This is a genomic window from Mesorhizobium waitakense, from assembly GCF_056431085.1.
On the sequence record NZ_JBWKME010000064.1, the window covers coordinates 1 to 51,006 of the forward strand.

General features: G+C 63.9%; 72 protein-coding genes and 2 pseudogenes (1 of these 74 only partly in view). 13 read left to right on the forward strand and 61 right to left on the reverse strand.

Going from position 1 to position 51,006, the window contains the following annotated elements; genetic code table 11:
* From AC07FD_RS15135 to AC07FD_RS15380, 50 genes and pseudogenes are all read right to left on the reverse strand, one after another.
* Positions 1–600 (reverse strand): annotated as a pseudogene (locus AC07FD_RS15135) (hypothetical protein); the annotation flags it as partial.
* On the reverse strand, positions 600–911 hold the full coding sequence (locus tag AC07FD_RS15140; RefSeq protein WP_478350471.1) for a DUF1799 domain-containing protein: 312 nt from the start codon (positions 909–911) through the stop codon (positions 600–602). The pseudogene AC07FD_RS15135 and the gene AC07FD_RS15140, both read right to left, overlap by 1 nt.
* Positions 912–982: 71 nt before the next feature.
* The gene (locus AC07FD_RS15145; protein WP_478350472.1) at positions 983–1,363 is read right to left on the reverse strand and encodes a hypothetical protein; all 381 of its coding nucleotides are present in this window, start codon (positions 1,361–1,363) and stop codon (positions 983–985) included.
* 73 nt (positions 1,364–1,436) lie between these two features.
* Positions 1,437–2,366: a phage tail tube protein gene (locus AC07FD_RS15150; protein ID WP_478350473.1), complete on the reverse strand. Its 930-nt coding sequence runs from the start codon at positions 2,364–2,366 to the stop codon at positions 1,437–1,439.
* Positions 2,367–2,368: 2 nt separating this feature from the next.
* The gene (locus AC07FD_RS15155) at positions 2,369–2,572 is read right to left on the reverse strand and encodes a hypothetical protein (RefSeq protein ID WP_478350474.1); all 204 of its coding nucleotides are present in this window, start codon (positions 2,570–2,572) and stop codon (positions 2,369–2,371) included.
* Positions 2,569–3,000 (reverse strand): phage tail terminator protein, encoded by a 432-nt coding sequence (locus AC07FD_RS15160; protein ID WP_478350475.1) that lies wholly within the window; start codon positions 2,998–3,000, stop codon positions 2,569–2,571. Before AC07FD_RS15160 ends, AC07FD_RS15155 begins: the two co-directional genes overlap by 4 nt.
* On the reverse strand, positions 2,997–3,572 hold the full coding sequence (locus AC07FD_RS15165; RefSeq protein ID WP_478350476.1) for a phage virion morphogenesis protein: 576 nt from the start codon (positions 3,570–3,572) through the stop codon (positions 2,997–2,999). The genes AC07FD_RS15160 and AC07FD_RS15165 overlap by 4 nt, the downstream gene beginning before the upstream one ends.
* The gene (locus AC07FD_RS15170; protein WP_478350477.1) at positions 3,572–4,003 is read right to left on the reverse strand and encodes a gp436 family protein; all 432 of its coding nucleotides are present in this window, start codon (positions 4,001–4,003) and stop codon (positions 3,572–3,574) included. The genes AC07FD_RS15165 and AC07FD_RS15170 overlap by 1 nt, the downstream gene beginning before the upstream one ends.
* Complete coding sequence (locus tag AC07FD_RS15175) at positions 4,003–4,212, reverse strand: hypothetical protein (RefSeq protein ID WP_478350478.1); 210 nt, start codon at positions 4,210–4,212, stop codon at positions 4,003–4,005. Before AC07FD_RS15175 ends, AC07FD_RS15170 begins: the two co-directional genes overlap by 1 nt.
* 2 nt (positions 4,213–4,214) lie before the next feature.
* Positions 4,215–4,712: a hypothetical protein gene (locus AC07FD_RS15180; RefSeq protein WP_478350479.1), complete on the reverse strand. Its 498-nt coding sequence runs from the start codon at positions 4,710–4,712 to the stop codon at positions 4,215–4,217.
* Positions 4,713–4,818: 106 nt separating this feature from the next.
* Positions 4,819–5,124: a hypothetical protein gene (locus tag AC07FD_RS15185; protein WP_478350480.1), complete on the reverse strand. Its 306-nt coding sequence runs from the start codon at positions 5,122–5,124 to the stop codon at positions 4,819–4,821.
* 103 nt (positions 5,125–5,227) lie between these two features.
* Positions 5,228–6,121, reverse strand: coding sequence for a Mu-like prophage major head subunit gpT family protein (locus AC07FD_RS15190; protein WP_478350481.1), 894 nt, complete (start codon positions 6,119–6,121; stop codon positions 5,228–5,230).
* A 40-nt stretch (positions 6,122–6,161) separates the two neighbouring features.
* The gene (locus AC07FD_RS15195; protein ID WP_478350482.1) at positions 6,162–6,950 is read right to left on the reverse strand and encodes a hypothetical protein; all 789 of its coding nucleotides are present in this window, start codon (positions 6,948–6,950) and stop codon (positions 6,162–6,164) included.
* A gap of 61 nt (positions 6,951–7,011) precedes the next feature.
* Entirely contained in the window at positions 7,012–8,169 is a 1,158-nt protein-coding gene (locus AC07FD_RS15200; RefSeq protein ID WP_478350483.1) for a phage protease, read from the reverse strand.
* Positions 8,170–8,454: 285 nt separating this feature from the next.
* The gene (locus AC07FD_RS15205) at positions 8,455–9,258 is read right to left on the reverse strand and encodes a phage head morphogenesis protein (RefSeq protein ID WP_478350484.1); all 804 of its coding nucleotides are present in this window, start codon (positions 9,256–9,258) and stop codon (positions 8,455–8,457) included.
* Between the two features lie 274 nt (positions 9,259–9,532).
* The gene (locus tag AC07FD_RS15210; RefSeq protein ID WP_478350485.1) at positions 9,533–11,101 is read right to left on the reverse strand and encodes a DUF935 domain-containing protein; all 1,569 of its coding nucleotides are present in this window, start codon (positions 11,099–11,101) and stop codon (positions 9,533–9,535) included.
* Positions 11,101–12,495, reverse strand: coding sequence for a terminase large subunit domain-containing protein (locus AC07FD_RS15215; RefSeq protein WP_478350486.1), 1,395 nt, complete (start codon positions 12,493–12,495; stop codon positions 11,101–11,103). Before AC07FD_RS15215 ends, AC07FD_RS15210 begins: the two co-directional genes overlap by 1 nt.
* Positions 12,495–13,061 carry a phage protein Gp27 family protein gene (locus AC07FD_RS15220; protein WP_478350487.1) on the reverse strand — a complete coding sequence of 189 codons (567 nt, stop codon included), beginning with the start codon at positions 13,059–13,061 and terminating at the stop codon, positions 12,495–12,497. The genes AC07FD_RS15215 and AC07FD_RS15220 overlap by 1 nt, the downstream gene beginning before the upstream one ends.
* Before the next feature lies 1 nt (position 13,062).
* Complete coding sequence (locus AC07FD_RS15225; protein WP_478350488.1) at positions 13,063–13,365, reverse strand: VpaChn25_0724 family phage protein; 303 nt, start codon at positions 13,363–13,365, stop codon at positions 13,063–13,065.
* Positions 13,362–13,760 carry a DUF2730 family protein gene (locus AC07FD_RS15230; RefSeq protein ID WP_478350489.1) on the reverse strand — a complete coding sequence of 133 codons (399 nt, stop codon included), beginning with the start codon at positions 13,758–13,760 and terminating at the stop codon, positions 13,362–13,364. The genes AC07FD_RS15225 and AC07FD_RS15230 overlap by 4 nt, the downstream gene beginning before the upstream one ends.
* Positions 13,760–14,005: a TraR/DksA C4-type zinc finger protein gene (locus AC07FD_RS15235; RefSeq protein ID WP_478350490.1), complete on the reverse strand. Its 246-nt coding sequence runs from the start codon at positions 14,003–14,005 to the stop codon at positions 13,760–13,762. Before AC07FD_RS15235 ends, AC07FD_RS15230 begins: the two co-directional genes overlap by 1 nt.
* Entirely contained in the window at positions 14,002–14,295 is a 294-nt protein-coding gene (locus AC07FD_RS15240) for a hypothetical protein (protein ID WP_478350491.1), read from the reverse strand. Before AC07FD_RS15240 ends, AC07FD_RS15235 begins: the two co-directional genes overlap by 4 nt.
* Positions 14,273–14,689, reverse strand: coding sequence for a hypothetical protein (locus AC07FD_RS15245; RefSeq protein ID WP_478350492.1), 417 nt, complete (start codon positions 14,687–14,689; stop codon positions 14,273–14,275). Before AC07FD_RS15245 ends, AC07FD_RS15240 begins: the two co-directional genes overlap by 23 nt.
* Complete coding sequence (locus tag AC07FD_RS15250; protein WP_478350493.1) at positions 14,690–15,460, reverse strand: lysozyme; 771 nt, start codon at positions 15,458–15,460, stop codon at positions 14,690–14,692.
* Between the two features lie 109 nt (positions 15,461–15,569).
* Positions 15,570–15,944 carry a hypothetical protein gene (locus AC07FD_RS15255; RefSeq protein ID WP_478350494.1) on the reverse strand — a complete coding sequence of 125 codons (375 nt, stop codon included), beginning with the start codon at positions 15,942–15,944 and terminating at the stop codon, positions 15,570–15,572.
* Positions 15,941–16,204 carry a hypothetical protein gene (locus tag AC07FD_RS15260; RefSeq protein ID WP_478350495.1) on the reverse strand — a complete coding sequence of 88 codons (264 nt, stop codon included), beginning with the start codon at positions 16,202–16,204 and terminating at the stop codon, positions 15,941–15,943. Before AC07FD_RS15260 ends, AC07FD_RS15255 begins: the two co-directional genes overlap by 4 nt.
* On the reverse strand, positions 16,201–16,626 hold the full coding sequence (locus AC07FD_RS15265) for an ASCH domain-containing protein (protein ID WP_478350496.1): 426 nt from the start codon (positions 16,624–16,626) through the stop codon (positions 16,201–16,203). The genes AC07FD_RS15260 and AC07FD_RS15265 overlap by 4 nt, the downstream gene beginning before the upstream one ends.
* Positions 16,613–16,978: a DUF7694 domain-containing protein gene (locus AC07FD_RS15270; protein WP_478350497.1), complete on the reverse strand. Its 366-nt coding sequence runs from the start codon at positions 16,976–16,978 to the stop codon at positions 16,613–16,615. Before AC07FD_RS15270 ends, AC07FD_RS15265 begins: the two co-directional genes overlap by 14 nt.
* On the reverse strand, positions 16,975–17,583 hold the full coding sequence (locus tag AC07FD_RS15275) for a regulatory protein GemA (protein WP_478350498.1): 609 nt from the start codon (positions 17,581–17,583) through the stop codon (positions 16,975–16,977). The genes AC07FD_RS15270 and AC07FD_RS15275 overlap by 4 nt, the downstream gene beginning before the upstream one ends.
* A 21-nt stretch (positions 17,584–17,604) precedes the next feature.
* A complete protein-coding gene (locus AC07FD_RS15280) occupies positions 17,605–17,787 on the reverse strand; it encodes a hypothetical protein (protein ID WP_478350499.1) in 183 nt (60 codons plus the stop codon).
* A 304-nt stretch (positions 17,788–18,091) separates the two neighbouring features.
* Positions 18,092–18,370, reverse strand: coding sequence for a hypothetical protein (locus AC07FD_RS15285; RefSeq protein ID WP_478350500.1), 279 nt, complete (start codon positions 18,368–18,370; stop codon positions 18,092–18,094).
* Complete coding sequence (locus AC07FD_RS15290; RefSeq protein ID WP_478350501.1) at positions 18,370–18,687, reverse strand: hypothetical protein; 318 nt, start codon at positions 18,685–18,687, stop codon at positions 18,370–18,372. Before AC07FD_RS15290 ends, AC07FD_RS15285 begins: the two co-directional genes overlap by 1 nt.
* Positions 18,684–18,890: a hypothetical protein gene (locus AC07FD_RS15295; RefSeq protein WP_478350502.1), complete on the reverse strand. Its 207-nt coding sequence runs from the start codon at positions 18,888–18,890 to the stop codon at positions 18,684–18,686. Before AC07FD_RS15295 ends, AC07FD_RS15290 begins: the two co-directional genes overlap by 4 nt.
* Before the next feature lies 1 nt (position 18,891).
* Positions 18,892–19,251: a hypothetical protein gene (locus AC07FD_RS15300; protein ID WP_478350503.1), complete on the reverse strand. Its 360-nt coding sequence runs from the start codon at positions 19,249–19,251 to the stop codon at positions 18,892–18,894.
* Positions 19,248–19,583 carry a hypothetical protein gene (locus AC07FD_RS15305; RefSeq protein WP_478350504.1) on the reverse strand — a complete coding sequence of 112 codons (336 nt, stop codon included), beginning with the start codon at positions 19,581–19,583 and terminating at the stop codon, positions 19,248–19,250. Before AC07FD_RS15305 ends, AC07FD_RS15300 begins: the two co-directional genes overlap by 4 nt.
* A 4-nt stretch (positions 19,584–19,587) precedes the next feature.
* Entirely contained in the window at positions 19,588–20,241 is a 654-nt protein-coding gene (locus tag AC07FD_RS15310) for a DUF3164 family protein (RefSeq protein WP_478350505.1), read from the reverse strand.
* A gap of 2 nt (positions 20,242–20,243) precedes the next feature.
* Positions 20,244–20,567, reverse strand: a complete 324-nt coding sequence (locus AC07FD_RS15315) for a hypothetical protein (protein ID WP_478350506.1) — start codon at positions 20,565–20,567, stop codon at positions 20,244–20,246.
* On the reverse strand, positions 20,554–20,832 hold the full coding sequence (locus tag AC07FD_RS15320) for a hypothetical protein (protein ID WP_478350507.1): 279 nt from the start codon (positions 20,830–20,832) through the stop codon (positions 20,554–20,556). The genes AC07FD_RS15315 and AC07FD_RS15320 overlap by 14 nt, the downstream gene beginning before the upstream one ends.
* A complete protein-coding gene (locus tag AC07FD_RS15325) occupies positions 20,829–21,149 on the reverse strand; it encodes a hypothetical protein (protein ID WP_478350508.1) in 321 nt (106 codons plus the stop codon). The genes AC07FD_RS15320 and AC07FD_RS15325 overlap by 4 nt, the downstream gene beginning before the upstream one ends.
* Entirely contained in the window at positions 21,149–21,541 is a 393-nt protein-coding gene (locus AC07FD_RS15330) for a transcriptional regulator (RefSeq protein ID WP_478350509.1), read from the reverse strand. The genes AC07FD_RS15325 and AC07FD_RS15330 overlap by 1 nt, the downstream gene beginning before the upstream one ends.
* Complete coding sequence (locus tag AC07FD_RS15335) at positions 21,538–22,122, reverse strand: hypothetical protein (protein ID WP_478350510.1); 585 nt, start codon at positions 22,120–22,122, stop codon at positions 21,538–21,540. The genes AC07FD_RS15330 and AC07FD_RS15335 overlap by 4 nt, the downstream gene beginning before the upstream one ends.
* Positions 22,119–22,868, reverse strand: a complete 750-nt coding sequence (locus tag AC07FD_RS15340; RefSeq protein ID WP_478350511.1) for an AAA family ATPase — start codon at positions 22,866–22,868, stop codon at positions 22,119–22,121. Before AC07FD_RS15340 ends, AC07FD_RS15335 begins: the two co-directional genes overlap by 4 nt.
* An 81-nt stretch (positions 22,869–22,949) precedes the next feature.
* Positions 22,950–25,199: a transposase gene (locus AC07FD_RS15345; protein ID WP_478350512.1), complete on the reverse strand. Its 2,250-nt coding sequence runs from the start codon at positions 25,197–25,199 to the stop codon at positions 22,950–22,952.
* Complete coding sequence (locus tag AC07FD_RS15350; protein ID WP_478350513.1) at positions 25,196–25,411, reverse strand: hypothetical protein; 216 nt, start codon at positions 25,409–25,411, stop codon at positions 25,196–25,198. Before AC07FD_RS15350 ends, AC07FD_RS15345 begins: the two co-directional genes overlap by 4 nt.
* Positions 25,408–26,370, reverse strand: a complete 963-nt coding sequence (locus AC07FD_RS15355) for a phage Gp37/Gp68 family protein (RefSeq protein ID WP_478350514.1) — start codon at positions 26,368–26,370, stop codon at positions 25,408–25,410. The genes AC07FD_RS15350 and AC07FD_RS15355 overlap by 4 nt, the downstream gene beginning before the upstream one ends.
* Positions 26,363–26,689, reverse strand: coding sequence for a hypothetical protein (locus AC07FD_RS15360; RefSeq protein ID WP_478350515.1), 327 nt, complete (start codon positions 26,687–26,689; stop codon positions 26,363–26,365). The genes AC07FD_RS15355 and AC07FD_RS15360 overlap by 8 nt, the downstream gene beginning before the upstream one ends.
* Positions 26,686–26,850, reverse strand: a complete 165-nt coding sequence (locus AC07FD_RS15365; RefSeq protein ID WP_478350516.1) for a hypothetical protein — start codon at positions 26,848–26,850, stop codon at positions 26,686–26,688. The genes AC07FD_RS15360 and AC07FD_RS15365 overlap by 4 nt, the downstream gene beginning before the upstream one ends.
* 11 nt (positions 26,851–26,861) lie before the next feature.
* Positions 26,862–27,326, reverse strand: a complete 465-nt coding sequence (locus tag AC07FD_RS15370; protein ID WP_478350517.1) for a hypothetical protein — start codon at positions 27,324–27,326, stop codon at positions 26,862–26,864.
* Positions 27,326–28,159, reverse strand: coding sequence for a ParB/RepB/Spo0J family partition protein (locus AC07FD_RS15375; RefSeq protein ID WP_478350518.1), 834 nt, complete (start codon positions 28,157–28,159; stop codon positions 27,326–27,328). The genes AC07FD_RS15370 and AC07FD_RS15375 overlap by 1 nt, the downstream gene beginning before the upstream one ends.
* 62 nt (positions 28,160–28,221) lie before the next feature.
* Complete coding sequence (locus AC07FD_RS15380) at positions 28,222–28,527, reverse strand: helix-turn-helix domain-containing protein (protein ID WP_478350519.1); 306 nt, start codon at positions 28,525–28,527, stop codon at positions 28,222–28,224.
* Between the two features lie 245 nt (positions 28,528–28,772).
* Between AC07FD_RS15380 and AC07FD_RS15385 the strand changes: the two are divergent.
* The 4 genes and pseudogenes from AC07FD_RS15385 to AC07FD_RS15400 form a co-directional block, all read left to right on the forward strand.
* A pseudogene (locus tag AC07FD_RS15385) lies at positions 28,773–28,967 on the forward strand (helix-turn-helix domain-containing protein); the annotation flags it as partial.
* A 6-nt stretch (positions 28,968–28,973) separates the two neighbouring features.
* Positions 28,974–29,447: a S24 family peptidase gene (locus tag AC07FD_RS15390; protein ID WP_478350571.1), complete on the forward strand. Its 474-nt coding sequence runs from the start codon at positions 28,974–28,976 to the stop codon at positions 29,445–29,447.
* Positions 29,444–29,686 carry a hypothetical protein gene (locus tag AC07FD_RS15395; protein WP_478350520.1) on the forward strand — a complete coding sequence of 81 codons (243 nt, stop codon included), beginning with the start codon at positions 29,444–29,446 and terminating at the stop codon, positions 29,684–29,686. Before AC07FD_RS15390 ends, AC07FD_RS15395 begins: the two co-directional genes overlap by 4 nt.
* Before the next feature lie 265 nt (positions 29,687–29,951).
* Positions 29,952–30,137: an SRPBCC family protein gene (locus tag AC07FD_RS15400; RefSeq protein WP_478350521.1), complete on the forward strand. Its 186-nt coding sequence runs from the start codon at positions 29,952–29,954 to the stop codon at positions 30,135–30,137.
* Between the two features lie 19 nt (positions 30,138–30,156).
* On the opposite strand, the gene AC07FD_RS15405 is transcribed toward AC07FD_RS15400, so the two are convergent.
* From AC07FD_RS15405 to AC07FD_RS15420, 4 genes are all read right to left on the reverse strand, one after another.
* Complete coding sequence (locus tag AC07FD_RS15405) at positions 30,157–31,179, reverse strand: acyltransferase family protein (protein ID WP_478350522.1); 1,023 nt, start codon at positions 31,177–31,179, stop codon at positions 30,157–30,159.
* A gap of 278 nt (positions 31,180–31,457) precedes the next feature.
* A complete protein-coding gene (locus tag AC07FD_RS15410) occupies positions 31,458–32,255 on the reverse strand; it encodes an FAD binding domain-containing protein (RefSeq protein ID WP_478350523.1) in 798 nt (265 codons plus the stop codon).
* A 12-nt stretch (positions 32,256–32,267) separates the two neighbouring features.
* The gene (locus tag AC07FD_RS15415; protein WP_478350524.1) at positions 32,268–34,619 is read right to left on the reverse strand and encodes a xanthine dehydrogenase family protein molybdopterin-binding subunit; all 2,352 of its coding nucleotides are present in this window, start codon (positions 34,617–34,619) and stop codon (positions 32,268–32,270) included.
* 130 nt (positions 34,620–34,749) lie between these two features.
* Entirely contained in the window at positions 34,750–35,250 is a 501-nt protein-coding gene (locus AC07FD_RS15420; RefSeq protein WP_478350525.1) for a (2Fe-2S)-binding protein, read from the reverse strand.
* 263 nt (positions 35,251–35,513) lie between these two features.
* On the opposite strand from AC07FD_RS15420, the gene AC07FD_RS15425 reads away from it, so the two are divergent.
* The 3 genes from AC07FD_RS15425 to AC07FD_RS15435 all read left to right on the forward strand — a co-directional run bounded on the left by AC07FD_RS15425 (position 35,514) and on the right by AC07FD_RS15435 (position 39,045).
* Entirely contained in the window at positions 35,514–36,698 is a 1,185-nt protein-coding gene (locus AC07FD_RS15425; protein WP_457154870.1) for an FIST N-terminal domain-containing protein, read from the forward strand.
* Between the two features lies 1 nt (position 36,699).
* Positions 36,700–38,040, forward strand: a complete 1,341-nt coding sequence (locus AC07FD_RS15430) for a hybrid sensor histidine kinase/response regulator (protein ID WP_478350526.1) — start codon at positions 36,700–36,702, stop codon at positions 38,038–38,040.
* 576 nt (positions 38,041–38,616) lie between these two features.
* Positions 38,617–39,045 carry a hypothetical protein gene (locus tag AC07FD_RS15435; RefSeq protein WP_478350527.1) on the forward strand — a complete coding sequence of 143 codons (429 nt, stop codon included), beginning with the start codon at positions 38,617–38,619 and terminating at the stop codon, positions 39,043–39,045.
* A gap of 58 nt (positions 39,046–39,103) precedes the next feature.
* Here the strand turns inward: AC07FD_RS15435 and AC07FD_RS15440 are convergent, their stop codons facing one another.
* Positions 39,104–39,787, reverse strand: coding sequence for a response regulator (locus tag AC07FD_RS15440; protein WP_478350528.1), 684 nt, complete (start codon positions 39,785–39,787; stop codon positions 39,104–39,106).
* Between the two features lie 173 nt (positions 39,788–39,960).
* Between AC07FD_RS15440 and AC07FD_RS15445 the strand changes: the two genes are divergently transcribed.
* The 3 genes from AC07FD_RS15445 (at position 39,961) to AC07FD_RS15455 (ending at position 42,481) form a co-directional block, all read left to right on the forward strand.
* Positions 39,961–40,656, forward strand: coding sequence for a fumarylacetoacetate hydrolase family protein (locus AC07FD_RS15445; protein WP_478350529.1), 696 nt, complete (start codon positions 39,961–39,963; stop codon positions 40,654–40,656).
* 4 nt (positions 40,657–40,660) lie between these two features.
* On the forward strand, positions 40,661–41,311 hold the full coding sequence (gene maiA / locus AC07FD_RS15450) for a maleylacetoacetate isomerase (RefSeq protein ID WP_478350530.1): 651 nt from the start codon (positions 40,661–40,663) through the stop codon (positions 41,309–41,311).
* A 129-nt stretch (positions 41,312–41,440) separates the two neighbouring features.
* Positions 41,441–42,481, forward strand: coding sequence for a zinc-dependent alcohol dehydrogenase family protein (locus AC07FD_RS15455; protein WP_478350531.1), 1,041 nt, complete (start codon positions 41,441–41,443; stop codon positions 42,479–42,481).
* A 23-nt stretch (positions 42,482–42,504) separates the two neighbouring features.
* On the opposite strand, the gene AC07FD_RS15460 is transcribed toward AC07FD_RS15455, so the two are convergent.
* Positions 42,505–43,368 carry a DMT family transporter gene (locus AC07FD_RS15460; protein ID WP_478350532.1) on the reverse strand — a complete coding sequence of 288 codons (864 nt, stop codon included), beginning with the start codon at positions 43,366–43,368 and terminating at the stop codon, positions 42,505–42,507.
* A 106-nt stretch (positions 43,369–43,474) separates the two neighbouring features.
* Between AC07FD_RS15460 and AC07FD_RS15465 the strand changes: the two genes are divergently transcribed.
* Complete coding sequence (locus AC07FD_RS15465; RefSeq protein ID WP_478350533.1) at positions 43,475–44,878, forward strand: aminotransferase-like domain-containing protein; 1,404 nt, start codon at positions 43,475–43,477, stop codon at positions 44,876–44,878.
* A 13-nt stretch (positions 44,879–44,891) separates the two neighbouring features.
* On the opposite strand, the gene AC07FD_RS15470 is transcribed toward AC07FD_RS15465, so the two are convergent.
* Positions 44,892–45,782: a LysR family transcriptional regulator gene (locus AC07FD_RS15470; RefSeq protein ID WP_478350534.1), complete on the reverse strand. Its 891-nt coding sequence runs from the start codon at positions 45,780–45,782 to the stop codon at positions 44,892–44,894.
* 131 nt (positions 45,783–45,913) lie between these two features.
* On the opposite strand from AC07FD_RS15470, the gene AC07FD_RS15475 reads away from it, so the two are divergent.
* Complete coding sequence (locus AC07FD_RS15475; RefSeq protein ID WP_478350535.1) at positions 45,914–47,353, forward strand: MFS transporter; 1,440 nt, start codon at positions 45,914–45,916, stop codon at positions 47,351–47,353.
* Positions 47,354–47,376: 23 nt separating this feature from the next.
* Here the strand turns inward: AC07FD_RS15475 and AC07FD_RS15480 are convergent, their stop codons facing one another.
* From AC07FD_RS15480 to AC07FD_RS15490, 3 genes are all read right to left on the reverse strand, one after another.
* Positions 47,377–47,874, reverse strand: a complete 498-nt coding sequence (locus tag AC07FD_RS15480) for a MaoC family dehydratase (RefSeq protein WP_478350536.1) — start codon at positions 47,872–47,874, stop codon at positions 47,377–47,379.
* A gap of 194 nt (positions 47,875–48,068) precedes the next feature.
* Positions 48,069–48,497 (reverse strand): phasin family protein, encoded by a 429-nt coding sequence (locus AC07FD_RS15485; RefSeq protein ID WP_478350537.1) that lies wholly within the window; start codon positions 48,495–48,497, stop codon positions 48,069–48,071.
* Between the two features lie 110 nt (positions 48,498–48,607).
* Complete coding sequence (locus tag AC07FD_RS15490) at positions 48,608–49,903, reverse strand: DUF445 domain-containing protein (RefSeq protein ID WP_478350538.1); 1,296 nt, start codon at positions 49,901–49,903, stop codon at positions 48,608–48,610.
* 276 nt (positions 49,904–50,179) lie between these two features.
* Here AC07FD_RS15490 and rirA point away from each other — a divergent pair, with 276 nt between their 5' ends.
* Positions 50,180–50,644, forward strand: coding sequence for an iron-responsive transcriptional regulator RirA (rirA, locus tag AC07FD_RS15495; RefSeq protein WP_095087491.1), 465 nt, complete (start codon positions 50,180–50,182; stop codon positions 50,642–50,644).
* A 151-nt stretch (positions 50,645–50,795) separates the two neighbouring features.
* On the opposite strand, the gene AC07FD_RS15500 is transcribed toward rirA, so the two are convergent.
* Positions 50,796–51,006 carry the 3' portion of a heme ABC transporter ATP-binding protein gene (locus AC07FD_RS15500; protein WP_478350539.1) on the reverse strand. 581 nt of this gene lie beyond the right edge of the window, so 211 of the gene's 792 nt are visible here — the last part of the coding sequence; its start codon lies beyond the right edge, outside the window; the stop codon is at positions 50,796–50,798.

Here is a 51,006-nt window from a genome sequence, read left to right on the forward strand (position 1 = left end):
GTAGCGAGACCTGAGCCGGTCGAGCTCGGCGCCGTAGGCGGCGATATCAGCCCCTCGGTCCGGAACGATCGTGACCCGATTGACCATGGCTTGCGCAGCGTTCTTTTGCGCGGCGGCCACACCGTTCAGAGCGCTGACATGGCTGTTCAGCGCAGCCGTCTCTTTCAACCGGGCCTCAGTCGCCAACGAGGCGGAAATCGCCCCGGTGCGCTCGGCCCGGTCGATGTCTTCAACAGCCGCTTTGTGCCGCATCTGCGCCGCAAACAGCGGATCGTAGCGTGCCCTGGTCCTGTCCAGCGCCGCACCGAAGGCGTCGATGTCAGCGGCGCGCTGCCGGTAGCCCGCGTCGCCGGTCGGCTGAGCGGCTGCGATCATCGATTGGATCGACCCCTGCAACTGACGCTGGGCAGCCGCCTGGGAGGCGATCGCTGCGGCGGCGCCCCGCGCCGATGCCACGACCTGGTCGTTCGCCGCGACCATGGCAGAGGATGTCTGGCGCGCCTCCACGCCAAGGGCCTTGACGCTGGCCGTTGTCTCGGCGGTCGCTGCCTTGGCGCCCGTCGCGTCGCCGGAAATGACCAGAGCGAGGTTCAACGGCATCAGTCGATCTCGCCCATGGCTTCGAGTGCGGCATGCTCCATCACCTGGATGTCGGCGAAGAGACGGCTTTGAACGCTGCGATTGCGGCGTTCGAACACCGGGCGGGCCGAGCCATAGTCGATGCCGAGCCAGATCACCTTGCTACCTTCGCCAACAGCCATGACCAGGGCGCGCCATTGCGTCTCGCAACCAAGGAAAGCCATGACGGATTGCCAGTTGACGGACCACACTTCGATCTTCGCCTCATCATCCTTGATTGCGTCGGGTTCAATGGAGACGCCGAGCTCAGCGAACTGCTCGGCGACCTCCACGTCGATCGTCGTCGGTCTCGTCGGGTCTTCGCGGCCGGCGCGGGCGAACGCCCATTCCCGCGCGACCGCTTTCAGTTTCCCTTTCGCGCCTCGTCGGGAGCCAGCGACCGCGCATAGGCCTTGTAGAGGCCCCTGGTGAACCAGGAGAACTGCATATTGGAACGCAGGGCGTCCTCGCTGAAGGGTACCTGCTCCTCCTTGCCGTCCTTCTCATCGGTCACGTCGCGCCAGTCCTTGCAGACGCGCATCAGCTCCTCGTGCTGGCGCTTTTTCTGCTCCTCGGGCGGAAGGGCGGCGATCTCCTTGACCATCTCCTCGCCTTCGTCCGCCGGCATGGCCTGGAACTGCATCGTGAAGGATTGCGTGATGGTCTTGCCCGCCTTGTCGCGGTCGGGCATCTCGACAGTCACCGGCCACCAATAGCGATAATCGTCGATCATCTTGAATTTCATTTTCAGGGCCTTTCAAAAGGGCTTTTGGGGGGCGTTGAAGCGGGGGAGCGACGGCGGCCGGAGCCGCCGCGCCTTACATCACGGTGATCTTGAACTCGTCGTCGCCGGCGTCGGTGCACAGCATCAGCGGCAGCGAGTAGTTGATGATCTTCTGGGTCTGGCCTTCGCTTGGCCGGCCGATCTCGACGGCAGGGCAGTCGAATTTGACGATGTTGCCCGCGACGGTGCCATGCTGGGCCGTCAGGACACCACGCGTTCGGGCCTGGGCGAGAGTGAACCAGTCGATCGTGGCGAGCGACCGTGCCTCGACCACCGCCGTGCCGGTCGGATTGCGATCGACCAGCTGGATGTTCTCGTCGCCGATCAGGAAGCGCGGCTCCACCTGGTTGCCGAGATCCAGCATCAGGCTCTCGGCCACCGCCGACCACCCGTGCAGCGACATGGTCGTATTGGCCTTCGACACCGGCACCGGCGTGATGAAGCCAGCCAGATCGGCGCTGGGCATGGCCGCGTCCGTGATCGGGCCAAGCAGACCCTTGAAGCTCAACGTGTAGTGCGGGATCTGCTTGGGAACGAGGCTGGCGCTGATGTTGCCGCGCCCGCCGACCATCGCATGCTTCACCCCATCGTGGATGAAATAGTGGGTGACGGCTTCGAACGCACCCGAAATGGGATCGTATTGAACGTCCGTGTCGGCGGTGACCGTCTCGGCCAGGCCGCAGGCCCTCATCAGGACGCCGTATTTCGGAACGTCGCCGGCAGCACCGGCGCCGGCGATTTCGACATCGAATTTCAGCTCGGTGTAGGTTCCGACCAGGATCACGCCCTGTTGACCGAGATACGGCAGGTAAAGGTCCCGTGAGGCCTGGTCACCGGCCAACGGCGTGACGGTCGCATTGGTGACCAGCATGGCGTTCGCCGCGCCAGTGGGCACCGAGTCCGTGCCATAGACGCTTTCGATCTTCGTCAGGATGGCGAGCTTGCGGTAAAAACGGGCGGGCATGGCTACTTGCCTTTCTTCGACGCGGCGGTTTGGGGCGCGCCGGTTTGAGCGTTCGGTGCGGCGGCCGGGGCCTGCTCGCCCTGCTGCTGCTCGGCCGGCGGCTCGGGGGTTGCGTTGGGATCGGTGAACTCACCGTCGCGGGTGAGCTTGCCGGTCGGCGTCGAGCGGACATGCCGGCCGGCCGGGCGGGGCTGATAGGATTTCATGATTGCTCCTCGAGATAGCTGGCGGCACCGAAGACTTCTTCCCACCAGACGGTGCCATTCTTGGTTTTCAGGAGTTCGCCCGAGACGTGCTCGATCGGATCGGCGGAGCTGGCCGCCTCGAAGCCGACCAGGCGCGCGCGCACCCAGTCCTTCAGATCCTCGATATCGGCCGACACGGCACTGCCGGGCACGTCGGACAGGTTGCTGGTGATGATGACCACCGCAATATCGCTGCTAAGCCGCTGCAGCGTCTTGCCGGTCATGCGCTGGTTCTCGTCGGAGGCTTCGCGCAGCGTCATGACATAGGCCGCCGGCATCGCCGTCGGCACGCCGTCGATCGCCGCGAACTCGGCCGCGCCCTCGACGATCGCGAAGGCCGCGTCGGTATCGGGCAAAAGCCGTTCGATCAGTTCGGAGACCAGGCTCATTGCTCGCCGGCCTCCGTCCGCAGGAAGTCTTCGGCAATCGCCAGGATCTCGGCCTGGTCGGCCGCGTCGACGCCGAGATAGGGCCGCGCCGGCAAGGTGATGATGTGGGCGCCGATCTTCACGCGCTGGGTCTGCTTGCGCTTGCGTGACGCCTTGACGAACCGGCTGCCGCGATTGGTCTTGCCCAGGTGGATGTCCTGTTCGCGCTCCGGGATCTTGATTTCGGCGCCGAGCTGCTGCGCGGCGGCGTACGCGATGCCGGTACCGACCTCGACCTGATCGGGCTTCGCCTCGTAGACGATGCTCGAATAGAGCCGGTTCTTGACCCGCAGCATGTGCTCGTAGCCGCGCTGGCTGCGGCCGACGCGGCGATTGGCGGTGCGCGGCGACAGGCGCTGCCATTTCTGCCCGTCCGGGCCGGTCTCGCGCTCGAACCGGCGCTGTGTGGCGGTGACGAGGTAAGCGCCGATCGCCTCCATGGCGCGCGTCGGGTTTTCGGCGGCGCGTGAGAGCTGGGCGAGCCGATCGAGGATCGCCTGGTCGTCGAGAACTAGCTTGATCCCGTCAGCCATCAGAAACCCTTCAGGCTGTCGCGGGTGAAGACGCGGTCGGGCGCGCTGGTCTTGATGGCGCCGCCGCCGGCCGCCTCGGGAACCTCGCCCCCGTCATCGAGCTCGACCAGGCCCTTGGCGACATCCTTCAGCCAAGCGACCGCCTGGTTGTAGGCAGCGGTCACCGGGCTGTCCTTGTCAGCCGCCTTGCCATGCAGGTAGTAGCGCGCGAGATCCGCTGCGACCTTGACCAGGATGTCCGGCACGGTCGCCAGCGGCAGGGAGTACTTCTTGGCGATGTAGCCGTCGATCAGGGCCGTGGCGTCGTCCACCGCGCGGCCGACCACCGTGTCGTCGATCGTCGTCGGCGGCCGGTTGACGCGGTCGGTCAGCTCCCGCAGCTCCTTTTCGCCGAAGCGGTCGACCAGATCCTGTTTGACGGCGTAGGTCATCAGGCGCCCGCCACGAAAAGCCAGATGAAGTAAGTGAGCCAGACCAGCAGCGTGGCGGCCGTGGCGGCGGAAAAGCGAACCAGCGCCCAGACGACCAGGCGCAGCTGGTAGGAGATGCCGTCTTCCGCACTCGGCCAAAAAATCGCGCCGGCCCAGATCAGGACCGTAAGTGACAGCGGCGCGAGCCAGATGGGCAGGAAGACATGCACGGTCAGATCAACTCCACCGTCAGGTTCGGCTCTGCGAAGAGAGCCTCCATCTGGTCGGGGCCTTTGAACGCGCCGAGCTGGTGCTCGACCGCCGCCTTGGAATGGGCCATGCCGCCACGCCGGAAGCCCTCAAACTTGGAGGTGATCCGAACATTCACAGGCGGTCCATCGTGATCAGCCTCCCAGGCTTCCAGCGCCGCAGTGAGGTACGGGAAGGTCTTTCGGAACTCCGCCTCGGCCCCGCCAAAGACGCCGTCGAGTTCCTCAGGAGTGAAGAAGGGCTTGGACGCATCGCGACCCTGCGACCCTGCGGAGCCGGCCAGATCGCCGGCCCCGCCCTGGTCGTCGCTCTGCGGGGGTTCATGGGTGGAATTGGTCCCCGTCGCCGCCCCCGACGACGGGGCATCCGCGCCTGGTGCGCTCGCTGCCGGCACGGATGTCTCGGTTGAAGCGGCCATTTTTGGGGCTTTGGCCTTCGCTTCGCGCAACGCTTTCGCCATCGTTCAATCCTCGTTTTCGGGTCTTTGAAAAGGAGCTGGGCTTTGCGTGAGCTGCTTTTCGAAAACCCGCCGGCCGGAGCCGACAGGATCTTTCGTCGGTCTGCGGTCAACCAGGCGGAGTTCGATGCAGGCCGGAGAAGTGCTGCGGATCGAAATGGCGGCTGAGATGGCGCAACAGGCGGAAGCGCCCGACCGAGACCGCCAGGGCGAAGGTCACCAGCGACACGGCGAGCATGATCAGCGCGACGGTGACGGTGCGCATGACATCGGCGACGACGGTGTTGGTGACCAGGTCGTGAGGACTGGCGGTCGCGGCGAGAGCCTGCGCCATCACCGGCGCGGTCCATTCGGACGTCACGACCATCGCCGCGAAGGCAAGGCAGGCATAGAACAGAGGTCGAAAAAGCTTCATTGGTTTTTTCCTTTGCGGGTCTTACGGAAGGAGCCTCCCAGGCTGCTTCCGAAAAACCCGCCGGCACCGTTGGGAGTGCCGGCGGTTGAGAGCTGGCGGCCGATCAGGCCAGCCAGGGAACGACGAGCAGCTCGGCGGTGCCCTTCCACTCATTGGTCTCGCCGCCGGCTGCCAGTTCGGAGTTCAGCAGCTTGCGGCCGGCGCTTTCGAGCGAGGGCGGCACCACCAGAAGATCGGGGATGATGCCGATCGGGCGGCCATAGTCGCCCTTCATGCCGGACAGAGCCGCGCGGGCCGTCGCGTAGTGGGCCGCGTCGAGCGTCTGCTTGGAGCCCCAGGTCCACTGCCAGAAGCCGTAGCCGGCTGCCCAGCGGCCATCGGCGCCATAGAGGAACTGCTTGTTCATGAAGACGTTGTCGTCTTCCGGGCGGTCCTTGGTGACGAACTGTGCTTCCTTGCGGACCTGCAGGATCAGCGGATTGATCGGCTGCTTGCTGTCGATCAGGAACCACGGGGCGCCACCGCCGCCATCGGTGTTGGCGACGGAAGTCTCCGCGCCGTCCGCGTCGAGAACGACATGGTCGGTGTCGAAGAAATACTGGCCGTCGTAACAGGTGGTGGCGAACCCGGCCTTCAGCGCCGCGAAGATCAGCGTGTCCTTGCTGGACGCGACGGCCCGGCCCATGGCGGTGAAGCGCGGCCCGTAGATACCGAGATTGTCGTCCTCGATGCTGTCGCGATCGACGCCGATGGTCTCTTCATAGGGCCTGTTCTCGATCGCATAGTCGTACTGCTTGAGGCCGTGGATCTGGCGCGGCCCGATCCATTCACGCATGCCCGGCAGGTCACCCAGCCAGCCATACTTGTTGGAGCTGGTGGTCGAGTTGAAGCGGGTGGCGATGCGCTGCCACTGGCTGGGCGCCTGGGCAAGACCGGCCTGGAAGGCGGTCGAGAAGCCGGCGCGGAGGGCGTCGAGGTTGGCTGCATTCACGAGCATGGAAGACGATCCTTGTTGGGTTGCGGGAGCGCGCCGGCCGTTAGGCGCGCTCGATTTCGAAGAAGCAGTTGGCGACGGAGGCGGTGGCGTTGGTGCCGCCCACGGTTAGCGACAGCTCGTCGCCGACAGCGACCGTGTTCGCCGCCGTGGGCGCCGCGTAGTCCTTGTCGCCTGCGGCCGAGCCGGCCTGGGTGATGGTGATGACGCCGGTGGTGATGGCGACGCCGCCGATTTTGCCGGTCAGCGTGGCGTCGCCGGTGGTAAGCACGCCTTCGATCACCGAACCCATGTTGACCACCTTGCCGGCCACCGGCGACAGCACGCGGTAGACGCCGGCCCCAACCAGGGTCGCGACGCGGATCGGGACGAAGCTTCGGTGGCCGCTGAGTACGGCACGGAGGATCGCCTCGTTGAAGAGGACGTGCACGCCGGTCGCCTCGACGCCGACGATGATGCCGGCCGGCGACCTGGTCGGAACACCAGCGGTCAGGCCGTTGGTCTTGGCGACGGTCTGGTCATCGACCACATAGCAGGGCTTGCCGATATCGGCGATCGTGATCGCGTCGGCAGCGGCCGAGTTCGCCACCTTGAAGGTGCCGGTGTCGATCTTGATCTGCTCATCGCCGGCAGCGCCGGCCGAATTGTCGACGCGCTCGATGGAAACGCCGACGCCGACCAGGCCAAGGGCGGTCTGGCCCTTGGTGACGTAGCCGGAAACATTGCGCATGACGATCGAGCCGCCATAGATCAGCACGGCGGCGGCCACACCGGCCGACAGAATGCTGCCGATCAGCTGAGGGGTGTTACGGTCCTGGGCAAGAGCAGTCATGACAATCGGTCCTTTGGCTGGGCGCGCGGCCCGTTGATCAGATCAGCCGGAAAGCGGTGGCCTAAGCCTTCGCCTCGTCGGCCAGCGTCTTCTTGAAGTCTTCGGGTTTGATGCCGAGCTGCGAGCAGACGGCGAGCTGCGCCTCGGTGAGCGCCCCATCGGCGGCGCCGGGCTTGTTCGGCGTCTTCAGCTGGGTCGTGGTCAGCACCGGAGCGCTGCCGACGAAGGTTTCGAACTTCTTGGGATCGGCCGTGTAGAGGTCCAGGCCCCAATCCTTCAGCGCCGGAGCCAGCTTGCCGTCCTTGATCGCGGTGTTGACGGCCTCGTCGGCCTTGTCGGACGTGAGGGATTTCTGCAACTCCCTGACGTCGTTCTGCAGCGCGGTCACCTGTTCGATCGGGACGAACTTGGTCGGGTCAGGCCTGGCGCCGGCAACGGCCGACTGGACCGCCGTGACGATCTCGTCCTGCTTGGCGGTCTCGGCCAGGCCGGCGGCCTTGGCGAGCTTGCCGCGATCGGCGACGAGTGCGTTGACCGCCACCAGGATCTCCTCGGACTTGGCGGTCTCGGTCAGGCCGGCCGCCCTGGCGATCGCCGTCGAGCTGGTCAGGTGAGCGTTGATAGCGGCAACGACGCCGTCTTCATTGGTGCCTTTGGCAAGACCAAGGGCGGCAAGGATCTTATCCATGCTGGCTCCATTTTCGTTTGAGGTGAAAAGTGCACTCGCCGCGACCGCGACCAGGTCGAGGTTCGGCGTGTTCGTCAGGCCGGCCATGCGGATGGCGAGCACCCGGCCGGTTGTTTTCTCGTGGAAGAAGACGGGCGAGAGATAGCGGTATTCTTTCGCCTTGATCGCGGTTGCCGCAGCGGCGGTCCATTCGACCCGGCCATAGATGCCGTCGTCCTGGACCTTCAGCTCCTTGATCCAGCCGGCTGCCGGCGCCTTGCCGCCTACGCCTGGCACGGCGCCGAAGATAGCCTGGTGGTCATAGTCGATGACCGGTTCGGTCGAGCCGGCGAGCTGCCGCGTGTTGGCGGCGATCTGTTCCATCGACGCCTTGTCGCCGGTGTTCCATGGACCTTGCCCATTGCGCCCGGTGAACGTGCCGGCCGGCACCAGCTGCAGCCAGATATCACCTTCCGCGTCGACAGCGGTCAGCGCCGTCGAGTGGGAAGCGACCAGGGCGGCCGAAAGGAGGGCGGCAAGTGCGTTGTGCATCGCCGGACATTGGCCCGGCCGATGCCGTCAAATCATGCCCGCCAAGGCGGGCGGCAACGTCAAACGAGGGAGGGTGGCGATCGAGCCGGCGACGGGGGCGCGCAGACGCCGAAATCGAGGCAACGGTAGCCGACCGGGAAACTTCCGGCAAGGCGGTCCTCGGAAGGGCCTTCGATTGCCTCTAAAATCGGTTTTGAACGGGTCTACAGCGCCGAGAAGCCATTTCCGCGCCCACTGGACCGGCCAAGGGTGCGAAGGCGCTTGCTGGCGATCGTCGCAATTCGGTCAGGGAGCGGCGCCGGGATCTTGGAACAGGCCGCCCGCGATCTTCGCCAAGGCCTGCTTTTCGATCATCGAGAAACCGGCCTTGCCAGGATTGTAGGCCCAGCCCGGATCGATGCCGTCTGGCACCGGAGTGACTTCGCCGGTGCGCTTGTTGACGTAGTCCGTTTCGCCGCCTGGCACCGGCTCGAACTTCAGCGTTTCGCCCTCGCGCTCCAGGCGGTCGATGTCGCGTTGCGAGAGGCTCTGCAGGGTGCAGTGGCAGTTCCAGCCGTTCGGGCAGGCGTGGGTGTTCCACCAGGGATGATCGACCAGCAGCACGGTGTTGTGCCAGAGGTGATGCAGCGGGCGCGGATGCTCCTGGGCTTCCAGGTGGACGTAGCGCAGGAACGGCCGCGCCTTCCTGTTGCGCTCGAACGAGGCCCAGTGCCCGGCGGCGTAGCTGACGCGCATGTTGATGTCGAAGATGTTGGTGAGCCGCCTGACGCTGCCGAGCTGCGACCAGCGCGTCTCGCCGGTCAGCGGATCGAAGGCCGGCTGCTGGCCCCACCAGCCCTTCGCCTGCAGCAGCGGCGTCAGCTCGGCGGCGAACTGCTGGAAGGTCTTGCCCTCGGACAGCGCCTTCAGCAGGCCGGCATAGATGTCGCCCAGGATGTCGAAGCCGGCCGACTTGGCGACCGTGAACATCGACGCGTGGGTTTCCTGCCAGACGTCCTGCCAGGCGAAGGACGGGTCGATGTTGGCGCCGCGCGCGAACAGCGCCGCGATTGCATCGCGTGGCGGCAGCGGCTTGAGATCGACCGTCATATGCCTGCCGTCCGTTCGATCGCCTGCTTCCGGCAGGCCGCCCACATGTGGTTGACGTGCCGCACATAATCAGGCCGCTCAGCGCTGAGCAGGGACCGATAGTGCCGCTTGCGTAGGGAATAGAGGCGACGGTGAAGCGCGCTCACATTGCGCCAATGATCGCTGCATATCCATTCGTTAGCCTCTATACCGTCGAGCCTATGAACTGCCTGGAGTTTCGCATGCGCAATGGTGCGACGGCAGAAGGGGACGCAACAGGCGACGCGACCAGGCATCAGAGGGTCTCGCCAGTCTCGCCAGCCAGCCGAGCGGCAAACGCCGAGCGCGCCAGCATCTCGGTCAAGGCATCGGCGTTGAGGCCGTCGAAGCGGTTGGCCAGCAGCGCCTTCACCTCGTCGACCGAGCTGGCCGCCGCGATCTCGGCCTGCAGGCCGGCGATGATTGGCTTGACCAGCGGCTCCCAGTCGCCAAGCAGCCCGTCCGTGGTTTGCTCGACGGCATCGCGCTTCGGCGCCTGCATCGAATTGACCGCCTGCTGCTGCTGGTTACCAGGCATTGGCGGCTGCGCGAACGGATCGACCGGCGCAGGCTGCTTTGGAGCGACGAGTAGCTCCTCGTCCTTGGCCGGCTCGGGCAGGCCGATCCGGTCGAGCATCGTCTTTTTGCCAACCGGGAGGCCGAGCGGCACGAGCGCGGTGACGTTCTTGACCAGGGCTTCGACGTCGACCTCGTCCGGCCGGCCGATGCAGATCCTCGGATACTTCTTTCGAGGTCCACGATTGAGGCCGACGATCGGGCGGGAGAGATCCCGACTGAGTGTGGCGCCCAGCTGGCGGCCGTCTGCCTTCTCGATGTCATCGCGCACGCCGTCATGGGTCTTGCCGACGGCATGGCCGCCAGCGATCGCGTCGGTCGTGCCCGTCTGCCCGAGCACGACCTTCGAGACTTGTTGGTCAAGCCAATCGGCGCGCTCCCTGTAAAGCGCATGCGATCCCGAGATGTCGGCCTTGATGAACTCGACCGCCATCGATGTCGGCACGATCGCGGCATAGTCGACGCCGATGTTGCTGACCGCCTCGAGGAGAACGTCCTTGTCGCGCTCGGATGCACCGGCATCGTATTTGCCGAGCCGCAGCGGCTGGCCGTAGGCCTCGCAGAAGATCGCCCAATCCTTGACGGTGAAGCTCTTGAACAGGAACGACCAGGCGGCAGCGCGGGCGATGCCGCCACGGATCGGCAGGCCGGACTTCACCTTGGCCTTGTGGAAGACCCACTGGTAGGGATTGAGCGGGACCGGCTGGCCATTGTCGTCGCGCAGCAGCGGGGTCTCGCCGTCGACCAGGTCGAAGGTGAACCAGCGCGGATCTCGCCAGGCGATGCGCTTGGGCATCCATTGCCCTTCAGACGTATCCCAGATGATCTCGTTGCACGAAAAGCCCTTGCCGACCGCGTCGAGCACGTCGATCAGCTCATCGGCGAAGCCCTCGCGGTTGATCGCTTCGCGCACCAGCTCGGCGTCGGCTTCGCTTTCGGCGTCGTCGCCGGCCGCCTCGACCGTGATCTCCAGCCCCGACACCTGGCGCTTCCGCACGCCAAGCACGCCCGCATAGTGAAGATCCCGCTCCTCGATGTCCTCGGCCAGCGCCAGGTACTGCTCGGGGTCGCCGTCGATCGACGATTTCAGGATGGCCGCCAGCCGGCCGGGCGTCAGGCCGGCGGCCGGGTGCATGGCGTCATGGCGGCGCACGCCACGCGCGGTTGGCGCGGCCTGCTCCACCTTGAGAGCGGCTTTCTCGATCGGCCGGCCGAATTGGTCGACCAGTCCCTTGAAGACATCGGCCATCAGAATATCCCCGGTTTGCGGCGTGCTGACGCCAGGCGGAAGGGCTTGTCGCGATCGCTGGCCCGGTCATGCCAACCGCCGCCCTGGTCGCTGCCAGCCCGTTCGTCGAAGCGGCTCTTGGCCGGCGGTGCCGGCCGGTAGCCGTATTGATGCTCCTGTCCGCCAGCAGCGTTGATCGCCAAGAACTTCGCCCAGGTGCGGTCGGCATGGTCGTCATCGCGCTCGGCAACGAACCGCGGCGCCCCTGTCGGACCAGAGACCTTCCGCAGCTTGTGAAGATCCGAACGAAGCGCCGGGTTGCCTTCCTCGATACGGATGGTGCGATCTTCAAAGCGCTGCTTGCCGGCCGTGGCCATCACCAGCTTGTTCGGGCCGGTAAACAGCACACCCTCGACGCGGTCGGCACCATAGCGGCGCTGGGCATCCTCGACGGGCTTCTCGCCCATGCCGGTCTGATCCATGCAAACGCGGGCGACACGATACCTGCGCATGATCTCGTCCAGAGCGGCGTCCTGGGTGGCGAAGGTGGCCTTCTTCAGCTCGACACGCTCACGCTCCCAAAGCACGTCACCGATCTGCTCTTCCACGTCGATGACGAAAAGATCGTTCCGCCGGCCGATGTCCACGCCGACAAAGCAGACATTGCCCTGGTAGCCGTCAGGATCTCCGGCGAGCGGATCTTCGCATGACGTGATCAGATCGTATGTGAGCCACGCCGAGGCTTCATCGAGATACTGAAGCTCGTACTCCTGCGCCCAGGCATCCTCGTCGGCAAGGCCGGCGCGCAGCTCCTCGATGTCGCGCGGCAGCCCGTCCGCCACCGCTTGATAGATATCGACCGAATGGCGCGACCAGGTCTTGTCCTTGCCGGTGTCCAGTTCATAGAACTTGCCGCTCTTGCCGTTCGGCGTCGAGGTGACCCGAAGCTTCCAGCCGGCCGAGATGACCGGAAACAGCGCCTTCCAAATCGCCGAGGAGTCCTTGTGGAAGGCGAACTCATCCAGGAAGACGTTGGCCGAGAAACCGCGCGCGGTGTCGGGGTTGGCGGGCAAGGCCAGTATCTTCGAACCGTGCGGGAACACCACTTCAAGGGCGGTGTATTTGATCGCGCCGATCTCGTATTCCACCGGCAGTTCGGTGAAGGGCAGCCCATAGGCCTTGGCATGGACCTTGACGCCTTCGTCCATCGCCTCCTTGGCCTGGCGCTCGCCACGCGACAGGATCACCCAGCGCGTCTTCGACTGTTTGACGACGTGCTCAAAACAGTCGTCGACATTCTCCAGCGTCGTGGTGAACGTCTTGCCGGTCTGGCGTGCGAACTTGCCCAGCTTGAACCGGGACTTGTCCTCGAACCAATCCCGCTGATAGCCGTAGAGGATCGGCCGGTCGGCCATCAGCTCTCTCCGCGATAGGCTTTGCGGATCAGCTCCAGAATTGCTGCCGCGTCGACGGCGTGCCCGGCCTTCTCGGCTTCGCCCGCCGCAGCGTCGACAGCTTTCTCCATTTTTCTCTCGGCAGCTTCCGTCGCCTTCACCTTCAGTGCTGCCGAGACCTGCTGGGCCGAAACGATCTGCCTAAAGGCGGAGGCCAGTTCCTTGACATCTTCCGGCGATTTGGCCTCGTCGATCATCTCGTCGATGACGGCCTTCAGCAGCTCGCCCAGAACGATGTCCTGTTGCCCCATCTTTTCTGGAGTGATCTTTTCAGCGATGCCGGAATAGAGATGGTCCCGCTCGGCGAGCCGATCAGCGCGCCGTTTCAGCCGGACGCTGCGGCGGCTGAAGGCAGATCGTGAAATCGGTCCATGGCCTTTCACCGCCAGCCGGTCGTTCAGCTCGAAGAGGATATCTGCCTGGGTACGGTTTCGTTCGTTGAGGCGCGCCAGCGCCCAGATCACATCGTCCTGGCACTCCTCGGGCAAGGTTTCGAGCGTCGAGAGGATGCGGCGTTCGTTCGCCATTTCAGATGACCGGGTCGGTCGGGCTAAGCACGCCGGAGATGAACGCCTGATGCGCCAGGTGCTCGCGGCCGCGCGGCGCCAGCGTCGCGATCTTGACCGAGCCGGCCGGCAGGACCTTTACCGCTGCCCGCTCGGCAAGCCAGTCGAACTGGTCCTCGACCCACTCTCGCGACTTGTTGATCATGAACGCCGCCAGGAGGTGGTTGCGGATCGAAGTCGATGTCGCCGAGCGGTTCGGCTGCGCGTGAAGCTCCCGCAGGATGATCAGCCGCGCCTCTTCCTGGATGATGGTTTCGAGGCTCATTTCCCGCTTTCCCTTGCCCTTTCGAATTCCAGCTCCTGCAGACGCGATGCCAGTGCCGAAATCGGTGTGATGCGCTCGGACATCGCTGCCAGTGAGCCGCTCAGTTTCTCAACCGCCAGCTCGATGCGATGCACCTGCTCCCGTTCGGGGAGGTGCTGGAAGTCACTTTCCAGCTTGATCAGCCGCTCTTCGGCCATCTGGAACCGGCCGACGATCGCCGCGTCGCCTATTCGCTTGTCCTTGGCGAATTCGTCAGCATCGTTGTCGATCTCCTCGCGGAGGGTCGCCAGCTCCTTGAGCGCCTTGTTCGACCCGGATGTCAGCCAGCCGTAGAGGATGCCGCCGACCGATATCACAATGGCGATCAAGCCCGCCCAATCCTTGATTTGATCCATTAGCCGTGTCTCCGGCGGCCCTGCCGCTCGATGAAGGTTTCGCAGTCGAAGCACCTGGTGCATTCGGGCATCGCTTGCCGGCGGGCATCAGGGATGCGTTCGCCGCATTCGCAGAAAGGAGACAGGGTCGTTTCCTCGGCCGTGTATTGGCCGCGCGCGGCGGCCTGGATGCGGGCGATGCCGGCGGCGCGCTCCATCTCGACGCGGCTTTCAGCCAGCTCTATGGCGGCGTTGCCGGTCTTCATTTCGGCTCCCTGGCGGCCTTGCGTTCGTCGTACCAGCCGGCGCAGGCGTCGGTCTGGGTGTTGGCGTTGCCGAGGGCAATATCGGCCTTCTTGTTGGCGACGCCCAGCTTGTCGCCGAGCTTGACGCCGCTGGTGTGATGGCGACGGCATTCGGGCGGGTAGTCGGGCATGCGCCGGGCTTCGGCAACCGCGCGATCGGCTTCGGTCAAAGCCTCGCCGACAACGCCGGCCCTGGCCGTGTCGGAGTAGGCCTTGCCCAAAGCGGCCTTATCGGTTGTGCAGGCTGTCAAGCAGCTGCTGATCAACCAGGCCGTCATCGCGAAATTGAAGCGCGGCGAGTTCATCCTCGGCTTTCCTTTTTTGGGCGTCTGTCAGGGTGAGTTGGGTTTCGAGGGTCACGCGGGCCGAGCGTTCATCGTCTGCGAATTTTCTGGCCTCATCGGCCTTGCCATCGCTCCAGGCGCGCAGCCGGCGCTGTTCGACCAGCTCGGCGTTGAGCGCGTCCACCTGGGCGCCTGCCACGAGGCGGGTGACGGCCTGGTCGACGGCATGCCGAACCGACGACGTCGTGTCCCACCAGAGCCAGCCGCCGGCGGTCACGAAGAACCAGACGGGCAGCGTGATGCCGAAGGTGAGGATCGGCAGCACCCACGTCTTCAGGAAGAGGCCGATGGCGGCGCCCATTCAGTGCACACCCTGCAGGCAAAGTGCCTTCTCGCGCTGGCGCCGCTCGAACAGGCCGCGCAGCACCCGATTGCCAGCCTTGTCGAACCAGGTCAGCGCCTGGCAGCCACCGCCGATATCCCCGGCATTGAGCCGGCGCGTCGCCGTGCTCTTGCCGATCGCGCCGACACCGCAGTTGAAGGCGGTCGAGGTGTAGGCAGCGTCCCGCGTCGGCGGCAGGCGTCCGGCGATCGTCACCGGCGTGAAATAGCGGTGCAGACCGGCCCGATGCTCGGCCACTTCGATCTTGAGCAGGTCCAGGCATTGCTGGTGGGTCATGATCATGCCGAGATGGACGCCGCGCGTTGAACCGAAGCAGATCGTCGGGATGCCGACGGCGTCGAGGTAGGCCTTGATGCGCTCGCCTTCTTCCCTGGCGATGAATGGCACGGCGATCTGAAGCGTCTCGGCCTCGGTTGCCTCATGCGATGACGGGGGCGGAGCCGCATGCGACGGGGCGGCGAGCATGATCGCCAGCGCGATTGCGATCGCTGCGACCGCGATGATGCGCAGCCATTCCTTCCAAAGCGAGAGACCCTGTTGCCAGACGCGCCCGCCAATCCCGGCGAGCAGGAGCAGCACGCCGAGCCACCATGCGAAATAGGGATCGTAGTCGTGTCCGGTCCAGCGATAGTAAAGCTCGGGCAGGACGAGCACGGCGAGACCCGCCACCTGCATCCAGAAGCTGAGAGACAGCAGCACCACCCGGCGCCATTCGTCGACGAGACGCATGATTTGAGACCTTCCGCCTGTGAAATCGGCCGGGATTTGTCCCGGCCATTTCACATCACCATGCCTTTGGCGGCAGGCGGCAACGATGCCCGCCATGGCGGGCGGTCTGTCAGTTGCTGGAGAAGAGGTCGGGCTGGCGCGGATCGCGGCTGCCCTTGACGGGCTTGTCCGGCATGCGCCGGAAGAGCTTGTCCACGCCGGTCTCGGTGATCCCGAGGCGGCCGGCGATCTCGCCGTTCGAGGCGCCGGCCGCGCGATACTGCCGCGCCCGAAGCTCGCGGGCAAGAGGCACGCGGATCTGAGTGCCGGAATAGCGGCGGGCCAGCTTCCTGGCCGCCGCTGGCCCGAGGTCTTTCGACAGGGCCGTGTCGTCGCCAGACGCCGGCACGTAGAGCCGGCGTCCGCCATAGGTTTCTGCGAGCCGCACGAAGTCCGCCTGGCCCAGAAGGTCAAGCAGCTCGGCGGATCGCCGCTCGTCGCTCATGCGATCGCCGTCGCTTCGCTGTCGTGGATGAGGCGGGCCAGGATGTCATAGCCGGGCACGCTGCGGCCCCCGATCGTGGTGACGATCCGCCCGTTGACCAGCAGGAAGCGCGCGCCCAGCGTGCGGACGCATGGGGCACCCTGGTGGCGCCGGGCGGCTTCGGCTATGTGGGCGCGCAGCTGCTCGACGTCCATGCCGAGCACCCGCTCCATATAGAGGATCATCGCGTGGTCGGTGACGTGGACCGGTTCGTCGCTCATGCTGGCTCCCATTCGATCAAGACGCCTTCGAAACGGCCGAGGCCGTGGTGTTCGAGCCAGAACGCACCCATGTATCCCCGAGCGGTCGTGTGCAGATAAGGCACGCGACCGTCGAGATGCTTGGGGGCAAAGCCGTCCGCGCTGGCAAACTGTTCAATCTCGTCGCGATGAACCGGAATGCCGGCGATCGTGATCGACGCGATGCCGATCATTTCGCTCACCGAGATCTCGATCCGCCGCACCGAGACGCAAATTGGGTCTGGCGAGAGAAGCTTGCGGCAATGGTGGGACCGCTGCTCGCAGAAAAGCTGGAGCGGTTCGCCCGGCTTTGCGTGACGGTTGCGCATTGGCCGTACCGTCTGGCGCTTCAACAGGTCGACAATCTGCGGCTCGAAGAATGGCTGGAAATTATACGCGACCATGGACGCCTCCCGGCACCGCCGCCGCGATGACCGTGTAGCGATCGCGAAGGCTGCTCAGATCGGCGCCGCCTTCGCGGCCGAGGTCAGGCCACCAGTCGTTGGCGCCAAGCAACCACAGATGCCGCATCGGGATATTGTTCACGACGCGGTCGGCCGGTGGATAGACTTCGATGGCTGCGGTCTGCTCGCCGGCAATGCGGTTCTTGATGGTCTGCAGCTCGTCCCAGTCGATCGTGCCATCATGCTCGATCGAGAGCAGGCCGAGTTCTCGATCGAGATAGACCCGAATGGCCGACCGCCAGAGCTTCGGCCAGTTCGGCGACGACATCGTAAAGATCAGCCGCGCGCTCATGCTTTCGCCTTCCTGATCTGTTCGCCGAGCGTGTTCATCACGGCCGGCCAATCGCTCTCGGTCATCTGGTCGAGCGGCTTGGCGGTGTCGAAGACGAACTTACGGAAGCCGTTCGGGTCGACCGCCCGCAGGACCGAAAGAACCTGCCACTGCGCGAGTGCAATCTTTGCACCCGATGAACGGAGCCAGGAGGCCGTCGAGACGCCCTGGCTCCAGTCGACGCCGGCCTCCCGCGTCATCCATGCCTTGAGCGCGTCGATCGCCTTGGCGGCGTCCTCGGCGTCGAGCAGGAAGCGGGTGTGCTCAATGCTTGTCTGCCGCTTGACGAAGGACAGCATGGCGGCATCCGTCCGGTCGCGGACGATGCCGAGGTTCCATGCGGCGATCCACAGCGCCTGCAGCTTCCTGGCGAATGGCCCTTGAAGGCCCTTTGCAGCCGGCTTGAAACCCGCCTGACGCTGCGCGCTGACGATGAGCTGAAGCTCGCGGTCGCTCATCTGGCGCAGGCTGCGCTTGCCGGTCGCGCGCTCGTAGAGATCGCGGGCAGTGTCCTCGTCGAGGCCGAGCTGCTTGTTGGCGACGTGGATGGCGGCGAGCGCGTTCATGACGCGACCCCGCTGCCTTTATTATTTGTGGCGCAGTTCCTCGGCGCAGCTCCGGATCTCGTCGGCGACGAGACCGAACAGCAGCGCGAGCTTGTCGCTCTTGATTTCCTGGAAATTGGGGACCGACGCGACGAGGTCGTTGAGCCCTTCGAATGCAAGCACGGCGTAGTCCAGCCGGTCGATCGGCTGTAGGTTTCCTGACATCTATTTTCCCCCCCGGGAAGGGCCTTTTCGTTGAGACAGGTGTAGCTGGCTGCTTCGCGCGCGCCGGCCTTCCTGGTGGCCGGACGAACGCGGGTTGGAAGACCGCATGGAAACGGCAAGCCTCTCGGCTTCCCGCGCCGCCCGACCAGGACGCTCCATGTCGGGCTTCCAACCCCGGCTCCGCCTTTTTCGCGAAGCAACTCGGAATTAGGCATGATTTGCTTTCGACACCAAGTGAAAATCAGTGCTGTCCCGCTCGTGCCAGCAGAATGGTTAGCAAGTTGTCTGTATTGGCCGGCGGCTGTCATTTGGTGTCTCCGAAGTACGGGATAGCGAGCATCGGCTGGTGCTCAACCAAAGCGGCGGTTGCGGCCTTCGAGCGAGCTGGCCGCTGCTGAGATTTGGCAACGCGCGAGGCACTTTCGCCCTCGCGTTTTGCCTTGGCCAAATCCTCAAGCAGATAGCCCAGCGCGGCGGGCTCGCTCACTTCGATCTCTACGCGCACGATCGCCTTCGCGCCTGTGACAGACGCGCCATACTTGCGGATGACGGAATGCGCCGGGTTCAACCAGATCGTGGTCATCAGAACCCCCTCGGCGGCACGAACAGGCAGATGGTCTTGCCGGCGTCGAGGCCGGCCTGGTGCGCGCACCAATGGAAGCGGCCGTCAGGGCTTTGCCGGACGCGCTTGTCGGTCATCGGGATCAGCTCGCCGGTCGCGCGGATCTCGTAGCCGCGTGCGCCCTCGACGATCGCGGCGTCTGAAAGCTCCTGGCAGTCGTAGTTGGCGCAGCAGGCGAAGGGGTAGGTCCAGCCGGTCGGCGCGTCGTGCGCGGCGGCGGGCATGCCGGCGAACACCAGTGCTGCCGCAAAGGTCAGCATGTCGCGTCGCGCACTCATCCCGACACCTTTTCAAATCGGCCGTCCAGAAACTCGCTGGAAGGCCGGGCCCAGAGCTGGCCGTCATCACCACGATAGATGACGAGGTGAGCGTTCTCGGACAGCGGCGAGGATGTCTGCAGAAACGCCGATCCAAGGACCTCGTAAAAGGTCCCCCGCTTCTTGTGGCGGACGCGGAGGGGCACGTTGTGGTCGAGGATCATCTCAGCCCTCCCGCGCTTCGATCGGCACCGGGCCGGACCCATGCGGGTTGAAGCCATCGGCCTTCTCGATCTGCTTGCGTGCGGCCGTCCGCCAGTTCTGCAGGGCGGCCACGGTGCCACCCGTCGAACTGGCGCGCAGGCCGGCCATCTTCACTGAATACTCTCTCGCGGCCTGGGCATTGAACCGCGCCGCCTCATGCTCGGTGAAGAACGCGATCAGGGCCTCATCGGCGGCGGCACTGCGTTTGCGCCAGCCGTCATAGTCGGCGTGGCTATACTTGCCGGCCTCGGCGCTGGCGGCCGCGAGCTTCTCCTCCACAATCGGCACGAGGCGCTCAAGTGTTTCGATCCAGAGCGTCATGGCTGCAGCCTTCCGTTCTCAGCCAAGGCTGCCAGCACCGCTTCACGCACCGTGTGGCCGGCAAATTCGCGATCAGTCCAGTTCGTCCAGTCGCCGTTGCAAATGACCTTGGCGTTGGGCTGTCCGTTGAAATCCGGGTTGTCGCAGACGAAGGTGATGGTGCTGCCCTCGTCGAACCTGAGGACATCGACCGCATTGGCCATGCAAAGGAAGTCGCTGAAAGTAGCGCAGCCCATGGCGGTCGTGGCGACAGCCAGGCCTGAGGTAACTTGTGCACGATCCCTGCGAAAGCGCGAGAACCGGCCATTCTCTTTGGTGGGTTGAGCGTTCATGGTCTTACGCCTTCGCCATGTCAACGGTGATGGCCATCCAGTCGTGCTTGTCGCTCTCGCGCATGGCGAAGCGGACATACTCCTTCGAGCTGCGCGGGCGCTGTGCGTCGCGGATGGCTTCCATGGCCTGAAGCCAGCGCGGATCGGTGATCGACAGCCGCAGCAGCATCAGGACCTCCGATCGGTTGACCTTGCCCTCCTGGTCGGTGTTGAAGGCGCGGGTGACGATGGTCTGGATTTCCGGCCGGCTGTCTGCCGCCCACTCGGTCAGGCACTCGTCGATCAGCGTCTTGGCGATCTGCAGCTCGGGGCCGAAATCCATGAACTCGGCCACCTGGACGGTGACCTTCAGCAGCCCGTCGACCGTCATGTAGGTGCGGTTGCCCTTGCCCTTGTTGCCGGCCTTGACGAACCCGTACTGCTCCGCGACCAGCTGGTCGAGAGCGGCCAGGTCGGCCATCGTCTTGACCTTGAAGCGGGCGATCTGCGCCGACAGGTCGAGGGCGAACTTGATGATCTTGCGGACGGTCTGGTCCTCCAGCTTGTCCTTCGGCTTGACCAGTTCGTCCCGGATGTAGCCACCCTGGTGGTCGATCCAGAACAGCTTTCCGCCGATCATTTCAACACCAGCCTGCGGGCCGGTTTCAACGATTTCCATGGTCATTCTCCTGTTGGTGTTGTTGGTGTGGTGGTGCCGCGCAGCACGGCGATGAGGCGGTTGACTTCGACGGTCTGCTCCTCGACCGCCGCATCGCGGGCGGCGTCATTGCCTTCGTTGCCGGTTTCCGGCAGGGCAAGCGCCCGCATCAGCAGCTCAGTCTCAAGCGCGACGGCCCACAGGCCCTCGGTGGCGCGCGCCAGGGCGTAGATCTCGGCGATCGTGGCCCGTGGCGCGTTGCGCTCGGGATTGGTGATGATGCGGCTGCAAAGCTCGAACATGTCGAGCCTGGCGACGGCGGCGAGGAGCGCCTCACTTGCGGCCATGGTGCTTCTCCAAAATCGCTCGCAGGCTGCGCGCAGCGCGTTCCAGTTTCTTCCGCGCCGGGATCTCGCCAGGCGTGAATTTCGCCTGCTCAAGACGATCGATGGCGGCGCCCACTTCGCGGCAAGCCCGCATCGTGTCCTGGTCGCGCGTGTCGCGCTTCGCTGGCTTCGACGCCACGATATCAGCGGCGATGAGGGGAAGGATCGCATCGACGAGCAGTTGAGCCAGCGCCTTCGCCTCACGAGGTTCGATGCCCATCGTCATGCGGCGCCTCCCGGCCGGCCGTCCGAAAACGGGCGCGGGATGACCGGAAACAGGCGCACGTTCGATCCTGGCTGCACAGCCGCCTCGGCGATGCGCTGGGCCTCGGCGGCGCGCTCTGCGCGGGCGGCTCCGTTCCAGAGATCGCGGCTGAGCCTGTTCTCCAGGTCGCGCGCCTTGTGGCGAAGAAGCTTGATGCAGTCGCCCAGGATACGGGCGTCCTGTGGATCGAGAATGCGGGGTTCGTGCGCGTAGTCGGAAATCAGGTCGTCGAGTTCGGCCAGGCCGTCCGACAATTCAAGGGACATTCTTTCACCCATCACTGTGTTCTCCTTTGGGGGCAGGTTTTGCAGGCATGGAACAGCTGGGCCCGATGCCGCGAAGTGGCGCGGAACGGCTCCTTCTGTTCGGTGAGGCAGCGGTCGCGGCCGATCTCGCCGAGCACCGGGCAATCGACGGTCAATGCCATCAGCGCGCCGCGCACCATCTGCTCGACGCGGGCGACGTCGCCGGCGTACTTGCCGCTGATGATGGTCGACACCGCCGACCTGGAGTAGCCGATGCGCGTGCCGGCGACGCCGAGGTCATTGGCATCGGCGAAGCGGGCCAGTTCGTCCAGCCAGTCGGGCAATGGCGAGCCGTGCGCCTCGGTCGCCTTGTCGACGAACGACTTGCCGTCCGGCCGGCTGTTCTTGACGGGTCCCCGGTTCATGGCGAGACCTCGCGGGCGATCGAGCGTCCGACCACGACCTTGGCATTCGGGTCGAACACCAGCTTGGCGGCGAGCACGCGCGGCGCCTGGTTGCCGAGGTTCCTGACCAGACGGAAAACATGGCCGTTCTGAGCCAGCACTCCGGCAGCGGCGAGCGCGTAGAGATAGTTGCGCGCCGTCGACAGCGGGACGTCCGGACAGACCGCAACCAGGTCTCCTGCGGCAAACAACTTAGTCATCTTCATCGCTCGCCAGAGCTGCTCCTTGGCGCTTTCGGGAAGTTCGCTTCCGTCGCTCGCAAGCCGTGGTGCCAGCACCGGCTTCTTGACCAGGCGATGCACATTTGCGGAAGGGAGAGCGCCGCCGCCGATCGTGCGCTGTTCGACCAGCTCCGCGAAGCCGCCCTCGCGAAGCTTGCGCACATAGCGGCTTACGAGCTGGCGGGCAGTGTTGGTGCGCTGGCTAACCGCGCGAACGGTCCACGGGCCTGCCTCGTCCAACTCGCGGATGATCTCCCAGAAGCCTGCTTCGCCGCGAGGAACCGCAATGCTCAACTGAACCATGTCGAGGAGCGGCCTCACTGGAATTTCCTCGCGGTGAATTTCGGCGTGGCGTTGATGGCGCCGGCGCCGCCGAAGGTTGCGAGATCGACGACTGTGGCGCCGGTCAGCTGCGCCACCTGGGTGACCTTGGCGAGGTTGATGACGATGCGGCGCGTGTTGCCCCTGGTCTTGTCCAGGATGGCAGCGGCAAGGTCGGCGGCGAGCTTGACGCCGTTGCAGCGATTGGCGGCGAGCAGAGCGAAGTCCTCGGCGTCGCAAGGCAGCGCCGGCAGCCACTCCAGCACGCGGTTGTGGACGCGCTCGAAGGACTCCAGCAGGTGCGGCAGACGCTCCTCGCCGATCAGGATAACCGGGGCGCCGGACTTATCGGAGAGTTCGCGTAGTAGGTCGACGAAGCGCTTGTGGGCGATGAAATGCGCCTCGTCGATGATCAGCGGCCGGCGCGGATCGGCGACCATCAGCATGATCGCCTGGTTCTTCAGCGTCTCGATCGGGCCGCGTGGCGACGGCTCGCCCAGTTCCTTCAGGATGTCTGAGAGCAGCGAGCGCGCCGAGGTGAACTGGCCACATTCGACGTAGGCCGCCCGGTACTTGTTGGCGCCGTAGATGGCACTCTCCGTTTTGCCCCAGCCCGATGGGCCGAAGAAGGTGGCAAGGCCGGGCAGCCAGGGGTCGCGATCGACCATTGTGGCCAGCAATGTCGCAAACGCCGCCACGTTCTTGAGAGGCGCCGGCCGATTGACTTTCAGTGTTGCCGTCATCATGCTTCCTCGTGTTCATGTGCCGCTTCGCGGCGCTGCTTTCTGAGCGGTCCGGTGTTCCAGCACCGGGCCGTTCGCCTTTACTCAGGACAGGTACGCGTCCCCGAAATCCTCATGGATGGCCGACTGCGCTTTGAACTCGGCCGACAGCTCGTAGCCGCCAAGCCAGAGGGCATCGGCGACCTCGACCGGCTCCTCGGCATTGATGCGGCTATGCACGAAGACGGCGCGGCGGTAGCGCTCCTTGGGCGTCTCGGGCAGCGCGACGACATTTCCGTCCTGCGGGAGGTGCGCGGTTCGCTCGGCCTCGACTTCCGCCATCCGCTTTTCGATGATGGCTTCGACGCTGGCGGCGAGGTCCGCCGCCTCTTCGGCGCGCATCTCGTCGATCAGGCGCCGGTGCGCCGCAGCGGCTGCCGGGTCGAGCGGCTTCGTGGGGTTAATCAGCTCGGCCCTGGCGGCGATCGCGGCGTCGATCTGCGCTGTCGAGTGCGCTTCCTCACGGCGCGGCAGCAGGATGACGTTCGGCACGTCGCGGCGCTTTACCTCCAGCGCGCGTTCGATCAACGACGGTCCCTTGGCCAGCCGCTTCATGGTGGTCTTCATGTCGCGGGTGCGCTCGTCGAGCAGTTCGGCGCGGATTTCCTTGGCGGCGCGCACGAGCGTCGCCGGATGGATGCCAGAGAGCTCTGGACACGTCGCCTCGCCAAGGAATTCGGCGCCGTCCTGGGCGAAGACATAGGCGCGGCCGGCATCGTTCGGATCCTGGCGGACGAAGACGGCCGCCCCCGGCAAGATCGTCGGCGTCAGGTAGTGGTAGTGGTCGATCCTGATGCCGAGCTTCGTCACGATGCGCTGGCCATCGGTGCCGGCGACCGGCATGAGCAAGAGATCGAGCGCGCGCTCGTCGACCTTGCGCACTGGTTTCGTTGAGGCGAGCGCGGCGGCGAAGGGTGTGGCTCCCTTTAGCCCGGCATGTGGATGGTGCTGGTAGATCGTGGTGGCCCAATCGTCGATATGCTTTTGCAGCTGCGGACCGGTCAGCTTGACGCCGAATGTTTCGGCCTCGCTCTCGCCCAGCCGCTGAGAAAACGACTTGCGGTTTTCGATCGCCTTCCGGTCTGCGACCGAGTGGCCGACGAAGCCAGGCAGGAGTGGGCCGAGGTCATGCTGCAGGGTCTTGATGACCCGCTCGACATGCCCTTTTTGCTGCGGCGAATAGGCGTCGGATAGCTCCGGTTCGATGTCGAGCGAAGTGAACAGGCGCTGGGTATCATTGGCGACGAAATCGGAACCGTTGTCGGTCTTGATGATCTCGGGCACGCCCCATTCGAGGATGGCCTTGCGGATCAACAGCGCGACAGCCGAGGCGCGGGGCGTCCGCGATAGCATCCAGACCGTCCGGCGCGTGGCGATGTCAATGCAGGCATATACAGAATGCCGTCCGTCCGTGCAGAGCGCGTCGACCGGAGAGGCGTCAATCTGCCAGAGCTGGTTGGGCTCGGTGATGTGGCGGAGCATACCGACGCCTGCAGGCGCGAGATGCGAGCGGTACTGGTCAGGATTGGTGAGCTTGATCAGCTCGACCTTGTGGCTTGCCTTCAGCCCCTTCAGCGCATGCTGGAATGTCCGCACCGGCGGCATTGGAACGACGGTTTCAACGCCCTTTGAAACCACCTTCAACGTATCGCCGAACTCGCTGCGGCATTGGGTCTGGACGGCTTCGCCGGACAGATGCGGCTGGTACGCCAGGAGCGCCAACATGAAGGCGCTGACGGCGCCGCCATTGGCAGTTTCCAGCACGCCGGTGCCCCTGCGCGCCTGGGCCGGGTCGTGGCCAAGCGAATTGACCCTGCCGTCGCGTTTTTGCGACTGCCAGCGGGCGAGCGAGCGCTTCGACAGGCTGGGCACGATCTCGCGCACCCAGGGCTCGATCTGCAGCGAGCCGGCGTTGAACTTGTCGGTGAAGACCTGGACCCGCGTGGTGTAGCCGAGCTGAAGGCCGCGGCTGAATTTCTCGAAGGCGGCGACGACGGCCAGGCGCGCGTCGCGCTCCTGCAGGGCGCGCGCCGACAGGCTGGTGTCGGGGGACGGCACTGCGGGTTTTGCCAGCCGTTCGATGACCATGTGCTTCTGCCGGTAGACGACCTGGGCAAGGGCCGGCAGGAGCGATAGGTGATACTCGGTGGCGCCGCCTCGGCCCGGCCGCTTGCGCGCCTGAGCCGAGCCGTCCCAGCCTTCGCGCTGGGCAACACGCCAGACGCCGCTGACGTCTTCCGGCAGGTCGGGCAGCTGCTCGGCTGCGATCTCGCGCGCGGTCAGCCAGTCTTTCATCGCACCGACCTATTGATATCGGCGCGAAGCTCGGCCGCGTTCATTGCCTTGCGGGCGACGATGTCGAGCACGCGCCGGCGCTCCATGCCCATGCCTTTGTCGAGCACCTTGGCGAAGACCACAGCCAGCGCCATGGTCTGCGTCGACGTCAGGCCGGTAACACCCATGGCCGCCAGCGCCTCGTCGATCTCGTTGGTGAAATCGAGGATCATGGCTGCACCTGCGGAAAGCCGTCATGGGTGCGGCCATCGAGCAGACGGCCGGCCTCGCCCTTTTTCATCCTCAGAATTGTTCGGCCGTCGCTCTGGTGCTCGAATGAATGGCCAAGGAAGCCGGCAAGCCAGGCAGCGTCGCTGAAATTGAGCGGGGTCGACGGCTGCCACACCGCACCATCGCGGATGATCCACGCTTCCTTGGCGCCGGTCGCTGCCGCGATCCTTTCGGCGATCTGGTCGATGTCTATGCAGCAGCCCCACTGCTTGAAGAGGTAGGGGGTGTCGTGGGCTGCGCAGAAATCGCGTGTGGCCCGGTGCCAATCAGGATGGTTGGGACGGGCGTCCCGACCGCTCTCGCCGCCGGAGACCATCCACTTGATGAACTCCCAACCAGTCCAGTCTACCGGGCCGAGTGCCGGCTCGTAGCTGACCCAGGTCGTCCAGCCGAGTTCGGCGAGGGCCGCCATGGGCGCGCGCCGTTCGTCAGCTCGCTGTTGGTCTTCCGCCGACGTGCCCAACCATACATGCTTCAGCGGCTCGTGCGGCTGAAACAGGCGCGTGCTGGCGTTGAGATAACGCAGCATCCGATCGGGCCGTTTCGTCAGCACCTGGAAGGTGTGCTGAGGCGACAGCGCCATGGCTACGAACACCCAATCGATCCATTCGTCAGGGACCTCTTCGTAAAAGAGGTCGCCGTGCGCGCAGACGAAGATCATGCGCGGTTTGGTCCACTTGGTCGGCTGCGCGAGCCATTCCCGATTGAGCCGGACCTGGCCATTCCAGACCGGCCCATTCTTGCTGTCCACCGTCAGGCCTTCGCGGCTGGGATGATGCTTCAGCCGCGTGCCGGCGAGCTTCATGGCGTAGCAGAACTTGCAGCCCGGCGATTTGACCTGGCATCCGGTGATCGGGTTCCAGGTCGCGTCGGTCCATTCGATTTTGGTGCCGTCAGCCATCAGAGAAGGCTCCCTTGCTTGGGAGCGCCCGCCGCCACGCAAGGGGGGCTTGTTGGGCGGCGGGCGCGATCCGGGGCGGCTTGGGGGCGGATGCCGCCTCGGATTTTTCGATGTTTCGAACGGCCTGCTGGACGTAGCCGTGCAGCTGCTCGCGCATGTGCTGTTTGGTCTCGGGGTCTTCACAGCGCATCATCCTGATCTGCCAGCCAACCAGCCACCGCGCCTGCTTCGGCGGCACCGCGAAATAGTGGCCGGGACAAAAGATACCGGTGGCGTCGATCGGGCAGCCGGGAACGGCGCAGGGATGCGGGGTCGTCATGACCAGATCCACCCCTTCAGGACGTGCTTGCGCATGCGCTGGCGGAAGACGGCGCCGGCCGCGATGCGGCTGCGCTGCTGGCGCGTGAAGAACAGGTGCACCGCGTAGAGGAAGGCCGCGTAGGAGGCGGCACCGAGGAAACTGCAGGCGAGGATGCTCATCAGGTGGCCTTTCACCGCTTTGTTCTTGAGCGGGCGAGCAACGCGGCCTTGCGGGCGGCGATCTCGCGCTCGTGGTCTTCGATCAGGCTTATTTCGATGATGTCGGCGTACTTCGCGGGCACCACCGCGAAGCCGAATTTCTCGGGCACAAAGCCCAGCAGTCCATCCGCCTGGGTCGCCTCGATCAGGGCGATGAAGGCGTCGAGCGGAATGCGGTGCTCGTCGCTGCTTTCGGACGACCACTTGTTGAGGATGCCTTCCGAGATGGTGCGGCCGAGATAGGCTGACATCCGCTTGGCGACGTCGGCACGCGAACCGTTTCCGTCGTCGCGGCAGTCGCGCAGCGCGCGGCTCACCACCCTTGAAATCTGGTTGTCGAGATCGCCACGGCCTGCAACGTCCGGCGTGAAGCCGACGGCGACTTTCGGCGGTTCCCAATCGAACAGGTCTGCGGTGAGTTGATCGCGGCGGACCATCAGCGCCGCCCTTTCAGCCAGCGCTGGATCGCTGCTTCGTGCAGGGCGAAGAAGCGGTCCTGGTCGCTCTCCTTCAGGCTGGAGAACGCGGTCGAGACCTTCTGCCATTTCGGTTCGGCTGCGGGCTTTGGCGTCCTGTCGAGCATGGCGATGGCTTCGGCCACGGTCTCGGGCGCTGCAGGCGTCGCTGTTGTCAGCAAGCGAGCTATCGCGGTCTGGCGTTCCGGCGTTTCGGCGGCGAGCAGCAGCAGGTCCGTCTGGCTGTCGGCGATCGGATGCAGCGCGATGCTGTCCCTGACCGGCAGCGGAATGGTGGCGATCTTCAGCGCATGGAAGACACTGCGGCGCGAAATGCCGAGGACCGTCTGCGCGGCTTCCGAGAAATTGAGTGCAAACTTTGCACTCAATTCGTCATCCTCGACGATCTCGCGGGCCTTCCTGCGGCCGGTTTTTCCGGTGCCGTGCTCGGCGTCGTAGATGTCTCGCCAGTCGGCGATGTCCTTCGAACGGTCGAGAACCGAGAGCTGGCGGCGGATCAGGTTTTCGGCGATCTCGCGCTTGCGCATCTGCGCTTCGGTCGCAACCTCTTTCGGGTCACGAATGAAGGCATCGATCTCGGTGTGGCCGAGGCCGGCGACGGCTTCGAGCCGGTGCCCGCCAAGAATGAGGCGGTATTGATTGCCTTCGGATGTCTCGGGCACGACTTCGATGGGAACCATATGGCCGTTGCCGGCCCGCATGTCCGCCATCAATGTCGCCACCCATGCGGGATCGGTGCGGCGCCGGTTCCGGGGAACCCTGATATCAACAATCTTGATCTTGGTCGGTGTCACGTCGGCAGGTCCCCCGTTGGCTCTCGGCTGTCTGCGAATTGCTTCGCGCTAGACAGCGGCCATCAGGGCGCGCCGGGTGCGGCGTCTAAAATGAGTGCAACTTTTGCACTTCCGGACTCATCAACCGACCTGCTAATCTTCCCCTCGTCATGACGGCCACGGGAGTAGCTGTTCGGAAAGAGCGTGCGGAAGGGGATATGGAGCGCGTCGGCGATGGCCTGCGCGCCTGGGCGGCTCATGCCGATGATCCCTTGCCTGCAGGCGCTGGCATAGAGGCCCGCGTCCAGAGCTATTCCGGTCAGGGTCATGCCACGGCGCCGGATCTCGGCGTTGATGGCGTGACGGTCCCACACCTGGGGCGTGTTCATGGCGGCTCCACGATCGTCCGGCCCTTTGCAGAGGTCCGGATGGTTAAATGTTTAAACAACGCTAGTGGTCACCAATGTCGCATAATTACGCAAGTCGATCAACGTAAAAACGTGAATTCACCCCACGCAAAAGTTCACAGGCACACGGAATTACGTGAAAAACAGCTAAGTCGTTGTGCCGTAACGGGAATATTGGGATGCCAGAAGGGCTTGAGGAACTTTTGCTGCCGGCAAAAGTTCACGCTATGACGCGAACGACCTTCCAGGAGCGCCTGGCTCTCGCGATGGGTGACGAATCCCCTCACGCTTTTGCGAAAAGAGCCGGTCTGAGCGATTCGTCCTTTCGGCAGTATCTGAAAGGATCAATGCCTGGCCTGGATAACCTCATCGAGATCGCAAAGGCTGCAGGCGTCTCGTTAGATTGGCTTGCAATGGATCGAGGTGAGATGCGAGCCGTCAGCAGCCCAGGGCAGAGCTTCATGGTGACCGGAGGAACGCCCGAAGGCTTTGTGTCTGTGCCCAAGCTCGACATTCGCCCGAGCGCCGGCGCCGGCAGCGTCGATTTCTATGCAGAGAGCGAGCCGGACATCTTTGCCTTTCGCGAGGAATGGCTGCGCCGGATAGGGGTCAGCCCGAAATTCGCCCGCCTGATGGTCGCCCAGGGCGATTCGATGCGCGAGACGATCAACGACGGCGACCTGATGATCGTCGACATCTCGATCCGCGAGTTCATCGACGAGGCGATCTACGTCCTGGTCTATGCCGGCCTGGTGAGGCTCAAACGCCTGCAATTGCTGCATTCCGGGATGCTTTTGCTCAGAAGTGACAACCCGCGCTACCAGACCGAGGAAGTGCCGCTCGTCGAGCAGCCGGAACTGATCATCGGCGGCCGGGTCCGCTGGGTCGGCGGCGCGATATGAGGCCGGCGCTGGCCCTGGCGGCCTTTGTCCTGGCTGTCGCCGCTGGGCCGGCCCGCGCCGGCGCCGAGGCCGACCCGGAGCATTGCCTGCGCCTGTACCACGACATGGAACTGTTCAAGACCGGCAAGGGCGATCAGGCGTCGCAAAGCTTGAACGGCACAAAGCTCGGCCTGCGGCTATGCGTTCTGGCCGGCTACATCCCCGAGGGGCTTGTGGCCAGCTTCGTCGGACCCGATTGACTTTTCCATTCCGACACCACGCCGACCGGCTGGTCGCCGGTTTGTCCGCCTGATTTGCTGCCATTTGATCTTGCGCGGGTCGGCTCGGGGCCGCCGTTTTGGTGCCAAGTGAAGTTGCGCGGCGGATTTCTGGCTTTCCCGCTTTCTGGCCCCGCCCGATATCGCTCAACCCCTTATTTTCCGGGCTTCCTCTCGCCCTATCCCGGTATTTCCCGCCTTTTCCCGGCAAACCCCTGCCAATGCCATCTGATCTTGCGCGTTACAATTGTCGCCGTCCGGCACCGGCACCCATGTGCAATTGACCTGGCAGGTCACGGTGCTGCGGCCGATCCTCAAATTCCTCGCACCGCTGCTGCGGCAGGCCTTCGCCTGGAACCATCGCTGGACGACGCCGCGCGGCGAAGCCGGCCTCAAGCGGTATCTGACGGACAAGAAGCGCCGGTCGGCTTAGCGCCGACAGCGCTGCGGCATTACCAGTTGCGGTTGAGCCATTCGCGTGCCGGCCGCTCGATGATGTAGTAGCTGCAGAGCGCGCAGACAAAGACCCCGGCCAGCATCGGGATCGGCGCGCTGCCTTGCTCATAGACGAATTTGTAGAACGGCTGCTGCCACAGATAGAGCGAGTACGACCACAGCCCGAGCGTCGCCATCGGCCAGGAGGACAGCAATCCGGTCAGATAGCGCGGGCTGAAATCGAGTGCGTTGACTGCCAGCGCCAGCAGCGGCACCGCGAAGAGATAGTGGATCGGCGTCGGCACTGGATCGAGGAACAGAAGAACGGCGAAGATCGATGCCGCCAGTGCTACGTGCCTGCCTCTGAAGATCGCCAGCAGTCGGCCATCCGCCTTGAGCAGGCAGATTGAGGCCGACAGCAGGATCGACGCGATATGCACATCGGTGCGCCAGTAGGTGGTTTCGTAGTCCATCCCGAACACCCAGTACGAAACCGCGCCGTTGGCCATGGCAAGCAAGGCCAGCGCCAGGAGCAGCACGACGACGCGAGAGCGGCTTAAGACGACGACGCTGATCAGCGCCAGGATGATATAGGCGTGCTCCTCGATGCAGAGCGACCAGATATGGTCGAGCGCGCCCGCCCGCGTGACGAGAATGCCGGCATAATTGTAGGTGAATGTCAGCGCTGTCAGCGCCGCCTTCCATTTGAAGGCGATGAATGTGCCGGAGAGCGCAATCATGGCGACGACCACGAAGACCAGAAGTGCAGGATAGATGCGGGAAAAACGCCGCTTGAAGAATTTCTTCAGCGGGTAGCGCTCGATGAACAGGATCTCGCTCATCAGCCGGCCGCTGAGCACGAAGAAGAATTCGACGCCCAGCACGCCCAGATTGATCCCGGGAACAGGAAAGAAATGGCCGATCAGCACCAGGGCGATCGACAGGCCGCGCCAGCCATCGAGATAGGCTAGTCTTGTTCTGGCCGCTCTGTCGGCGACGGGTCGGGACGCAACGACATGCGTCGCGGAGATGTCGGTCATGCCGGCTCCCTTCGCATTGAAAGATGCTGAAAGGGTCGCAGGCCGTGATCGACACTAACAACCCGGCTCGCGTTTGGTCACCGGCATAGTGCAGTGCAATATCGCTTTGTGCAAGTGCGAGATTGTCGCTGACGCAGTTCCTGGCGAAGTATGGACGGGAATTGCTTCAAGCAAACGGTTGGCGCGCGTCGGCGATTCCATCGGAACAGGACAGTTGCAAGTCACCGCACGCGAAAAGGGGCCGCAGAGGCCCCTTTCCTTGTGCGCGGCTGATGGTGTCAGGCGGTGGCGGCAGCCACAGCGCGCTTGGCCATCACCGCGATCAGATTGGCGCGGTAGTCGGCCGAGGCGTGGATGTCGGTCATCAAATTCTTCGCCGGCACCTTCACGCCTTCGAGCGCCGAGGCCGCGAAATTCTTGGCCAGCGCCGCCTCGATCTCCTTCGAACGGAAAACGCCGTCATCACCGGCGCCGGTGACGGCGACGCTGACGCCATCCTTGCCCTTGGCCACGAACACACCAACGATCGCATAGCGCGATGCCGGGTTGCGGAATTTTTCATAGGCCGCCTTAGCCGGCGCCGTGAAGGTGACGGCGGTAACGATCTCGCCTTCCTTCAGCGACGTCTCGAACAGGCCCTTGAAGAATTTGGCGGCGGCGATCTGGCGCTTGTTGGTGACGATGGTGGCGCCCAGCGCCAGCAGCGCCGCCGGATAGTCGGCCGCCGGATCGTTGTTGGCGATCGAGCCGCCGATCGTTCCACGGTGGCGCACCGCCGGATCGCCGATCAGCGACGCCAGATGGGCAAGCGCCGGGCAGGCCTTCTTCAGCTTCTCGTCATTGGCAACGTCGTAATGCGTGGTCGCGGCGCCGATGGTCACCGTCTTGCCCGACACCTTGATCCCCTGCAACTCCTTGATCTTCGACAGGTCGACAAGGTCGGAGGGCGCGGCGAGCCGTGTCTTCATCGCCGGGATCAGCGTCATGCCGCCCGAAAGCAGCTTGGCATCGCCCGCCTTGACTAGCTTGGCGGCATCGGCGACCGAGGCGGCGCGGTGATAGTTGACCGAATACATGCTCGTTCCTCCTCAGTGTTTCGTCTTCGCGCGGATCGCTGCCCACACGGTGGACGGCGATGCCGGCATGGCAAGATCATTGCTGCCGATGGCGTCGGTGATGGCGTTGATCACCGCCGGCGGCGAGCCGATGGCGCCGGCCTCGCCGCAGCCCTTGATGCCGAGCGGATTGCCCGGGCATGACGTGTTCGAGGTCGAGACCTTGAACGACGGCAGGTCGCCGGCGCGCGGCATGGTGTAGTCCATGTAGCTCGCGGTCAGCAGTTGGCCGCCATTGTCATAGTGGGCGCCTTCGAGCAGCGCCTGACCGATACCTTGCGCCAGTCCGCCATGCACCTGGCCCTCGACGATCATCGGATTGATGATGTTGCCGAAATCATCGGCGGCGACAAACTGGATGATCTCGGTCATGCCGGTTTCCGGATCGACCTCGACCTCGCAGATGTAGCAGCCCGCCGGGAAGGTGAAGTTCGACGGATCATAAAACGCCGTTTCCTTCAGTCCGGGCTCCATGCCGCCCGGCAGATTGTGGGCGGTGTAGGCGGCGAGCGCCATCTGGAACCATGGCACGTTCTTGTCGGTGCCTGCGACCTTCAGCGCGCCGTTCTCGATGATGATGTCGCCCTCGTCCGCCTCGAGCAGGTGGGCGGCGATCTTCTTGGCCTTGGCCTCGACCTTGTCGAGCGCCTTGACGATGGCCGACATGCCGACAGCACCCGAGCGCGAGCCATACGTGCCCATGCCCATCTGCACCTTGTCGGTATCGCCATGGACGATCGAGACCGAATCGAGCGGCACGCCGAAGCGCTCGTTGACGAGTTGCGCGAAGGTCGTCTCATGGCCCTGGCCATGGCTGTGCGAGCCGGTCAGCACCTCGATCGTGCCGACGGCATTGACCCGCACTTCCGCTGATTCCCACAGACCGACGCCGGCGCCCAGCGAACCCACGGCTGCCGACGGCGCGATGCCGCAAGCCTCGATGTAGCAGCTCATGCCGATGCCGCGCAGCAGCCCCTTCTTGGCGGCGGCAGCCTTGCGCTTGGCAAAGCCCGCATAGTCCGACGCCTGCATCGCCGCGTCGAGCGAAGCGGCATAGTCGCCGGCGTCGTAGCACATGATGACCGGCGTCTGGTGCGGGAACGAGGTGATGAAGTTCTTGCGGCGTAACTCGGCGGGTGAGACGCCGAACTGGCGCGCGGCGGTCTCCATCATGCGTTCCATGACGAAGGTTGCTTCCGGCCGCCCTGCCCCGCGATAGGCATCAACGGGTGCGGTGTTGGTGTAGATCGCCTTCACATTGGCGTGGATGGCGGGGATGTTGTACTGGCCCGACAGCAGCGTCGCGTAGAGGTAGGTCGGCGTCGCCGACGAGAACAGCGACATATAGGCGCCGAGATTGGCCTTGGTCTCGACCTTCAGGCCGAGGATCTTGTGATCGCTGTCGAAGGCCATTTCAGCATGGGTGTGATGGTCGCGGCCATGTGCGTCGGTCAGAAAACTCTCGGTGCGGTCGGCCACCCATTTAACCGGCACCCCGGTCTTCTTCGACGCCCACAGGCAGACGATCTCCTCGGGATAGATGTAGATCTTCGAGCCGAAGCCGCCGCCGACATCGGGGGCTATGACGCGCAGCTTGTTTTCCGGGGCGACATTGTAGAAGGCGCTCATCACCAGCCGCGCCACATGCGGGTTTTGTGAGGTCGTCCAGCAGGTGTAGTGGTCCTCTGCCTTGTCGTAGTGGCCAAGAGCCGCGCGCGGCTCCATGGCGTTCGGCACGAGACGATTGTTGATGATATCCATCTTGACGACATGGGCCGCCTTCCTGAACGTCGCGGCCGTCTCGTCGGCATTGCCGATGTCCCAGTCGAAGATCAGATTGTTGTCGGCCTCGGGGTGGATCTGCGGCGCGCCCTTGTCCATCGCCTTCGAGGCATCGACGACGGCCTTCAGTTCCTTGTAGGTGATCTCGACCGCCTCGGCGGCATCACGCGCCTGCCCTTTGGTCTCGGCCACGACGATGACGACGGCATCGCCGACATAGCGGACCCGGTCGAAAGCAAGTGGCGACCACGCCCCCATCTTCATCGGCGAACCATCCTTGGAGTGGATCATCCAGCCGCAGATGAGGTTGCCGATGCCGTCGGCCTTGAGCTCCTTGCCGGTCAGCACGCCGATGACGCCGGGCATGGCTTGAGCCTTTTTGACGTCGATCTTCTTGATCTGCGCATGCGCGTGCGGGCTGCGCACGAAGGCCGCATGCTTCATGCCGGGAACCACCATGTCGTCGACATAGCGGCCGGCGCCGGTGATGAATCGTTTGTCTTCCTTGCGCGCGACCCGAGCGCCAACACCTTCAATGCCCATCAGAAATTCCTCCCGAAATGCTGAAATAGCGAATAGTGAGTGGTGAATAGCGAGTAGTGAATTGTAGTGAGTTGGCGTTTGGTCGGACTGCTGACTATTCGCTACTCCCTATTCGCTACCCACTTCCTTCTCACGCCGCTTGCCTGGCTTTGCCCTTCGACCCCTTGGACATCGTCTTCGATGCGGCAAGGATCGCCTTCACGATGTTGTGGTAGCCGGTGCAGCGGCAGATGTTGCCCTCGAGTTCGGTGCGCACCGTCGCTTCGTCGAGGCCTTCGGGGTGGCGGTTGATCATGTCTGTCGCCGTCATGATCATGCCCGGCGTGCAGAAACCGCACTGCAGCCCGTGATGTTCCTTGAAGGCGGCCTGCACCGGATGCAGATCGGCGCCATTGGCCAGGCCCTCGATCGTCACCACGGTCGAGCCGGAGGCCTGTACCGCGAGCATCGAGCAGGATTTGACCGCCCTGCCGTCGACATGGACGACGCAGGCGCCGCATTGCGAGGTGTCGCAACCGACATGCGTTCCGGTAAGGCCGAGATTTTCGCGCAGGAAGTGAACCAGAAGCGTTCGGTCCTCGGCAGCGCCGCTGACCCGTTTTCCGTTCACCATCAACGAAACGTCCGACATGCTTCCTCCCTGGGTATCAACCTTGGTCATCACGCTGCCGACGCGGTGTTGGCGCTTCGGCCATGCGTTATTCGTACACTGCACAATCGACAAAAAACAGCACGTCGCAAACTCGTTACCTTGTACTTTCGGTCATGGCCGAGCCCAAACCTGCGGCCCCGGTCGCCCATTGCCAAAACAGGGTTTGAGGGCAACAATGTTGTCAGACGCCCGCGTGCCAGAAGCCTGTAAAAACAGCCGCGCATAAAACAGCGTCGGAGGAAATGCGGAGAACACCGCTGGCCAGTTCACGGACGCGCTATGCATGCGGCCTGTCGGCGCTCACCACGGATGAGCCCGACATGGACGCATTCGCCAAGGCGATCGCGTTGGAGGCCGCGGCAATCGACGCCGGCTTCGCGCTGCTGTTTTTTTCCCAGAGCCTGGTCGAGGCCGACACCCTTTCCCGGGCGCTCATGAGCCACGCGCCGGCGCTTCATCACGCGGGCTGCTCGACCGCCGGCGAGATCACGCCGCAAGGCCTCGAGGATGGCCACGTGCTCGCCATGCTGCTTCCGTCCGCCGCGTTCACCGCCGTCAGCGTGATGGTCGACGATCTGTCCTCGTCGGGCATGGACAGGATCACCAGCGAGGTCGAGGCCTTGCGGCGGTCGTTGCGCGCGCGCCTGGGTTGCGACCGCACCAAAGGCACCTTCGCGCTGTGCTTCATCGACGGGCTCTCCTATGCCGAGGAAGCCGTAAGTTCGGCCATCCATTGGGGCCTCGACGACATCCCGCTGCTTGGCGGCTCAGCCGGCGACGACCTGAAGTTCGAGACGACGCGCCTGATCTCAAACGGCAACGTCACCTCCGACAGCGCCATCATCGTGCTGATCGCCACCGAAATCCCTTTCCACGTCTTCAAGACCGACAATTTCGTTCCCACCGACGAGAAGCTGGTGGTGACGGCGGCCGATCCCGATCACCGCATCGTGCGCGAGTTCAACGCCACCAATGCGGCGGAGGAATATGCCGCGTCCGTCGGCATCGTCGCGCAGACGCTGACCCCGCTGAGTTTCGCCTCGCATCCGGTGGTGGTGAAGGTGGGCGGCGAATATTACTGCAGGTCGATCCAGAAGATGCATCCCGATGGCTCGCTGTCGTTCTTCTGCGCCATAGACGACGGGGTCGTGCTGTCGATCGCCCAACCCAAGGATATGGTCGAATCGACGCGCGCGGCGCTCAGGGATGTCGAGGAGCGGCTTGGCGGCATCGACATGATCCTCGGCTTTGACTGCGTGCTGCGCCGGCTGGATGCGCGCAACCGCCAGGTATTTCGCGATATCTCGGAGCTCTACCGGGTCAACAATGTCATCGGCTTCGGCACCTATGGCGAACAGTACCGGTCGATGCATTTGAACCAGACCTTCACCGGCATCGCCTTTGGCGAACGACAAGCGGCGGAATAAGATGCCGCTCAGGGACATCAACGATCTCGAGAAGCTGAAGAAGATCAACGCCGCACTGGTCAGCCGTGTCGAGCGGTCGATGGACCAGCAGGGCAATGCCTTCTCGCTGTTCCAGACCGCGATTTCGCTGGAAAATCGGGTGCGCACGCGCACCGAGGAGCTGCATTCGACCTTGCGACGACTGGAGCAGTCGAACATCGACCTCAGCGCTGCAAAGGAAAACGCCGAACTGGCGAACCTGTCCAAGACCCGCTTCCTCGCCGCCGCCAGCCACGACGTGCTGCAGCCACTGAACGCGGCCCACCTCTCGGTGTCGGCGCTGGCCGAAGTGCAGACCAGCGACGAGGGCAAGAAGCTCGTGCGGCAGGTCGAGCGCTCGCTGGAGACGATGGAGGACCTGCTGCGAACGCTGCTCGACATCTCCAAGCTCGATGCCGGCGTGGTGCAACCCGACATCGGCGACGTCAGCCTGGAGGCGCTGTTCTCGTCGCTGCGCTCGGATTTCCTGCCGGTGGCGGAACTGAAGGGACTGTCGCTGAAGTTTCGGCCGGTCAACGCCGTGGTCCGCTCCGACCGGACGCTGTTGCGCCGCATCCTGCAGAACATTCTCTCCAATGCGCTGGGCTACACACGCTCGGGCGGCGTGCTGGTCGGCACTAGGCATCGCGGCGATACCATCCGCATCGACGTCGCCGATACCGGCTGCGGCATTCCCGAAGACCAGCGCGAGGCGGTGTTCGAGGAATTCCATCGCGGCACCTCGCCGGCCAATGCGGAGCTGGACGGCGGCGGTCTCGGGCTGGGGCTTGCCATCGTGCGCCGCATGGCCAGCGCGCTCGGCCATCCCGTGACATTTTCATCCAAGGTCGGGCGCGGCACGATCTTCCACATCGACGTTCCGGTCGGCATCGGCGCCCCGGCCGACACCATCGCCAACAGCGCCGATATGGACCGGCCGCGCGGCTACGGCCTGTTCGGCACCAAGGTGCTGCTGATCGAGAACGATGTCGAGGTGCTGCAGGCCATGACCTTCCTGCTCGAGCGCTGGCAATGCCTGGTGCGAGCCGCGACCTCGACCGACGACGCCCTCGACATGCTGGGCGATACCGACTGGGTGCCCGACATCGTCATTGCCGACCAGCATCTCGACGGCGGCGATCTCGGCACAGCCACCATCGCCGAGGTCCGCGACCATCTTGGCCGAGCCGTGCCGGCGCTGATCGTCACCGCCGACAGTTCGGAAACGGTGGCGAAAGCCGCCCGCGCGGGCGGCATCGAACTGATGCGCAAGCCGCTGAAGCCGGCGCAATTGAGGGCGCTGCTGGCGCATTTGCTGGCTTGAACTCGCCCACGCTGAGGCAGACGGCGAGTAGAAAAATGGTGCACTGTCACCGTAATTCCGTGCACTGTCACCGTAATTCCTATTGATTGATTGGCAGGATAAGATGCACAAAAATGTTGAAATTTGGGATAGGATAAATGATGGAAAAACGTTGCGTGTTTTTAACTGCTTTGAGGACTTGGATAGTTGTCTTTTTTACGTACAAAGTGCCGATTATTATTATATAGGCGACACTCCAAAGGAAGAATTTTATCTCAGATCGAACAAAAAAGAATTATTCTTAGAGACCTCTATTCAAGAACGCACTGCAGGTCACAATTCTTTGAAGGAGGCGATATCGAGTTTTTTGGCCAACCTCGAGACGCCTCACTGAGAAATTGCGGCGCAGTGGAATTGCGGTGACAGTGCTGAATTACGGTGACAGTGCACTTTTTGTAACGTCCGCCCGGTCGCGGGAAAACGAGACAGACCGTGAAAGGAAAATAGTGCACTGTCACCGTAATTCCGTAATTCATTTCAGAACGATCCTGGGAAGTCTGAACGCTCCGGAAATTCATCGGATCCAACGGAAACACAATGATAGTACAATTCTACGGTATCACCTTCGATGCGCCTGACGGATGGGAAGACATCACCGACGACCTCCCTAGAGGAGCGCCACCTACTATATCTAAAGCATCCGGCGCCAGCGCCGTTCAGTTTTCTATCGCAAAATATCATGGCGGGAACAATCCAAAAGTAAATTTATCCGACCTTAAATCGTTCACGATTGAATTCTGTCAAAATAATTCGATAGATATCGATGGAATTTTCACGCATGACTCCAGTCATACAATGTGCACCGGAGTTGCAAGCACAACAGCTGAAAAATTACTATATGCATGGTATTTGTCAAACGGCAGGGATGTCGTATTTACGACGTATGTCGGCATAAGTGATGATTCCGACCTAATAAACAAAGAGTTACTCGAAGCGAAGGGGATAATTTCGTCTATGTCGTTTTAGATTTCCCGAACAGCGCGTTGAATGGAACCACGGTGACAATGCACTTTTCACTCAGATCTCAAAACCCAGCCTGATCGCGAAACAGCTCCGCATTGTCCAGCTTCGACACCTCGATCACCGCTTGCGTGCGGCTGTAGACGTTGAGCTTGCGCAGGATTTCGGAGACGTGCGCCTTGACCGTGGTTTCGCCGACCTGCAGCTCGTAGGCGATCTGCTTGTTGAGCAGGCCCTGGCGCAGCATCTGCAGCACCCGCAATTGCTGCGGCGTCAGCGTCGACAGGCGCTGCACCATGTCGGCGCGGTCGACGCTTTCGGCGTCGGGCGTGCGGCCTTCATAGGTTTCCGGGACGTAGATCGCGCCTTCCATCACCGAGCGTATGGCGGCGGCGAGGTCGCTCTTGCGCGCCGATTTCGGGATGAAGCCGGCGGCACCATAGGACAGCGCCTCGGAAATGATCTTCGGCTCCTCATAGCCCGAGACGATGACCACCGGCAGGCGCGGATAACGCGTCCTGAGTTGCAGCAACCCATCGAAGCCGTGCACGTCGGGCATGCTGAGGTCGAGAAGCGCCAGATCGAACGGCTTGGCGCCGGCCAGGAGGTCGAGCGCCTCGGTGATCGAACGCGCCTCCACCGTGTCGACTTCCGGATAGGCCATCTGCACCGCGCTGTGCAGCGCCTCGCGAAAAAGCGGATGGTCGTCGATGATCAGGAACCGGGCGCGATCGTGGATTGCGGTCATGGCGTTCATTTCGGTTCAGGGGGCATTAGAATAACCTCGCGACCATGGCCAGATTATTGCCAAATAGTACATCGCCATCTCCGTCGGAAAGCGCGGCCGCGCTTTCTCGATCACTTCGCCTTGCCCCGGCGCCCAAATCGGCCGAATGTTCCGGCAACCAAGCAGAGACCCACATGACCGCCTTCGTCCTACCCTCGCCCGCGACATCATCGGTGGCCGTTGCAGGTTCGCCTGAGCGTTTTGCGGTGCGCCGCATCTTCTGCGTCGGCCGCAACTACGCGGCGCATGCCCGCGAATTCGGCAATGACGAGCGCGATCCGCCCTTCTTCTTCACCAAGCCGGCCGATGCTGTGGTCGATTCCGGCACCACCATCCCCTACCCGCCCTTGACCGGAAATCTGCACCACGAGATCGAACTGGTCGCCGCGATCGGCAAGCCAGGCTTCCGCATTGCGCGCAGCCAGGCGCTGGACCATGTCTGGGGTTATGGCGTCGGCATCGACCTCACCCGTCGCGATCTGCAGGATGAAGCCAAGAAGACGGCGCGGCCCTGGGACTGGTCGAAGGCGTTCGACCGCTCCGCGCCTTGCGGCCCGCTGGTCCCCGCGGCGAAATCCGGCCACCCGCAAAAAGGCCGCATCTGGCTCGCCGTCAACGGCAAGGCCAGGCAGGACGCCGACCTCGCCGAGTTGATCTGGCCGATCGCCGATATCGTATCGATCTGCAGCGAGGCGGTGGAACTTGAACCCGGCGACCTGATCTTCACCGGCACGCCGGCCGGCGTTGGCGCGGTTCGTGCCGGCGACACGATGACCGGCGGCGTCGACGGCATCGGTACGATCGAAATCACCATCGGTCAGCCCAGGTGAGCGCATGAGCGACCTCGTCCTGCACAACTACTATCGCTCCTCCACCTCCTATCGGGTGCGGATTGCGCTGGAGATGAAGGGGCTGAGCTATGACTATGTCCCGCATCACCTGCGCCATGGCGAGCATCTGGAGCCCGCCTATCTCGCGGTCAATCCGCAGGGTCTGGTGCCGGCGCTGATCCTCGACGATGGAACGCTGTTGACGCAATCGCTGGCGATCATCGAATTCCTCGACGAGACCCGTCCCGAACCCCCGCTGCTGCCGAAGGATGCGCCTGGCCGGGCGCGGGTCAGGATGCTGGGGCAGATGATCGCCTGCGACATCCATCCGGTGAACAATCTGCGCGTGCTGACCTCGCTGCGCGCCTTGTTCGGCGCCGGCGACCAGGACATCGCCAACTGGTTCCGCCATTGGGTGAACGAAGGCTTTCAGCCGCTGGAAAAGATCCTGGCTGCCTCGGCCGAGACCGGAGCATTCTGCCATGGCGACATGCCGGGCCTAGCCGACATCTGCCTGGCCGCGCAGGTCACCAGCAATGCCCGCTTTGGCGTCGACATGACCCCCTACCCGACGATCGCGCACATCAACGCCGCCTGCATGGCGCTGCCGGCCTTCCAGAAGGCGGCACCCCAGAACCAGATCGATGCCGAATAAGGCAGCCGACGCGTAGCGCCGGCACCGGCGCGACCGGGCCAGCCTGCCTTGGCGGAATCGATTTCCGCTTGACCGCACAGGGAATCGGCTATCGTTTCCCACAGGCCGTTTGAAGGTTGGGAGTTGCCAATGAAAGCCGTCGTCTTCGAGAAATTCGGCGAAGCGCCGACGATCCAGACAGTTCCCGATCCGAAACCGGCTGCCGATGGCGTCGTCATCAAGGTCGAAGCGACCGGGCTGTGCCGCAGCGACTGGCATGGCTGGATGGGTCATGACGACGGCATCCGATTGCCGCATGTGCCGGGCCATGAGCTGGCCGGTGTCGTGGTGGCCGCCGGCAAGCATGTCACACGCTGGAAGGCCGGCGAACGCGTGACCGTGCCGTTCGCCGTCGGCTGCGGCTACTGCTTCGAATGCACCTCGGGCAACCACCAGGTCTGCGAACATCAGACGCAGCCCGGCTTCACCGGCTGGGGCTCGTTCGCCGAATATGTCGCCATCGAACACGCCGACACCAATCTCGTGCGCTTGCCCGACGAAATGGAATTCGCCACCGCCGCCAGCCTCGGCTGCCGCTTCGTCACCTCGTTTCGCGCCATCGTCGATCAGGGCCGGGTGACGCCGGGCGAATGGGTGGCCGTGCATGGCTGCGGCGGCGTCGGCCTGTCGGCGATCATGATCGCCAGCGCGATGGGCGCCAATGTCATCGCCATCGACCTCACCGACGAGAAGCTCGATTTCGCCAGGAAGATCGGCGCCGTCGCCACCATCAACGCGTCGAAAACGCCGAATGTCGTCAAGGCGGTCAAGCAGATCACCAGTGGCGGCGCGCACATGTCGATGGACGCGCTCGGCCATCCGACCACTTCGTTCAATTCGATCGCCAACCTGCGCCGGCGCGGCCGCCATGTGCAGGTCGGCCTGATGCTGGGCGAGCACGCCCGCCCGCAGGTGCCTATGGACAAGGTGATTGCCTTCGAGCTCGAGATTCTCGGCAGCCACGGCATGCAGGCCTATCGCTACCAGGCGATGATGGAGATGATCCGCAACGGCAAGCTCAAGCCCGAACTTCTGGTCGGCAAGAAGATCAGCCTCGACGAGGCGCCCGCGGCCTTGATGGCGATGGGCGGCTTCGAGGGCATCGGCATCGGCGTGGTGACGAAGTTCTAGGGAAAGGAGCCGCCGCCCCGGAACTACCTGGCAAATTTCTTCGCGCCGAACACGCACAGCACCACACCGAGCGTCACGACCACCATTAGCGGACTGACCTGCTCATGCAGCAGCGTCGCCGCCAGTGCCAGGCCAAAGAACGGCTGCAAAAGCTGTAACTGTCCGACGGCGGCGATGCCGCCTTGCGCAAGGCCGCGGTACCAGAACACGAAGCCTATCAGCATGCTGAACAGCGAGACATAGGCGAGCCCGATCCAGGCGTTGGAGCCGACACTGGCAAAGGATGGCGGCAGCGTCTCGAAAGTCAGCACCAGCATGATCGGCAGCGACAGCACCAGCGCCCAGCAGATCACTTGCCAGCCGCCGAGCTTGCGCGACAGCGCTGCACCCTCGGCATAACCCAGGCCGCAGACGACGATGGCGGCCAGCATCAGACCATCGCCGACCGGCGAGGCTGTCACGCCCTGCATCAGGGCAAAGCCCGCGACCAGCGCGCTGCCCACGCACGAGAACAGCCAGAACGCCGGGCGAGGACGTTCACCGCCGCGCAGCACGCCGAAAATCGCCGTCGCCAGCGGCAGCAGGCCGACGAAGATGATGGAGTGGGCCGAAGTGACGTGCTTGAGCGCCAGTGCCGTCAGCAGGGGAAAACCCACCACCACGCCGAGCGCGACGATGACCAGCGACATTAGATCCCCTCGCTCCGGGCGCTTTTGGCGGAACACCAGCAGCAGGGCGAGACCAAGCAGTCCGGCAATCGCCGCGCGGGCCGATGTCACGAAGGTTGGATCGAAATCCATCACAGCGACGCGCGTTGCCGGAAGCGAGCCGCTGAAAATCAGCACGCCGACGAATCCGTTCACCCAGCCGCTCGCCATCTTGTCCATCACAGGCTCCGTATGTTTCGCCCTCTATCGGGCCTGCACCTATGGCGTCGCCAGAGACAATGGGGTACAATTTTGCAAAACTGTAATGGTCAACAAGGCAGTACAGATGACGATAACAGCGCTTGAGACTGAGGACACGGTCACTTTGGTCGAGAGTGTGATGGCGACTGTCCGCCAGCGGATTGCCGCGCGAAGCCTGACTCCGGGGGCGCGATTGCCGTCGATCCGCGCCTTCGCCAAATCCATGCAGGTTTCCAAATCCACCGTGGTCGAAGCCTATGAGCGGCTCGCCGCAGAAGGCGCTATCCGTTCCCGGCCGGGCTCAGGCTTCTATGCCGCCGGCTCGCTGGCGCCGCTGTCTCTGGCCGAGATCGGTCCCCGGCTCGATCGCGCGGTCGATCCGCTCTGGATCTCGCGCCAGTCTCTGGAGGCAGGCGATGACAGTCTGAAACCCGGCTGCGGCTGGCTGCCGGCCGCGTGGATGCCCCAGGCAGGGTTGCGTCGCGCGCTGCGCACCGTGGCGCGCGCCGAGGATGTCGCGCTCGCCGACTACGGCACGCCGCTCGGCCTGCCGCCGCTGCGGAACCTGCTGGCTCGGCGCATGGCCGAGCATGGCATCGAAGCCTCTCCCGAACAGATCATGCTGACGGAATCGGGCACGCAGGCCATCGATCTCCTGTGCCGGTTTCTGATCGAGCCCGGTGACACGGTACTGGTCGACGATCCCTGCTATTTCAATTTCCACGCTCTGCTGCGCGCCCATCGCGCCAAGGTCGTCAGCGTTCCCTACACACCGTCCGGGCCGGATATCGAGCTGTTCGCGCAGGCGTTGACCGAGCACCGGCCTCGGCTCTACATCACCAATTCGGCCATCCACAACCCGACCGGCGCGATCCTGTCGCCAGTCACGGCCCACCGGCTGCTCAAGCTCGCCGATCAATCCGACCTGACCATCGTCGAGGACGACATCTTTGCCGATTTCGAACATGCGCCCGCCCCTAGGCTGGCGGCATTCGATGGCCTGAGCCGGGTCGTCCAGATCGGCAGTTTCTCCAAGACGCTGTCGGCGTCTGTTCGCTGCGGCTTCATCGCGGCGCCCCGCGACTGGATCGAGCGCCTGACCGATCTCAAGATCGCCACCACCTTCGGCGGCGGGCGGCTTGCGGCCGAATTGGTGCTGACGCTGCTGAAGGACGGCAGCTACCGCAAGCACATGGATCTGCTGCGGGCGCGGCTTTCGCGCGCCATGGGCGAGACGAGCACCCGTTTGAAGGCAATCGGCATCACGCCCTGGATCGACCAGCCGGCCGGGCTGTTCCTGTGGTGCAGCCTGCCGGATGGCGTAGATGCGGCCGAAGTCGCCCGCCGGGCTCTCGCCGACAACATCGTGCTGGCGCCCGGAAATGCGTTCAGCCTGTCCCAGACCGCCAGCCGCTTCCTGCGCTTCAACGTTGCCCAGTGCGCGGACGAGCGGATTTTCAAGGTGGTTGAGGCGGCGATGGCGCGTTGATGTTGCTAGGTGGTCAGCGAGCCGCACAGACCTCCCGCACACAGTCGCGCAGCCAGCGCTGTGCCGGATCGGCATCGAGACGCGGATGCCAGAGCATGGAGATGGTGACCTCCACGGTGGCGACCGGCAGCGGAAAGCTGTGCATGCCGGCGCGCGCGCCTTCGGTGTGCCGCTCGGGAACGCTGGCGATCAGGTCCGATGCACGCGCCAAGGCAAGCGTGGCCGAAAAGCCGGAAACCATGCACACGACAGTCCGCTGGAGTCCGAGCCGCTCAAGGGCTTCATCGATCGGCCCTTTCTCGCGGCCACGCCGCGAAACACTGATGTGGCGGCCGGCCGCGTAGCGCTCGGGCGTCATGACGCCCTCGCTCATGGGATGGCCAGCGCGCACGGCGCCGATGAAGCGGTCGCGAAACAGAGCCTGAATGCGCATCTCGGGTCCGGTTTCACCGGCGACGCCGATTTCCAGGTCAATCGCCGCCTCGCGCAGCGGCGTGACATCCTTGTCGGACTTCGGCGCGAAACGCAGTCGCACGTAAGGCGCATCGGCCTGGATGCGAGCGACGAGACGCGGCGCGAACTCCTCGACGAAGCTTTCATTGGTGCGCAGGGTGAAAGTCCTGGCGAGATCTGAAAGGTTGAGGAGCGTGGCAGGGCGCAGGAGTGCTTCCGCATCCTGGACGACGCGACCGGCCTGCTGCCGCAACTCCTGCGCACGCGGTGTCGGAACCAGACCGCGGCCGGCGCGAACCAGCAGCGGATCGCCCGTCGCCTCGCGCAGCCGCGCCAGCGTCCGGCTCATCGCCGAGGGGCTGAGACCAAGACGATTGGCGGCGCGCGCCACACTGCCTTCGGTCAGCAGAACGTCGAGAGCGACGAGCAAATTGAGATCGGGCGATGCCATCGGCGGAACATAGCACATGATATGGCGTTTGGTGCACGAATAGCATGCAAATGCTGCGCCTTCCGCCATATCAGTCAAAAGACTAGATCTCCGACAGCTCCGGTTATGGAGCCGATGGAAGGGAGATCGCCTTGGCAATCGCAGAGAATAATGAGCGCGTATCGGCGCCGCCCCAGGTCCAATCCTCCCGCCGGGCGCTGGCGAGCCTTTCGCTCGCCACCCTGCTGTCGTCGCTGGGAACCAGCATTGCCAGCGTCGGCCTGCCCTCGCTGATGCAGGCGTTCGGCGCTCCGTTCCAGTCGGTGCAGTGGGTTGTTCTGGCCTATCTGCTCGCCATCACGACATTGATTGTCAGCGCCGGACGGCTGGCCGACATGTTCGGGCGCCGGCCGTTGCTGCTTGGCGGCATCGCGCTGTTCACGCTGGCATCCATACTCTGCGGCCTGGCGCCAACGCTCTGGCTGCTGATCGCCGCGCGGGCCGTGCAAGGACTTGGTGCGGCGCTGATGATGGCGCTGACGCTGGCTTTTGTCGCCGAAACGGTGAGCAAGGCCAAAACCGGCAGTGCCATGGGCCTGCTCGGCGCCATGTCCGCGATCGGCACGACACTTGGGCCTTCGCTCGGCGGCCTTCTGATCGCGGGCTTCGGCTGGCGGGCGATTTTCCTCGTCAACGTGCCGCTGGGCGTGCTGACCTTCGCCCTCGCCTATCGTGCCTTGCCGGCGCGCAGCAAGGCAGCGCAGGCTAATAGAGGCAAGTTCGACGCCGTAGGCACCGCCCTGCTGGCCCTGACGCTGGCCGCCTATGCGCTGGCCATGACGCTTGGCAGGGGCAACTTCAGCGCACTCAACCTCGGTCTGCTGATAGCTGCCGGCATCGGCGTCGTCCTGTTTGCCGCCGCGCAGGCGAAAGTGAAGAATCCCTTGATCAAGCTTGCCAGCTTTCGTGACCTCCAGTTGAGCGCCAGTCTGGCCATGAGTCTCGTCGTCGCAACTGTGATGATGGCGACCCTGGTAGTTGCCCCGTTCTACCTGTCGCGCGGGCTCGGGCTCGATGCCGCGAGGGTCGGCCTCCTGCTGTCGACCGGCCCGCTCGTCTCGGCCTTGTCGGCGCTGCTGGCCGGACGCCTGACCGATCGCTTCGGAGCCCACAGGATGATGGTTGCCGGTTTGGCCAGCCTTGCCACAGGCACGTTTCTGCTGTCGCTCGCCATGACGAAACTCGGCATTGCCAGCTATGTCTTGCCGATCACCGTCACTTGCATCGGCTACGCGCTGTTCCAGACGTCCAACAATGCAGCAATCATGACCGGTGTCGGCGCTGGCGAGCGCGGCGTCGTCTCCGGCCTGCTCAATCTTTCGCGCAATCTCGGCCTCATCACCGGCGCATCGTTGATGGGCGCCGTCTTCGCCGTCGCATCGGCTGGGGAACAAGACATTCTGAGTTCCGCGGCTGCCGCCCGGGGAATGCAGGTCACCTTTCAGACGGCCACGGCGCTGGCGCTGGTCGCGCTGTTCCTGGCGCTGCTCTCGTCACACGCCACCGGCCGCGCGCAACCCAGCGTTTCGTAGGGCACGATTTGATTGGCGGCCGTTCAGGCCCCTGCCCGCTTGCGGCGCTCATAGAGCATGACCAGTGTTTCGGCTGTCAGGGCAGGCTTTTCCTCGCCTTCGATCTCGACCGTGTTGGCCGCCTTCATCAGATACTGGCCGGGGCCTCTGTCCTCCATGGACAGCAGTGTGATGCGCAGCCTGATGCGCGCGCCGACCTTGACCGGCGCCAGGAAACGCACCTTGTCGAAGCCATAGTTGAAGGCAGCTTGGGTGTTTTCCGGCACGATGCCCATGCCGAGCGCCAGCGCGCCGATGATCGACAGCGTCAGGTAGCCGTGCGCGATCGTCGTGCGGAACGGGCTTTGCCGTCGCGCCCTCTCGGGGTCGACATGGATCCATTGATGGTCGCCGGTGCATTCGGCGAACTGGTTGATACGATTCTGGTCGACCGTCGTCCACTCAGACACGCCAAGCTCCTGCCCGGCCATCGTCCTCAACTGCTCGTAGGTCGGCGGCGTCTTGGGCCGTATTTCGTTCATTCCTGGTTTCCCGATCGCTTCCAACGCCTCCGGACCACGAACTGGCGGCTCCTGTCAATTCGTTCTGCACGAATCCGTTCCGCAGATTCCGGCTGCAATCGGCCCATGCAGCCCGGCGCAGTGGCAGGTCAAATCGGGATTTCTTGGGCTTTCGTGGCTGCCGGCGGCAACAATGCCACCTTGGCCGGAGACCGCTACTTCCTGTCGTAGCCGGCGCGGATTTCCTCCATCGCCTCCTTGATGCGCGTGCGCAAGATTTCGACCGATTCGGTTCCGGATTTCTTGACCAGTTCAGCCACTTCGCCGGCGTTCTTCAACGCAGCCTCGAAGGATTTGCGGGCGAATTCCGTCTGTTTGGCCATCAGTTCCTGCGGATTGCCCGGCGCCCGGTAGCTTTGCGCCATCTCGGTAACTTCGCGCAGCGTGTCCTGCAGCATTTCGCGCTGCCTGGACAACAGCGAGGTCGCGCCGGCGGCACTGGCTCGGGCCGATTTTTCCAACGCCTCGAGGTTCTTGCGATGATGCGCAAGAATTGCCTCTACATCGACGTTGGGCACTTTCAGGTCGCGGCCGAACTTGCCGAACATGTCCATGAAGGAATCGGATTCCGGTTGCTTGGCCATGATGGTCTTCTCCCCTGTCGCCGCCGATTGGGCTCCCGGACGGGAGAATAGCACCGAAGTGCTGCGTGTCCATTCGGACGCAGTGGAATCGGTCCAGGGCCGAATGCGCGTCAGCCGACGAGGAACAGCCGCTCGGCGACATAAAGCACGACGCCGGCAAGCCCACCGATGATCATGCCGTTGAAACGGATGTATTGCAGGTCCCTGCCGATGTTCATTTCGATCAGCCGCGTCAGCTGTGCCAGGTCCCAGCGCTTGACCTGGTCGGCGATGAATTTCGACACGCCGTTCTTCTGGCTCTCCACGAACGAAGCGAGCGCCACCACGAACCCCTGGTTCATGTCGGCCCGGATCTGCGCATCGCCGGCAAGATGGCGGCCGACCTCGACGAACATGTTGGCGAGATGCGTGCGAATGATCGACTCGGGCGCCTTGGCGTCCTGCTCGATGAACTGGCTGAGGCTCGCCCACATGTCGCCGGCCAATCCCCTGACCTCCGGCCGGGCCAGGAAATCGCGTTTCAGCTTCTCGGCGCGCTTGGCATATTGCTTCGATGTCCTGAGCCTTTCGATGAAGGCTTGAGCGAAACGGTCGAATTCGGCGCGCATTGGATGGTCGGGATCGGCCCGCACCTCGTCGAGCAGCGAACCGGCCGAGGCGACGATCTTCTTCAGCAGGTAGGCGTCGGCGCGGAACAGGTTGAACAGCGACGGCAACTCCTCGCGGATCTTCTCGCGCATCGTCGCCAGCGCCTGCTCGTCGTTTAGGAACCGGCCGATCACCTTGGTGAATTCGTCGAGCAGTTTCTGGTGGCGACGGTCGCCGGTGAGCGCCGACAACAGCTCGGCAGCCAGCGGCGCCAGCGGCACCTTTTCGATCTGCTCGAGCATGCGGCTGGTGACGAAGCCACGCAGGCCGGATTGCTCGACGGCGGCAAGCGTCTGCGGTACCAGCCGCACGACGAAGCGCGACAGGCCGGCCGCACGTTCGGAATCGGCGAGCCAGTCGGCGACCAGCGCCGAGAAATCGACCTCGGCAAGCTTTTCACGCACTGGTTCGGGCGCCAGGAAATTGACCTCGATGAAGCGGCCGAGATTGTCGGCAATGCGGTTCTGGTTTTCGGGGATGATGGCGGTGTGCGGGATCGGCAATCCCAGTGGCCGCCTGAACAAAGCCACCACCGCGTACCAGTCGGCCAGCCCGCCGATGGTCGCAGCCTCGGCAAAGGCAGCAACAAAGCCGAGCCACGGATAGATGTGCTCGAACGACTTGGCGAGCGCAAACACCAGCACGCAAAGCGCTAGCGCCGCCGCCGCGATAAACTTTGTCCACCGCAAGGCGGAAAGCTTGGCCTCCGCGTCGGCATCGAAACGGACAGGCGCCAGCGACTGGACCGATTGTGACATGGATGAGCTGCTCCTCGTCAATCTCGGGCCTATTTAGTGTTTCATCAGGCGAAATGCCCGTTTCAGCCGGTTTCGCTCGCACCTTGCCCGGATGCACACACAAAGTTGACGAGAATGTTCATCTATTGTCCCCGGCTAGTCTGGAATTGTTCCAAGGTATAGGCCATATTCCGCCCAGGCCAATGTGGCGAATCCGAAATTTCGGGGTCAAAGCCGCATCAGTAAAGTTTTGAAATCTGGCGTGGTTCTACCGCACCAGCGCGTTGTGAGGACAAAATGCGGCTTACGCGCCAGACCAACTATGCCATGCGCATCCTGATGTATTGCGCCGCCAACAATGACCGATTGAGCCGCATCCCCGAGATCGCGGCCGCCTATTCGGTGTCGGAGCTGTTCCTGTTCAAGATCCTGCAGCCGCTGGTCGAGCACGGCCTGGTCGAAACCGTGCGTGGCAGGAATGGCGGCGTCAGGCTTGGCCGCGCCGCTGAGTCCATCAGCCTGTTCGATGTCGTGCGCGTGACCGAAGAGAGCTTCGCCATGGCCGAATGCTTCGAGAACGATGCCGCCGAATGCCCGCTGGTCGACAGCTGTGCGCTGAACTCGGCATTGCGCGAGGCGCTGAACGCGTTCTTCGCGGTGCTGGAGCGCTACACGATCGCCGATCTCGTGGCGGCGCGGCCGAATGTGCGCAACCTGCTCGGTATCGACATGCTGGTAGAGCGCCGCGCACCCGCTGCCTGAGCAAGTCTCCCCGTCTGAGTAGGTCTGTTGAGATTCAAGTCAGGCCGAGTCGAGAATGGCGGGTTCCGAGAACCGGAACGGAGGCACTTTCGGGTACGTGAGTACCGGAAGCGCAGGAACCCGCCATTCGCAGGCCGGCCTCACCTGAATATCAATAGACCGTCGACTGCGGCAATACGAATGGCATGTCGCCGGCAGGCAGCACGCCGACCCTGAGCCGGCAGTCGAACACTTTTTCGATCAGGTCGTCGCTCAGCACGGCCCGCGGCGAGCCGGTGACAGCAAGCCTGCCGCGATGCATGACAAAAATCCGGTCGGCAAACATGGCCGTCAGATTGAGGTCGTGCAGGATGGCGACCACG

Excerpts from the sequence above, each read along its gene's own strand:
- AC07FD_RS15145 (WP_478350472.1), bottom strand. The coding sequence starts at position 1,363 with ATGAAATTCAAGATGATCGACGATTATCGCTATTGGTGGCCGGTGACT.
- AC07FD_RS15150 (WP_478350473.1), bottom strand. The coding sequence starts at position 2,366 with ATGCCCGCCCGTTTTTACCGCAAGCTCGCCATCCTGACGAAGATCGAA.
- AC07FD_RS15155 (WP_478350474.1), bottom strand. The coding sequence starts at position 2,572 with ATGAAATCCTATCAGCCCCGCCCGGCCGGCCGGCATGTCCGCTCGACG.
- AC07FD_RS15160 (WP_478350475.1), bottom strand. The coding sequence starts at position 3,000 with ATGAGCCTGGTCTCCGAACTGATCGAACGGCTTTTGCCCGATACCGAC.
- AC07FD_RS15165 (WP_478350476.1), bottom strand. The coding sequence starts at position 3,572 with ATGGCTGACGGGATCAAGCTAGTTCTCGACGACCAGGCGATCCTCGAT.
- AC07FD_RS15170 (WP_478350477.1), bottom strand. The coding sequence starts at position 4,003 with ATGACCTACGCCGTCAAACAGGATCTGGTCGACCGCTTCGGCGAAAAG.
- AC07FD_RS15180 (WP_478350479.1), bottom strand. The coding sequence starts at position 4,712 with ATGGCGAAAGCGTTGCGCGAAGCGAAGGCCAAAGCCCCAAAAATGGCC.
- AC07FD_RS15185 (WP_478350480.1), bottom strand. The coding sequence starts at position 5,124 with ATGAAGCTTTTTCGACCTCTGTTCTATGCCTGCCTTGCCTTCGCGGCG.
- AC07FD_RS15190 (WP_478350481.1), bottom strand. The coding sequence starts at position 6,121 with ATGCTCGTGAATGCAGCCAACCTCGACGCCCTCCGCGCCGGCTTCTCG.
- AC07FD_RS15195 (WP_478350482.1), bottom strand. The coding sequence starts at position 6,950 with ATGACTGCTCTTGCCCAGGACCGTAACACCCCTCAGCTGATCGGCAGC.
- AC07FD_RS15200 (WP_478350483.1), bottom strand. The coding sequence starts at position 8,169 with ATGCACAACGCACTTGCCGCCCTCCTTTCGGCCGCCCTGGTCGCTTCC.
- AC07FD_RS15205 (WP_478350484.1), bottom strand. The coding sequence starts at position 9,258 with ATGACGGTCGATCTCAAGCCGCTGCCGCCACGCGATGCAATCGCGGCG.
- AC07FD_RS15210 (WP_478350485.1), bottom strand. The coding sequence starts at position 11,101 with ATGGCCGATGTCTTCAAGGGACTGGTCGACCAATTCGGCCGGCCGATC.
- AC07FD_RS15215 (WP_478350486.1), bottom strand. The coding sequence starts at position 12,495 with ATGGCCGACCGGCCGATCCTCTACGGCTATCAGCGGGATTGGTTCGAG.
- AC07FD_RS15220 (WP_478350487.1), bottom strand. The coding sequence starts at position 13,061 with ATGGCGAACGAACGCCGCATCCTCTCGACGCTCGAAACCTTGCCCGAG.
- AC07FD_RS15225 (WP_478350488.1), bottom strand. The coding sequence starts at position 13,365 with ATGAGCCTCGAAACCATCATCCAGGAAGAGGCGCGGCTGATCATCCTG.
- AC07FD_RS15230 (WP_478350489.1), bottom strand. The coding sequence starts at position 13,760 with ATGGATCAAATCAAGGATTGGGCGGGCTTGATCGCCATTGTGATATCG.
- AC07FD_RS15235 (WP_478350490.1), bottom strand. The coding sequence starts at position 14,005 with ATGAAGACCGGCAACGCCGCCATAGAGCTGGCTGAAAGCCGCGTCGAG.
- AC07FD_RS15245 (WP_478350492.1), bottom strand. The coding sequence starts at position 14,689 with ATGGGCGCCGCCATCGGCCTCTTCCTGAAGACGTGGGTGCTGCCGATC.
- AC07FD_RS15250 (WP_478350493.1), bottom strand. The coding sequence starts at position 15,460 with ATGCGTCTCGTCGACGAATGGCGCCGGGTGGTGCTGCTGTCTCTCAGC.
- AC07FD_RS15255 (WP_478350494.1), bottom strand. The coding sequence starts at position 15,944 with ATGAGCGACGAGCGGCGATCCGCCGAGCTGCTTGACCTTCTGGGCCAG.
- AC07FD_RS15260 (WP_478350495.1), bottom strand. The coding sequence starts at position 16,204 with ATGAGCGACGAACCGGTCCACGTCACCGACCACGCGATGATCCTCTAT.
- AC07FD_RS15265 (WP_478350496.1), bottom strand. The coding sequence starts at position 16,626 with ATGGTCGCGTATAATTTCCAGCCATTCTTCGAGCCGCAGATTGTCGAC.
- AC07FD_RS15270 (WP_478350497.1), bottom strand. The coding sequence starts at position 16,978 with ATGAGCGCGCGGCTGATCTTTACGATGTCGTCGCCGAACTGGCCGAAG.
- AC07FD_RS15275 (WP_478350498.1), bottom strand. The coding sequence starts at position 17,583 with ATGAACGCGCTCGCCGCCATCCACGTCGCCAACAAGCAGCTCGGCCTC.
- AC07FD_RS15280 (WP_478350499.1), bottom strand. The coding sequence starts at position 17,787 with ATGTCAGGAAACCTACAGCCGATCGACCGGCTGGACTACGCCGTGCTT.
- AC07FD_RS15285 (WP_478350500.1), bottom strand. The coding sequence starts at position 18,370 with ATGACCACGATCTGGTTGAACCCGGCGCATTCCGTCATCCGCAAGTAT.
- AC07FD_RS15290 (WP_478350501.1), bottom strand. The coding sequence starts at position 18,687 with ATGAGTGCGCGACGCGACATGCTGACCTTTGCGGCAGCACTGGTGTTC.
- AC07FD_RS15295 (WP_478350502.1), bottom strand. The coding sequence starts at position 18,890 with ATGATCCTCGACCACAACGTGCCCCTCCGCGTCCGCCACAAGAAGCGG.
- AC07FD_RS15300 (WP_478350503.1), bottom strand. The coding sequence starts at position 19,251 with ATGACGCTCTGGATCGAAACACTTGAGCGCCTCGTGCCGATTGTGGAG.
- AC07FD_RS15305 (WP_478350504.1), bottom strand. The coding sequence starts at position 19,583 with ATGAACGCTCAACCCACCAAAGAGAATGGCCGGTTCTCGCGCTTTCGC.
- AC07FD_RS15310 (WP_478350505.1), bottom strand. The coding sequence starts at position 20,241 with ATGGAAATCGTTGAAACCGGCCCGCAGGCTGGTGTTGAAATGATCGGC.
- AC07FD_RS15315 (WP_478350506.1), bottom strand. The coding sequence starts at position 20,567 with ATGGCCGCAAGTGAGGCGCTCCTCGCCGCCGTCGCCAGGCTCGACATG.
- AC07FD_RS15320 (WP_478350507.1), bottom strand. The coding sequence starts at position 20,832 with ATGACGATGGGCATCGAACCTCGTGAGGCGAAGGCGCTGGCTCAACTG.
- AC07FD_RS15325 (WP_478350508.1), bottom strand. The coding sequence starts at position 21,149 with ATGGGTGAAAGAATGTCCCTTGAATTGTCGGACGGCCTGGCCGAACTC.
- AC07FD_RS15330 (WP_478350509.1), bottom strand. The coding sequence starts at position 21,541 with ATGAACCGGGGACCCGTCAAGAACAGCCGGCCGGACGGCAAGTCGTTC.
- AC07FD_RS15340 (WP_478350511.1), bottom strand. The coding sequence starts at position 22,868 with ATGATGACGGCAACACTGAAAGTCAATCGGCCGGCGCCTCTCAAGAAC.
- AC07FD_RS15345 (WP_478350512.1), bottom strand. The coding sequence starts at position 25,199 with ATGAAAGACTGGCTGACCGCGCGCGAGATCGCAGCCGAGCAGCTGCCC.
- AC07FD_RS15350 (WP_478350513.1), bottom strand. The coding sequence starts at position 25,411 with ATGATCCTCGATTTCACCAACGAGATCGACGAGGCGCTGGCGGCCATG.
- AC07FD_RS15355 (WP_478350514.1), bottom strand. The coding sequence starts at position 26,370 with ATGGCTGACGGCACCAAAATCGAATGGACCGACGCGACCTGGAACCCG.
- AC07FD_RS15360 (WP_478350515.1), bottom strand. The coding sequence starts at position 26,689 with ATGACGACCCCGCATCCCTGCGCCGTTCCCGGCTGCCCGATCGACGCC.
- AC07FD_RS15365 (WP_478350516.1), bottom strand. The coding sequence starts at position 26,850 with ATGAGCATCCTCGCCTGCAGTTTCCTCGGTGCCGCCTCCTACGCGGCC.
- AC07FD_RS15370 (WP_478350517.1), bottom strand. The coding sequence starts at position 27,326 with ATGGTCCGCCGCGATCAACTCACCGCAGACCTGTTCGATTGGGAACCG.
- AC07FD_RS15380 (WP_478350519.1), bottom strand. The coding sequence starts at position 28,527 with ATGAACACGCCCCAGGTGTGGGACCGTCACGCCATCAACGCCGAGATC.
- AC07FD_RS15390 (WP_478350571.1), top strand. The coding sequence starts at position 28,974 with ATGCGAGCCGTCAGCAGCCCAGGGCAGAGCTTCATGGTGACCGGAGGA.
- AC07FD_RS15395 (WP_478350520.1), top strand. The coding sequence starts at position 29,444 with ATGAGGCCGGCGCTGGCCCTGGCGGCCTTTGTCCTGGCTGTCGCCGCT.
- AC07FD_RS15405 (WP_478350522.1), bottom strand. The coding sequence starts at position 31,179 with ATGACCGACATCTCCGCGACGCATGTCGTTGCGTCCCGACCCGTCGCC.
- AC07FD_RS15410 (WP_478350523.1), bottom strand. The coding sequence starts at position 32,255 with ATGTATTCGGTCAACTATCACCGCGCCGCCTCGGTCGCCGATGCCGCC.
- AC07FD_RS15415 (WP_478350524.1), bottom strand. The coding sequence starts at position 34,619 with ATGGGCATTGAAGGTGTTGGCGCTCGGGTCGCGCGCAAGGAAGACAAA.
- AC07FD_RS15420 (WP_478350525.1), bottom strand. The coding sequence starts at position 35,250 with ATGTCGGACGTTTCGTTGATGGTGAACGGAAAACGGGTCAGCGGCGCT.
- AC07FD_RS15425 (WP_457154870.1), top strand. The coding sequence starts at position 35,514 with ATGCGGAGAACACCGCTGGCCAGTTCACGGACGCGCTATGCATGCGGC.
- AC07FD_RS15430 (WP_478350526.1), top strand. The coding sequence starts at position 36,700 with ATGCCGCTCAGGGACATCAACGATCTCGAGAAGCTGAAGAAGATCAAC.
- AC07FD_RS15435 (WP_478350527.1), top strand. The coding sequence starts at position 38,617 with ATGATAGTACAATTCTACGGTATCACCTTCGATGCGCCTGACGGATGG.
- AC07FD_RS15440 (WP_478350528.1), bottom strand. The coding sequence starts at position 39,787 with ATGACCGCAATCCACGATCGCGCCCGGTTCCTGATCATCGACGACCAT.
- AC07FD_RS15445 (WP_478350529.1), top strand. The coding sequence starts at position 39,961 with ATGACCGCCTTCGTCCTACCCTCGCCCGCGACATCATCGGTGGCCGTT.
- maiA (WP_478350530.1), top strand. The coding sequence starts at position 40,661 with ATGAGCGACCTCGTCCTGCACAACTACTATCGCTCCTCCACCTCCTAT.
- AC07FD_RS15455 (WP_478350531.1), top strand. The coding sequence starts at position 41,441 with ATGAAAGCCGTCGTCTTCGAGAAATTCGGCGAAGCGCCGACGATCCAG.
- AC07FD_RS15460 (WP_478350532.1), bottom strand. The coding sequence starts at position 43,368 with ATGGACAAGATGGCGAGCGGCTGGGTGAACGGATTCGTCGGCGTGCTG.
- AC07FD_RS15465 (WP_478350533.1), top strand. The coding sequence starts at position 43,475 with ATGACGATAACAGCGCTTGAGACTGAGGACACGGTCACTTTGGTCGAG.
- AC07FD_RS15470 (WP_478350534.1), bottom strand. The coding sequence starts at position 45,782 with ATGGCATCGCCCGATCTCAATTTGCTCGTCGCTCTCGACGTTCTGCTG.
- AC07FD_RS15480 (WP_478350536.1), bottom strand. The coding sequence starts at position 47,874 with ATGAACGAAATACGGCCCAAGACGCCGCCGACCTACGAGCAGTTGAGG.
- AC07FD_RS15485 (WP_478350537.1), bottom strand. The coding sequence starts at position 48,497 with ATGGCCAAGCAACCGGAATCCGATTCCTTCATGGACATGTTCGGCAAG.
- AC07FD_RS15490 (WP_478350538.1), bottom strand. The coding sequence starts at position 49,903 with ATGTCACAATCGGTCCAGTCGCTGGCGCCTGTCCGTTTCGATGCCGAC.
- rirA (WP_095087491.1), top strand. The coding sequence starts at position 50,180 with ATGCGGCTTACGCGCCAGACCAACTATGCCATGCGCATCCTGATGTAT.